The organism is Streptomyces sp. NPDC052773 (assembly GCF_044547145.1).
Classification (GTDB): Bacteria; Actinomycetota; Actinomycetes; order Streptomycetales; family Streptomycetaceae; genus Streptomyces.
Genome location: NZ_JBITZX010000023.1, coordinates 1 through 56172 on the forward strand (window position 1 = coordinate 1; position 56172 = coordinate 56172).

The 56172-nt window shown below is 72.4% G+C and carries 50 protein-coding genes and 7 tRNA genes (1 of these 57 only partly in view); 39 read left to right on the forward strand and 18 right to left on the reverse strand.

Going from position 1 to position 56172, the window contains the following annotated elements; all coding sequences use genetic code 11:
- Window positions 1-96: 96 nt before the first annotated feature.
- Both ACIG0D_RS33440 and ACIG0D_RS33445 read right to left on the reverse strand, forming a co-directional pair.
- Window positions 97-1704: a multicopper oxidase family protein gene (locus tag ACIG0D_RS33440; RefSeq protein WP_399808674.1), complete on the reverse strand. Its 1608-nt coding sequence runs from the start codon at window positions 1702-1704 to the stop codon at window positions 97-99.
- 108 nt (window positions 1705-1812) lie between these two features.
- The gene (locus ACIG0D_RS33445) at window positions 1813-2484 is read right to left on the reverse strand and encodes a 1-acyl-sn-glycerol-3-phosphate acyltransferase (RefSeq protein WP_166004693.1); all 672 of its coding nucleotides are present in this window, start codon (window positions 2482-2484) and stop codon (window positions 1813-1815) included.
- A gap of 419 nt (window positions 2485-2903) precedes the next feature.
- Between ACIG0D_RS33445 and ACIG0D_RS33450 the strand changes: the two genes are divergently transcribed.
- The 3 genes from ACIG0D_RS33450 (at window position 2904) to ACIG0D_RS33460 (ending at window position 5187) form a co-directional block, all read left to right on the forward strand.
- Window positions 2904-4067 (forward strand): glycerophosphodiester phosphodiesterase, encoded by a 1164-nt coding sequence (locus ACIG0D_RS33450; RefSeq protein WP_399808676.1) that lies wholly within the window; start codon window positions 2904-2906, stop codon window positions 4065-4067.
- A 74-nt stretch (window positions 4068-4141) separates the two neighbouring features.
- Window positions 4142-4645, forward strand: a complete 504-nt coding sequence (locus ACIG0D_RS33455; RefSeq protein WP_365764924.1) for a sigma-70 family RNA polymerase sigma factor — start codon at window positions 4142-4144, stop codon at window positions 4643-4645.
- Window positions 4646-4689: 44 nt separating this feature from the next.
- Window positions 4690-5187, forward strand: coding sequence for a GNAT family N-acetyltransferase (locus tag ACIG0D_RS33460; protein WP_399808679.1), 498 nt, complete (start codon window positions 4690-4692; stop codon window positions 5185-5187).
- Window positions 5188-5227: 40 nt separating this feature from the next.
- Here ACIG0D_RS33460 and ACIG0D_RS33465 read toward each other — a convergent pair whose 3' ends face one another.
- Complete coding sequence (locus tag ACIG0D_RS33465) at window positions 5228-5644, reverse strand: hypothetical protein (RefSeq protein ID WP_399808681.1); 417 nt, start codon at window positions 5642-5644, stop codon at window positions 5228-5230.
- Between the two features lies 1 nt (window position 5645).
- The gene (locus ACIG0D_RS33470) at window positions 5646-6005 is read right to left on the reverse strand and encodes a hypothetical protein (protein WP_365764918.1); all 360 of its coding nucleotides are present in this window, start codon (window positions 6003-6005) and stop codon (window positions 5646-5648) included.
- Between the two features lie 104 nt (window positions 6006-6109).
- On the opposite strand from ACIG0D_RS33470, the gene ACIG0D_RS33475 reads away from it, so the two are divergent.
- The 10 genes from ACIG0D_RS33475 (at window position 6110) to ACIG0D_RS33520 (ending at window position 19708) form a co-directional block, all read left to right on the forward strand.
- Window positions 6110-6760, forward strand: coding sequence for an HAD-IA family hydrolase (locus ACIG0D_RS33475; RefSeq protein WP_399808683.1), 651 nt, complete (start codon window positions 6110-6112; stop codon window positions 6758-6760).
- A 326-nt stretch (window positions 6761-7086) separates the two neighbouring features.
- The gene (locus tag ACIG0D_RS33480) at window positions 7087-8196 is read left to right on the forward strand and encodes a methionine ABC transporter ATP-binding protein (RefSeq protein WP_399808686.1); all 1110 of its coding nucleotides are present in this window, start codon (window positions 7087-7089) and stop codon (window positions 8194-8196) included.
- Complete coding sequence (locus ACIG0D_RS33485) at window positions 8193-8930, forward strand: methionine ABC transporter permease (protein WP_399808689.1); 738 nt, start codon at window positions 8193-8195, stop codon at window positions 8928-8930. Before ACIG0D_RS33480 ends, ACIG0D_RS33485 begins: the two co-directional genes overlap by 4 nt.
- 137 nt (window positions 8931-9067) lie before the next feature.
- Window positions 9068-9892 (forward strand): MetQ/NlpA family ABC transporter substrate-binding protein, encoded by an 825-nt coding sequence (locus tag ACIG0D_RS33490; protein WP_399808692.1) that lies wholly within the window; start codon window positions 9068-9070, stop codon window positions 9890-9892.
- Window positions 9893-9913: 21 nt separating this feature from the next.
- On the forward strand, window positions 9914-10741 hold the full coding sequence (locus tag ACIG0D_RS33495) for a MetQ/NlpA family ABC transporter substrate-binding protein (protein WP_399808695.1): 828 nt from the start codon (window positions 9914-9916) through the stop codon (window positions 10739-10741).
- Between the two features lie 129 nt (window positions 10742-10870).
- A complete protein-coding gene (locus ACIG0D_RS33500; protein WP_399808698.1) occupies window positions 10871-11509 on the forward strand; it encodes a GNAT family N-acetyltransferase in 639 nt (212 codons plus the stop codon).
- A 98-nt stretch (window positions 11510-11607) separates the two neighbouring features.
- Window positions 11608-12819 (forward strand): precorrin-6y C5,15-methyltransferase (decarboxylating) subunit CbiE, encoded by a 1212-nt coding sequence (gene cbiE / locus ACIG0D_RS33505; RefSeq protein WP_399808701.1) that lies wholly within the window; start codon window positions 11608-11610, stop codon window positions 12817-12819.
- A gap of 344 nt (window positions 12820-13163) precedes the next feature.
- Entirely contained in the window at window positions 13164-17441 is a 4278-nt protein-coding gene (gene cobT / locus ACIG0D_RS33510; RefSeq protein WP_399808704.1) for a nicotinate-nucleotide--dimethylbenzimidazole phosphoribosyltransferase, read from the forward strand.
- A gap of 140 nt (window positions 17442-17581) precedes the next feature.
- Window positions 17582-18814, forward strand: a complete 1233-nt coding sequence (cobA, locus tag ACIG0D_RS33515; protein ID WP_399808707.1) for a uroporphyrinogen-III C-methyltransferase — start codon at window positions 17582-17584, stop codon at window positions 18812-18814.
- A gap of 75 nt (window positions 18815-18889) precedes the next feature.
- Window positions 18890-19708, forward strand: a complete 819-nt coding sequence (locus ACIG0D_RS33520) for a TrmH family RNA methyltransferase (protein WP_399808710.1) — start codon at window positions 18890-18892, stop codon at window positions 19706-19708.
- Between the two features lie 109 nt (window positions 19709-19817).
- Here ACIG0D_RS33520 and ACIG0D_RS33525 read toward each other — a convergent pair whose 3' ends face one another.
- On the reverse strand, window positions 19818-21386 hold the full coding sequence (locus tag ACIG0D_RS33525) for a protein kinase (RefSeq protein WP_399808851.1): 1569 nt from the start codon (window positions 21384-21386) through the stop codon (window positions 19818-19820).
- Between the two features lie 645 nt (window positions 21387-22031).
- Between ACIG0D_RS33525 and ACIG0D_RS33530 the strand changes: the two genes are divergently transcribed.
- From ACIG0D_RS33530 to ACIG0D_RS33540, 3 genes are all read left to right on the forward strand, one after another.
- Window positions 22032-22241 carry a hypothetical protein gene (locus tag ACIG0D_RS33530; protein ID WP_365767293.1) on the forward strand — a complete coding sequence of 70 codons (210 nt, stop codon included), beginning with the start codon at window positions 22032-22034 and terminating at the stop codon, window positions 22239-22241.
- Window positions 22242-22647: 406 nt separating this feature from the next.
- Window positions 22648-23601, forward strand: coding sequence for an aminoglycoside phosphotransferase family protein (locus tag ACIG0D_RS33535; RefSeq protein ID WP_399808714.1), 954 nt, complete (start codon window positions 22648-22650; stop codon window positions 23599-23601).
- 80 nt (window positions 23602-23681) lie between these two features.
- Window positions 23682-23990, forward strand: a complete 309-nt coding sequence (locus ACIG0D_RS33540; protein ID WP_399808718.1) for a zf-TFIIB domain-containing protein — start codon at window positions 23682-23684, stop codon at window positions 23988-23990.
- 58 nt (window positions 23991-24048) lie between these two features.
- Here ACIG0D_RS33540 and ACIG0D_RS33545 read toward each other — a convergent pair.
- The 5 genes from ACIG0D_RS33545 to ACIG0D_RS33565 all read right to left on the reverse strand — a co-directional run bounded on the left by ACIG0D_RS33545 (window position 24049) and on the right by ACIG0D_RS33565 (window position 24544).
- Window positions 24049-24120, reverse strand: a tRNA-Val gene (locus ACIG0D_RS33545).
- 54 nt (window positions 24121-24174) lie between these two features.
- Window positions 24175-24246: transfer RNA gene (locus ACIG0D_RS33550), tRNA-Val, on the reverse strand.
- A gap of 40 nt (window positions 24247-24286) precedes the next feature.
- Window positions 24287-24358, reverse strand: a tRNA-Val gene (locus tag ACIG0D_RS33555).
- Window position 24359: 1 nt separating this feature from the next.
- Window positions 24360-24433: transfer RNA gene (locus tag ACIG0D_RS33560), tRNA-Cys, on the reverse strand.
- A gap of 38 nt (window positions 24434-24471) precedes the next feature.
- A tRNA-Gly gene (locus ACIG0D_RS33565) sits at window positions 24472-24544 on the reverse strand.
- Window positions 24545-24721: 177 nt separating this feature from the next.
- On the opposite strand from ACIG0D_RS33565, the gene ACIG0D_RS33570 reads away from it, so the two are divergent.
- The 3 genes from ACIG0D_RS33570 to ACIG0D_RS33580 all read left to right on the forward strand — a co-directional run bounded on the left by ACIG0D_RS33570 (window position 24722) and on the right by ACIG0D_RS33580 (window position 27513).
- Entirely contained in the window at window positions 24722-25774 is a 1053-nt protein-coding gene (locus ACIG0D_RS33570; protein WP_399808720.1) for a chorismate-binding protein, read from the forward strand.
- A complete protein-coding gene (locus ACIG0D_RS33575; RefSeq protein ID WP_365766627.1) occupies window positions 25771-26592 on the forward strand; it encodes an aminodeoxychorismate lyase in 822 nt (273 codons plus the stop codon). Before ACIG0D_RS33570 ends, ACIG0D_RS33575 begins: the two co-directional genes overlap by 4 nt.
- A 96-nt stretch (window positions 26593-26688) precedes the next feature.
- Entirely contained in the window at window positions 26689-27513 is an 825-nt protein-coding gene (locus ACIG0D_RS33580; protein ID WP_399808724.1) for a GNAT family N-acetyltransferase, read from the forward strand.
- Window positions 27514-27516: 3 nt separating this feature from the next.
- On the opposite strand, the gene ACIG0D_RS33585 is transcribed toward ACIG0D_RS33580, so the two are convergent.
- On the reverse strand, window positions 27517-28047 hold the full coding sequence (locus ACIG0D_RS33585) for a DsbA family protein (RefSeq protein ID WP_399808727.1): 531 nt from the start codon (window positions 28045-28047) through the stop codon (window positions 27517-27519).
- A gap of 491 nt (window positions 28048-28538) precedes the next feature.
- Between ACIG0D_RS33585 and ACIG0D_RS33590 the strand changes: the two genes are divergently transcribed.
- Window positions 28539-28961, forward strand: a complete 423-nt coding sequence (locus ACIG0D_RS33590) for a hypothetical protein (RefSeq protein WP_399808730.1) — start codon at window positions 28539-28541, stop codon at window positions 28959-28961.
- A gap of 167 nt (window positions 28962-29128) precedes the next feature.
- Window positions 29129-29281: a hypothetical protein gene (locus ACIG0D_RS33595; protein WP_164873000.1), complete on the forward strand. Its 153-nt coding sequence runs from the start codon at window positions 29129-29131 to the stop codon at window positions 29279-29281.
- A 64-nt stretch (window positions 29282-29345) separates the two neighbouring features.
- Here ACIG0D_RS33595 and ACIG0D_RS33600 read toward each other — a convergent pair whose 3' ends face one another.
- Together ACIG0D_RS33600 and ACIG0D_RS33605 are read right to left on the reverse strand one after the other, a co-directional pair.
- Entirely contained in the window at window positions 29346-29906 is a 561-nt protein-coding gene (locus ACIG0D_RS33600; protein ID WP_365766631.1) for a CGNR zinc finger domain-containing protein, read from the reverse strand.
- Between the two features lie 493 nt (window positions 29907-30399).
- Window positions 30400-30813 (reverse strand): SsgA family sporulation/cell division regulator, encoded by a 414-nt coding sequence (locus ACIG0D_RS33605; RefSeq protein WP_004002642.1) that lies wholly within the window; start codon window positions 30811-30813, stop codon window positions 30400-30402.
- Window positions 30814-31004: 191 nt separating this feature from the next.
- Between ACIG0D_RS33605 and ACIG0D_RS33610 the strand changes: the two genes are divergently transcribed.
- From ACIG0D_RS33610 to ACIG0D_RS33640, 7 genes are all read left to right on the forward strand, one after another.
- A complete protein-coding gene (locus tag ACIG0D_RS33610) occupies window positions 31005-31469 on the forward strand; it encodes a TIGR02611 family protein (RefSeq protein WP_399808733.1) in 465 nt (154 codons plus the stop codon).
- A gap of 78 nt (window positions 31470-31547) precedes the next feature.
- Window positions 31548-31619: transfer RNA gene (locus ACIG0D_RS33615), tRNA-Val, on the forward strand.
- Window positions 31620-31967: 348 nt separating this feature from the next.
- A complete protein-coding gene (locus ACIG0D_RS33620) occupies window positions 31968-33254 on the forward strand; it encodes an ABC transporter substrate-binding protein (RefSeq protein ID WP_399808736.1) in 1287 nt (428 codons plus the stop codon).
- 14 nt (window positions 33255-33268) lie between these two features.
- Window positions 33269-34225 carry a carbohydrate ABC transporter permease gene (locus ACIG0D_RS33625; protein WP_399808739.1) on the forward strand — a complete coding sequence of 319 codons (957 nt, stop codon included), beginning with the start codon at window positions 33269-33271 and terminating at the stop codon, window positions 34223-34225.
- A complete protein-coding gene (locus ACIG0D_RS33630; RefSeq protein WP_399808742.1) occupies window positions 34222-35097 on the forward strand; it encodes a carbohydrate ABC transporter permease in 876 nt (291 codons plus the stop codon). The genes ACIG0D_RS33625 and ACIG0D_RS33630 overlap by 4 nt, the downstream gene beginning before the upstream one ends.
- Window positions 35098-35107: 10 nt before the next feature.
- A complete protein-coding gene (locus ACIG0D_RS33635; RefSeq protein WP_399808744.1) occupies window positions 35108-35707 on the forward strand; it encodes a hypothetical protein in 600 nt (199 codons plus the stop codon).
- A gap of 95 nt (window positions 35708-35802) precedes the next feature.
- The gene (locus tag ACIG0D_RS33640) at window positions 35803-38541 is read left to right on the forward strand and encodes a Tat pathway signal sequence domain protein (RefSeq protein ID WP_399808747.1); all 2739 of its coding nucleotides are present in this window, start codon (window positions 35803-35805) and stop codon (window positions 38539-38541) included.
- 4 nt (window positions 38542-38545) lie between these two features.
- Here the strand turns inward: ACIG0D_RS33640 and ACIG0D_RS33645 are convergent, their stop codons facing one another.
- Entirely contained in the window at window positions 38546-40873 is a 2328-nt protein-coding gene (locus ACIG0D_RS33645; RefSeq protein ID WP_399808750.1) for an SCO7613 C-terminal domain-containing membrane protein, read from the reverse strand.
- A gap of 105 nt (window positions 40874-40978) precedes the next feature.
- On the opposite strand from ACIG0D_RS33645, the gene ACIG0D_RS33650 reads away from it, so the two are divergent.
- Window positions 40979-41425: an SRPBCC family protein gene (locus ACIG0D_RS33650; protein ID WP_399808753.1), complete on the forward strand. Its 447-nt coding sequence runs from the start codon at window positions 40979-40981 to the stop codon at window positions 41423-41425.
- Between the two features lie 39 nt (window positions 41426-41464).
- Window positions 41465-41536 (forward strand) — tRNA-Val (locus ACIG0D_RS33655).
- A gap of 46 nt (window positions 41537-41582) precedes the next feature.
- On the opposite strand, the gene ACIG0D_RS33660 is transcribed toward ACIG0D_RS33655, so the two are convergent.
- Window positions 41583-42311: a 3'-5' exonuclease gene (locus ACIG0D_RS33660; RefSeq protein WP_399808755.1), complete on the reverse strand. Its 729-nt coding sequence runs from the start codon at window positions 42309-42311 to the stop codon at window positions 41583-41585.
- Window positions 42312-42488: 177 nt separating this feature from the next.
- On the opposite strand from ACIG0D_RS33660, the gene ACIG0D_RS33665 reads away from it, so the two are divergent.
- From ACIG0D_RS33665 to thrS, 3 genes are all read left to right on the forward strand, one after another.
- Window positions 42489-43055, forward strand: a complete 567-nt coding sequence (locus ACIG0D_RS33665) for a DUF4365 domain-containing protein (RefSeq protein ID WP_399808758.1) — start codon at window positions 42489-42491, stop codon at window positions 43053-43055.
- A complete protein-coding gene (locus ACIG0D_RS33670; protein ID WP_399808761.1) occupies window positions 43052-44281 on the forward strand; it encodes a hypothetical protein in 1230 nt (409 codons plus the stop codon). The genes ACIG0D_RS33665 and ACIG0D_RS33670 overlap by 4 nt, the downstream gene beginning before the upstream one ends.
- A 130-nt stretch (window positions 44282-44411) precedes the next feature.
- Window positions 44412-46388 carry a threonine--tRNA ligase gene (gene thrS, locus ACIG0D_RS33675; protein WP_399808763.1) on the forward strand — a complete coding sequence of 659 codons (1977 nt, stop codon included), beginning with the start codon at window positions 44412-44414 and terminating at the stop codon, window positions 46386-46388.
- A 28-nt stretch (window positions 46389-46416) separates the two neighbouring features.
- On the opposite strand, the gene ACIG0D_RS33680 is transcribed toward thrS, so the two are convergent.
- Window positions 46417-47088, reverse strand: coding sequence for a potassium channel family protein (locus ACIG0D_RS33680; RefSeq protein ID WP_399808766.1), 672 nt, complete (start codon window positions 47086-47088; stop codon window positions 46417-46419).
- Between the two features lie 67 nt (window positions 47089-47155).
- On the opposite strand from ACIG0D_RS33680, the gene ACIG0D_RS33685 reads away from it, so the two are divergent.
- On the forward strand, window positions 47156-47713 hold the full coding sequence (locus ACIG0D_RS33685; RefSeq protein ID WP_365763732.1) for an HIT domain-containing protein: 558 nt from the start codon (window positions 47156-47158) through the stop codon (window positions 47711-47713).
- A gap of 38 nt (window positions 47714-47751) precedes the next feature.
- Here ACIG0D_RS33685 and ACIG0D_RS33690 read toward each other — a convergent pair whose 3' ends face one another.
- Together ACIG0D_RS33690 and ACIG0D_RS33695 are read right to left on the reverse strand one after the other, a co-directional pair.
- Complete coding sequence (locus ACIG0D_RS33690) at window positions 47752-49407, reverse strand: hypothetical protein (RefSeq protein ID WP_399808770.1); 1656 nt, start codon at window positions 49405-49407, stop codon at window positions 47752-47754.
- Window positions 49408-49590: 183 nt separating this feature from the next.
- Window positions 49591-51789: an elongation factor G-like protein EF-G2 gene (locus ACIG0D_RS33695; protein ID WP_399808773.1), complete on the reverse strand. Its 2199-nt coding sequence runs from the start codon at window positions 51787-51789 to the stop codon at window positions 49591-49593.
- Window positions 51790-52016: 227 nt separating this feature from the next.
- On the opposite strand from ACIG0D_RS33695, the gene pgsA reads away from it, so the two are divergent.
- The 5 genes from pgsA to pdxS form a co-directional block, all read left to right on the forward strand.
- Complete coding sequence (gene pgsA, locus ACIG0D_RS33700; protein ID WP_399808854.1) at window positions 52017-52763, forward strand: phosphatidylinositol phosphate synthase; 747 nt, start codon at window positions 52017-52019, stop codon at window positions 52761-52763.
- Window positions 52760-53668 (forward strand): phosphatidylinositol mannoside acyltransferase, encoded by a 909-nt coding sequence (locus ACIG0D_RS33705; protein WP_399808776.1) that lies wholly within the window; start codon window positions 52760-52762, stop codon window positions 53666-53668. The genes pgsA and ACIG0D_RS33705 overlap by 4 nt, the downstream gene beginning before the upstream one ends.
- Window positions 53665-54837, forward strand: a complete 1173-nt coding sequence (locus ACIG0D_RS33710; RefSeq protein WP_399808778.1) for a glycosyltransferase family 4 protein — start codon at window positions 53665-53667, stop codon at window positions 54835-54837. The genes ACIG0D_RS33705 and ACIG0D_RS33710 overlap by 4 nt, the downstream gene beginning before the upstream one ends.
- Before the next feature lie 251 nt (window positions 54838-55088).
- Entirely contained in the window at window positions 55089-55631 is a 543-nt protein-coding gene (locus tag ACIG0D_RS33715; protein WP_365763742.1) for a hypothetical protein, read from the forward strand.
- Window positions 55632-55806: 175 nt separating this feature from the next.
- Window positions 55807-56172 carry the beginning of a pyridoxal 5'-phosphate synthase lyase subunit PdxS gene (pdxS, locus tag ACIG0D_RS33720; protein WP_399808782.1) on the forward strand. 549 nt of this gene lie beyond the right edge of the window, so the window shows 366 of its 915 coding nt (coding positions 1-366); its start codon is at window positions 55807-55809; the stop codon falls past the right edge of the window.

Below are 56172 nucleotides of genomic sequence, written 5' to 3' on the forward strand. Positions count from 1 at the left end.
TGGTGCAGTCCTAGACAGCTCCACCACACCGGAGGTCTTCGCCATGATCAAGACCTGCGAGTGTCAACAACGCTCGTGATCAATACACCTAGGGCATCACCGCCGGTACCCGAGCACCGTCATCATCCCGCTCTCCGAGTGGTACTGGTTGTGGCAGTGCAGCATCCACAACCCCGGGTTGTCCGCATCGAAGTCGATCACCAGCTTCCGGTGCGGCAGCACCACGGCGGTGTCCTTGCGGGCGCCGGCCGAGTCGATCCCGGTCAGCGCGAAGGTGTGCCCGTGCAGGTGCAGCGGGTGCCACATGTCCGTGGCGTTGATGAGGGTGAGCCGCACCCGTTCACCGGCGCGGACCGGGTAACGCTGTTTCACGGAGTACGGCTGGTGGTCGAACCCCCAGTCGTACTTCTCCATGCCGCCGGTGAGCTTGATCCGCATCTCGCGGTCGGGTTCGCGGTCGTCGAGGGCCACGGAGTCGTCCGGCTGGAGGCGGCGCGCGGGGACCGTCTTCCCCTCGAGTTCGTCCGGGCGCGCCTCGGGCGAGGGCAGGTTCTTCCTCCCCTTGCCGGTGTGCAGGACGGCGAGGGCCACGCCCTTCTTGCCCTCGGGCAGGGCCACCAGGGGGAAGACGCCGTCCCGGGCGGTGACCAGCACGTCGTACCGCTCCGCCATGCCGACGAGGAGGGCATCGGTCTTCTGGTGCCGCACGGGGTAGCCGTCGGTGTGCGTGACGGTCATCTCGTGGTCGCCGAGCGCGACCCGGAAGGCGGTGTCGGAACCGGCGTTGATGATGCGCAGCCGGACCCGGTCGCCGGGGCGGCAGCGGAACACCGAAGGACTGCCGGGCAGGCGGCCGTTGACCAGGTAGTGGGGGTAGGCGACGTTGCCGCCCTCGCCGTGGAGGATGCGGCTGTAGGAATCGTGCAGCACCCGCGAGGGGCCGGTGGTGCCGGGCCCCGGCCCCATGCCCATGTGCCCGGGCGCCGCGACCCCGTCGGGCAGCAGCTGGGCGAGCACCGCCTCGGGGGTGGAGCCGTCCACGCCGTCCAGCCAGTCGTCCAGGACGACGAGCCACTCCTTGTCGTAGGACAGGGGCTCTCGGGGGTCGTCGACGATGAGCGGCGCGTACAGGGCGCGGTCGGGCTGCATGCCGACGTGGGAGTGGAGCAGATACGTGCCGGGGTGGGGTACGGCGAAGCGGTAGACGAAGTCCTCTCCCGAGGCGATGGCGTGCTGGGTCAGTCCCGGGACGCCGTCCATGTCGCAGCGCAGCCGGAGCCCGTGCGAGTGCAGCGTGGTCGGGGCGGGCAGCCGGTTGCCGAGGGCGATGTCGAGGATGTCGCCGGCGGTGGCGCGGACCAGCGGGCCGGGGAGCGCCTCGTCGTAGGCCCAGCTGCGGACGGTCCGCCCGCCCAGGTCCAGCGTGGCCGTGCCGGCCGTGATCCGGTAGGTGCGTAGGGGGCCGGAACCGCGCTTGCGCTCGGCGGCGAGGACCTCCGGGTCGGACGGATTGACGTACCCCCGGGGCCCGGCCGGCACGAACGTCGCCTGACCGCCGGTGCCCTGGCGGCCCGGGGCGGGCCGGGAACCGGGGCCCGGCCGGGAACCGGGGCCGGAGCAGGCGGTCAGCAGGCCCGCGCCGGCGGCGATCGAGGTGCGGAAGAGTGTGCGCCGAGAAGGTGTGAACATGTCTGAATCAGACATGTCGCATGATCATATGGTCGGGTGATTGGGGCGATTGCGCGATGTGTCGGTGTCAGATTCCACCGGCAGGCGGACGGGCGGACCAGTGGCGCCCGCCGCGCAGGGCTCCTAGGCGGCCTTGGCCTTGGTGGCGTACATGTCCACGTACTCCTGGCCCGACAGACGCATGACCTCGGCCATCACGGAGTCGGTCACGGCCCGCAGCACATAGCGGTCCCGGTCCATGCCCTCGTACCGGGAGAACTCCATCGCCTCGCCGAACCGCACGGTCACCCGGCACGGCCGCGGGATCCCCGCCCCGCCCGGCTGGATCCTGTCCGTCCCGATCATCGCGAACGGCACCACCGGCGCCCCGGTCATCAGCGTCAGCCGGGCGATCCCGGTACGGCCCCGGTACAGCCGCCCGTCGGGCGAGCGCGTGCCCTCGGGGTAGATCCCGAAGACCTTGCCCTCCTCGAGGATGCGCCGCCCGGTCATCAGCGCCGCGACCCCGCCCTTGCCGCCGTCCCGGTCGACCGGGATCATGCCGACGCCGGTGAAGAACCAGGCCATCAGCCGGCCCTTGAGGCCCTTGCCGGTGACGTACTCGTCCTTGCCGATGAAGAAGACCTGACGGTCGCAGACCAGCGGCAGGATCATCGAGTCGATGAACGTCAGGTGGTTGCCCGCCAGGATCACCGGCCCGTCGCCCGGGATGTGCTCCACGCCCTCCACCCGGGGGCGGAACATCAGGCGCATGATCGGACCGAGCACTGCCTTGATGAGCGCGAAGCGGGACAACGGGCCCTCCGGTGTCGAGAGATCCAACGTGCGAATCGTTATGAGTCTGTGCAGGTGAGGACGATACTCGCGGTCCCGGGGGTGGCGCACATCGGGTTCACCGAGGTCTTACGCACTGTTGACGCACGTTCACCTGCGCCACCATGCCGAGGACGGCGCGTCACACCCCGGCCACGATGTGACCCACATCGCGCCGAAGCCCGCGCGGGCCATGCGCCGGGGAGCCTGTCCTCTTCTCCCCGCCCGGCTGCCCCACTCGCGCTCCGCCAACCCGACGGGATGTCACTTTGCGGCAGCGGTACGCCATTCGTCGTCATCCATGTGTTCGACCCAAGGCCTCCCCCCGGTCATGTCGACCCCCCTACGATCGGCCCGCACCACGGTCGAACAGCGGCCGAGCCGATTGCCGGGAGGCGCCGATGGGAACCCAGGAGACGAACGAACACGCCCACACCCCGGGACGGCGGGCGCTGCTCGGCGCCGCCGTGCTCGGCGCGAGCGGGGCGGTCCTCGGGCTGGGCGGTACGGCGAGAGCCGACGCGAGCGGGGAGGGCCGCGGTGTGAAGAGCCTGCCCGTGCCGACGATCATCGGCCACCGCGGCGCCAGCGGCTACCGCCCCGAGCACACCCTCGCCGCCTACCAGCTCGCCCTCGACATGGGCGCCGACATCGTCGAGGCCGGCGACCTCGTCCCCACCAAGGACGGCCACCTCGTCTGCCGCCACGAGCCGGAGATCGGCGGCACCACGGACGTCGCCGACCACCCCGAGTTCGCCGACCGCAGGACCACCAAGACCCTCGACGGCGTGGCCACCACCGGCTGGTTCACCGAGGACTTCACGCTCGCCGAGCTGAAGACCCTGCGCGCCAAGGAGCGGATCCCCGCCAACCGCCCGCACAACACCCTCTACGACGACCGCTGGGAGATCCCCACCTTCGAGGAGGTGCTGCGCTGGCAGGACGAGCAGACCAAGCGGCGCGGCAAGCAGGTCTGGATCTACCCCGAGCTGAAGCACCCCACCTACTTCCGCAAGCTGGGCCTCGGCCTGGAGGAGCGGGTCGCCAAGGTGCTGCGCAAGCACGGCAGGCACAAGTGGCACTCCCCGGTCATCCTCCAGTCCTTCGAGCCGACCAGCATCCAGCGGCTGAACAAGCTCGTCGACAACCCGCTCGTGGTCCTGCTCTCCGGCGCGAACACCCGCCCCTGGGACTTCGTCGAGACCGGCGACCCCCGCACCGTCGCCGACCTGATCAAGCCCGCCGGCCTGCGCGAGATCGCCTCCTACGCCCAGGGCATCGGCCCCACCCTCGACCTGATCATCCCCAAGGACAAGGCCGGCAACCTCACCCAGCCGACCACCCTGGTCGCCGACGCCCACAAGGTCGGCCTGATCCTGCACCCCTACACCCTGCGCAACGAGAACCCGTTCCTCCCGGCGGACTTCCGCAAGGGCACGGACCCCGACGCCTACGGCGACGTCTTCGGCGCGTACCGGGCGTACTTCGCGACGGGCATCGACGGCGTCTTCACCGACCACCCGGACACCGGGCTGCTGGCCCGCGAGGACTTCGTCAACGGTTGAACCAACCGACCCCGTTCGGGCTGACTACCGGCCGCCCGGGCAACTTCCCGCCCGGGCGGCGCGTCGTGCCGCATATGACGCACGACCTGCTCACCACCCTCCGCCCGCTGCTCGCCGCCGAGGCCGTCGCCGAGGCGCACGCCGGCACCGAACCCGGCGACCTGGAACAGGCGGTCTGGCTCCGCCTCCTGGAACGCCTCGACAGCGACGGCCCGCCGCACGACCCCGAGCGCTGGCTGCGCCGCGCCGTCCGCGCGGAGGCCCGCCGCTGCCGTCGTACGACCCGGCGCGAACGGCCCTACGAAACGGAACCGGCCGACGACGGCGACCGCACCCCGGAACAGCTCGCCCTCGCCTCCGCCCACCGCCGCGCCCTGCGCGACGCGGTCCGCCGGCTGCCCGGCCGCTGCCCGTCCCTGCTGGAGGCCCTGCTGTCCCCGCAGGACCTGACATACCGGGAGATCGCGGGGGAGTTGGGTATCTCACAGGGCAGTCTCGGGCCGGAACGTTCCAGATGTCTGGGATGTCTGCGTCGAATGCTCACACCGGAGGTTGCGGCCCGGGGAGCACGGGGATAGGAGTGGGGGACGACAGGCGACAGGTGAGCGGGAGGCGTGCACACATGGGCATGAGCGTGATCATCTCCGAGGCGACCGAACGGGACGCCGAGCAGATCTTCAAGCTGCAGTACCTGTGCTTCCAGAGCGAGGCCGCGCTGTACGGCAACTACCGCATCGACCCGCTCGTCCAGTCCCTCGACTCGGTCCGCCGGGAGGTTGCCGACGACTGCGTCTTCGTCGCCCGGCTCGGCGACGAGGTGGTCGGCTCCGTGCACGGCACGGTCACCGAGGACGGCGCCGCCGCCATCGGCAAGCTCTGCGTCCACCCCCGACTCCAGGGCCACGGCATCGGCGCCCGCCTGCTGCGCGCGGCCGAGTCCGCCCTCGTCGAGCAGCGCGGCGCCAGGAAGTTCCGCCTCCACACCGGCCACCGCAGCGAGAGCAGCCTGCGCCTGTACCGCCGCGTCGGCTACGAGAAGGTCGGCACCGCCCAGGGCACGGACGGCATCCCCATGGTCGTCCTGGAGAAGCAGGCGGAGGCCTACGTCAAAACGGCCTGAGGGTCCCCGGGGTGCGAGGGGTCGGGTCGGTGACGCGCCCTCAACCGCGCGTCTCGGCCCGCGCCTTCCGCAGCCACACCAACGCGGACACCGGCAGGATCACCGGGATGAACAGATAGCCCATCCCGAAGTCCGACCACACGGTCGCGTCGGGAAACGCCGACGGCTCCACCAGCGTCCACAGGCCGACGGTCACCACACCCACCAGCTCGGCGGCGCAGCACACCAGCGCCGCCCTGCGGGCCCGTTCCCCGCCGCGCACCAGGGTGTAGGTGATGAAGCCGTACACCACGCCCGCCACCGCCGACAGCGAGTACGCGAGCGGAGCCCGGTCGAACTCGGTGGCGATCTGGTACGCGGAGCGCGACACCGCGCCGACGACCATCACGCCGTACAGCCAGACGAGCAGCGTCCCGGGCCCGCTCGCCAGCCGCCGCTTCTCCTCGACCGCGCTCACCTCAGCCTCCCCAGATGTCGTAGAGCCGCACCTCGAGCACGGCGAGCACGACGCCGCCGGCGGCCACGGTCACCGAGCCCCACTTGGTGCGCTCGGCCAGCGACATGAACCCGGCGGCCGGCACACACGCGAACGCGCCCAGCAGATACGCCACGAAGATGGTCGTCCCCTGGTCCGGCTTCTCGCCCCGCGCCAGCTGCACGACGCCGACGACGAGCTGGATGAGGGCCAGCGCCGTCACCACGGCCATCCCGGCGAAGTGCCAGTCCTTCGTCGGCTGATCACGGTACGCCGCCCAGCCGCACCACGCGGCGAGCAGCAGCGCGGCGACCCCGGTCACCAGCGTCAGGGCATCAAGCATGCAGCGACCTTATTACGACGCAACGGACACCCCGCCCCCGCCCCCGGCCCTCCGCGAGGGCACCCCGGAACGGCGCGTTCCGGCGGCCCCGTAGGGTCGGGGCCATGAAGATCCGCGCACAAGCCCTCCTGTTCGACAACGACGGCACGCTCGTCTCCTCCCTTCGGTCCGTGGAGCGCTGCTGGACCCGGTGGGCGGGTGAGTACGGGATCACGGCGGAGCGGTTCGCGGCCGTCGAGCTGCACGGGCGGCCGGCCGCCGAGATAGCCGCCGACCTGCTGCCCGCGGACGTCGTCCCCGAGGCCGTCGCGCGGATCGAGCACCTGGAGGTCGAGGACGTCGCCGACGACGGTGTCCGTCTGCTGCCCGGCACGAAGGAATTCCTCGCCGCGCTGCCCGCCGACCGCTGGGCCGTCGTCACCTCCGCCACCCGGCGCCTCGCCGAGGCCCGCCTGGACGCCGTCGGCATCCTGCCCAAGACCCTGGTCGCCGCCGACGACATCACCCGCGGCAAGCCCGACCCGGAGCCCTATCTGCTCGGCGCCCGCGCGCTGGGCGTCGACCCGTCCGCTTGCGTCGTCTTCGAGGACGCCCCCGCCGGGCTCGCCGCGGGCCGCGCCGCCGGAATGACGACCGTGGCCTTGGCCACAACCCACCCCGCCCACGAACTCGACGCGGATCTGGTCGTCCGGGACCTGTCGGCCCTGTCCGTCCTGGTCACCGGCGGGGGAGTCGAGATCGCCGTACGGGAGTGACGCACGTTCGGCGCCGTCTCACCGCTGTCCACTATGCGGACGGCGGTGACCGGTCAGCAGCGTGAGTCTGCTTTACTGATCGCATGACCACGACGAGCTGCCGCACCCTTGCGACCGAGGCGACCCTGACGCCCGGTGCTCGTTGTATGTGTCCGCGTCGAATGTGCGCCTTCTAGAGGGCCCCTGCACCATCCGCGCCTCGCGCCCCGAAGCGAGTGCCCGCTCGTGTCCGCCGTAGCCCCTGACCTACGGCACCGAGCCGCCCCGCGCACATGTTCTCCCCCGGTTCCAGCGCACCGCGAGAACCCTGCCGCGTTCCCGACCGCATGCACCCGTGCCCGGGCACACCCACGCCCGCGCACTCGACAGTGACGGAAACCCCAGTGATCACCACATCGGGCCTGACGAAGATTTACCGGGCCGACCGCTCACGCGGCCGCGAGGTCATCGCCCTCGACGGCGTCGACCTGCACGTCCGCGAAGGCGAGGTGTACGGCGTCATCGGCCAGTCCGGCGCCGGCAAGTCCTCGCTCATCCGCTGCGTCAACCTCCTGGAGCGCCCCACCTCCGGCACCGTGACCGTCGACGGCCAGGACCTCACCGCCCTCGCCGGCCGCGGCCCGCGCGCCGGAAAGGAGCTGCGGCAGGCGCGGAGCCGGATCGGCATGGTCTTCCAGCACTTCAACCTGCTGTCCACCCGGACCGTGCAGGACAACGTCGAACTGCCCCTGGAGATCCTCGGAAAGTCGGGGAAGGAACGTTCCCGCAAGGCGCTGGAACTCCTCGACCTCGTCGGTCTCGCCGACAAGGCCAAGGCTTACCCCGCCCAGCTCTCCGGCGGTCAGAAGCAGCGCGTCGGCATCGCCCGCGCCCTCGCCGGCGACCCCAAGGTCCTGCTCTCCGACGAGGCCACCAGCGCCCTCGACCCCGAGACCACCCGCTCGATCCTCACGCTGCTGCGCGACCTCAACCGGCAGCTCGGCCTCACCGTCCTGCTCATCACCCACGAGATGGACGTCGTGAAGTCGATCTGCGACTCTGCCGCGCTGATGGAGAAAGGGCGCGTCGTCGAGTCCGGCACGGTGAGCGAATTGCTCGCCACCCCCGGCTCCCAGCTCGCCTCCGCGCTCTTCCCCGTCGGCGGCGAGGCCTCCGCCGAGGACCGCACCGTCGTCGACGTCACCTTCCACGGCGAGGCCGCCACCCAGCCCGTCGTCTCCCAGCTGGCCCGCACCTACAACATCGACATCTCCATCCTCGGCGCCGCCATCGACACCGTCGGCGGCCTCCAGGTCGGCCGGATGCGCATCGAACTCCCCGGCCGCTACGAGGACAACGTCGTACCGATCGGCTTCCTGCGCGAACAGGGCCTGCAGATAGACGTCGTCGGCCCCACGGACAACGCGCCCGCGCTGGTGAAGGAAGGTGCCAAGTGACCTGGTCCGAGATGCAGCCCCTGCTCGAACAGGCCTGTACCGAGACGCTGATCATGGTCGGCTGGTCCACCCTGATCGCGGTCGTCCTCGGCCTGCCCCTCGGCGTCCTGCTGGTCCTCACCGACAAGGGCGGACTGCTCCAGAACACCGTGGTGAACAAGGTCATCGGGCAGATCGTCAACGTCGGCCGCTCGATGCCGTTCATCATCCTCATGGTCGCGCTGATGAACTTCACCCGCTGGGTCACCGGCACCACCATCGGCAGCGAGGCCGCGATCGTGCCGCTCGCCATCGGCGGTATCCCGTTCTTCGCCCGCCTCGTCGAGACCGCCGTCCGCGAGGTCGACCACGGGCTGGTCGAGGCCGTCCAGTCGATGGGCGGCAACACCTGGACCATCGTCCGCAAGGTCCTCGTCCCCGAGGCCCTGCCCTCCCTGATCGCCTCCACCACGACCACGGTCATCGCCCTCATCGGCTACTCCGCCATGGCCGGCACGGTCGGCGGCGGCGGCCTCGGCGACCTCGCCGTCCGCTACGGCTACCAGCGCTTCGAGACCGGACTGATGTGGATCACCGTGGCGATCCTCGCCGTGGTCATCTCCCTCATCCAGTTCGCCGGCGACTACGCGGCCCGCTCCCTGCACCGCCGCGGCGGGCGCTCCGGCCCCGCCCCCAAGCTCCGCCTGCTCAGGGCGAAGGAGCCGGCGGCGGCCGACGTCGGCAAGGTCGCGTAACCACGCCGGAGGCCGCGGGGCCGGACCCGCGAGACCGTCCGGCCGGACCGGCGAGACCGCGTGGCCGCGCAGGCACCCCACAGACTCCCCGTCCACCCACGACGGGGTCGCACCACCCATAAGGAAAGGCACTTTTCGTGCGTAACACCGCCAAGATCACCACCGCCGTCCTCGCCGCCGGAGCCCTCACCTTCGGGCTCACCGCCTGCGGCTCCTCCGACTCCGGCTCCGGCACCGACGGCCCCCTGACCGTCGCCGCCAGCCCCACCCCGCACGCCGAGATCCTGAACTACGTCCGGGACAACCTCGCCAAGGACGCGGGCCTGGACCTGGAGGTCCGGGAGTTCACCGACTACGTGACGCCGAACACGGCCACGGAGGACGGCTCCGTCGACGCCAACTACTTCCAGAACCAGCCGTACCTCGACGACTTCAACAAGAAGAAGGGCACCCACATCGTGCCCGTCGTCACGGTCCACCTGGAGCCGCTGGGCCTGTACTCCCACAAGGTCAAGAGCGCCGACGACCTCAAGAGCGGTGCCACCGTCGCCGTCCCCAACGACACCGTGAACGAGGCGCGCGCCCTGAAGCTGCTCGCCGACAACGGGCTGATCACCCTCAAGGACGGCGTGGGCAACGAGGCGACCCCCGCGGACATCACCAAGAACCCCAAGAACCTCAAGTTCAAGGAGCTGGAGGCGGCCCAGACCCCGCGCTCCCTGGACGACGTGGACGCCGCCGTCGTCAACGGCAACTACGCCATCGAGGCCGACCTCAAGCCCGCGAAGGACGCGCTCGTGCTGGAGTCCGCCGAGGACAACCCGTACGGCAATTTCCTCGCCGTGAAGGAGGGCAACGAGGACGACCCGCGCGTCAAGAAGCTCGCGAAGCTGCTGACCTCCCCCGAGGTCGAGAAGTTCATCCAGGACAAGTACGCCGGCTCGGTCATCGCCTCCTTCTGACCCGCCGAGAGGAGTCTCCCGATGCGCAAGACCCCTCTCGTCACGGTCGCGGCGGCGGCACTCGCCCTCGCCCTGACCGCCTGCGGATCCGGCTCCTCCGCTGACGGCGGCGGCACCGACGACACCCTGGTCGTCGGCGCCACCGCCGTCCCGGCCGGCGAAGTCCTCGCCTACATCAAGGACCACCTCGCCGAGGACGCCGGCCTGAAGCTGGAGATCCGGGAGTTCACGGACTACGTCCTGCCGAACACCGCCCTCCAGGAGGGCTCGCTGGACGCCAACCTGTACCAGAACAAGCCCTACCTGGACGACTTCAACGAGGCCAAGGGCACCGACCTGGTGCCGGTCGTGGACGCCTACCTCCCGCCCATGGGCGTCTACTCCAAGAAGACCGACGACGTCCGCGAACTCGCCGACGGAGCCACCGTCGCCGTGCCCAACGACACCACCAACGAGGGCCGTGCCCTGCGCCTGCTCGCCTCCGAGGGCGTCATCACGCTCACGAAGGACGCCGGCACGGACGCGTCCCCCGCGGACATCACCGCCAACCCGAAGAACCTCAGGTTCAAGGAGCTGGACCCCGCCCAGCTGCCCCGCTCGCTCGACGACGTGGCCGCCGCGGTCATCAACAACAACTACGCCCAGGACGCGGGCCTCAGCCCCACCGAGGACGCCATCCTCCTGGAGTCGGCGAAGGACAACCCCTACGCCAACCTCCTCGCCGTCAAACGCGGCAACGAGGACGACCCCCGGGTGAAGACCCTCGCCGACCTGCTCACCTCGCCCGAGGTGCGGCGGTTCATCGAGGACAAGTACCAGGGTTCCGTCCTGCCCGTCGGCACCCGCTGACCGGGCCCGGCGCACCACGGGGTCCCCTCCGGTGCGGAGGGGACCCCGTGGTGCGGTTCGGTGCTTTCATGCTGCATGCTGGGCAGTTCAGCAGGCCCTGACGGTTCAAAAGGTTACGGAGCGGCGCCCATGACGAGCACCTTCCCCAACATCTCCATCAGCACGGAGCGGTTGGTCCTGCGCCCCTTCGAAGAGCCGGACACCGAGGCCTTCGCCGAGATGATGAACGACGAACTCGTCGTCGCCTGGACCTCCGTACCCCACCCCTACACCCAGGCCGACGCCCGCGCCTGGATCACCGAACTCGCCCCCGCCGAACGCACCGAGGGCCGCGGCATCGTCTTCGCCGTCACCGAGTTCCTCACCCAGCGCCTCGTCGGCATCGTCCACCTGCGCAACACCGACTGGCGGGTCCGCTCCAGCGAGCTCTCCTACGTCATCGCCCCCTGGGCCCGCGGCGAGGGCTACGCCTCCGAAGCCGCCCTGGCCACCGCCCAGTGGCTCTTCAACGACCAGAAGTTCGAACGGCTGGAACTGCGCACGGCCGCCGACAACACCGCCTCCCAGCAGGTCGCCCAGAAGATCGGCTGCATCAGCGAGGGCGTGCTGCGCGGCGCCTGGATAGCGCGCGCCCGCACCGGGAGCGGGACGTGGACCGACGTCCGTACCGACGTCATCGTCTGGAGCCTGTTGCCGGAGGACCTGGCCGGCGACGCCGACGAGCTGGCCGACACCGGAGGTTTCACCTCCTACTCGGACTGGAACTGAACCCACCGGCGAGGCCACCCGCCGCGCCCCCGCTCCCACCAGGTACCCTCACGGAGCCTGCCCGACGACCTGCGCAAACCCACGGGAGACTGACGACGATGGCCGACCGGGTCACGGTGATCGGCTGGGACGGCTCTCCGCTGACCGCCGCGGCACGCGCCGCCCTCGGCGCCGCCACCCTGGTGGCCGGTGCCGCCCACCACCTCGCCCTGCCCGAGGTACCGCCCACCGCCGAGCGCGTCCGCCTCGGCAGCGTCGCCCTCGCCGCCCGCCGCATCGCCGCCCACCGCGGCACGGCCGTCGTGCTCGCCGACGGCGACCCCGGCTTCTTCGGCGTCGTCCGCACCCTGCGCGCCCCCGAGTTCGGCCTCGAGGTGGAAGTCGTCCCCGCGGTCTCCTCGGTCGCCACCGCCTTCGCCCGCGCCGGCATGCCCTGGGACGACGCCCATGTGGTCGTCGCCCACCCGCGCACCCTGCGCCGCGCGGTGAACGTATGCCGCGCCCATACCAAGGTGGCGGTCCTCACCGCCCCCGGCGCCGGCCCCGCCGAACTCGGCCTGCTGCTGGACGGCGTCCACCGCACCTTCGTCATCTGCGAGGAACTCGGCACCGAACGGGAACAGGTCACCGTCGTCACCTCCGACAAGGCCCCCGACCACACCTGGCGCGACCCCAACGTCGTCATCGTCATCGGTGGCCCCGTCGGCGCCGGCGAGAGCGGCGGCTGGATCGCCGGCCGCGACCCGGCGACCGGACCGCGCGGCTGGACCCTCCCCGCCGACGCCTACGACACCCCGCTCGGCGAAGGCGAGACCGAACCGCTGCGCGCCGCCCAACTCGCCCGCCTCGGCCCCCGCGTCGGCGACCTCGTGTGGGACATCGGCTCGGGCTCCGGCGCCTTCGCCGTCGAGGCCGCCCGGGCCGGCGCCGCCGTCATCGCCGTCGACCGGGACCCCGCCGCCTGCGCCCGCGCCGAGGCCGCCGCCCGCCGCTTCGGCGTCCAGCTCCAGGCCGTCCACGGCACCGCCCCGCACGTCCTCGAGAATTTGCCCGAACCGGACGTCGTCCGCGTCGGCGGCGGGGGAGCGGCCGTGGTCTCCGCGGTCGCCGACCGCCGCCCGCAGCGCATCGTCACCCACGCCGCCACCCGCGACGCGGCCGAACTCATCGGCCGCGATCTGACCGAGCACGGCTACCGCGTCCAGTGCGCCCTCCTGCAGTCCGTGGAACTCGACACACGGCACTGGTCGGAGACGGAGCGGAGCGTCGCGTTCCTGCTCAGCGGGGTACTCCCGGACCGCGCCCAGTGATCCTGTTGTCATACCGGCGCGGTAGGCTGGCCGATCGCTGCACCGCACTCGGACGTCCGGCGCCCCGTCGGTCAATGTCCGGTCATCACACCCGTTTTGGGGTGCGTGTGGTACGGCACAAACCGGAGGACGCGCAACGTGGCGCAGTCCACAGCGGGCCGTCGTGGATCGAGCTGTCCTGACGGCGGAACGACCGCGACAATGCCACTGAATGGCTTTGTCGCCTTTTCCGGGCGGTCGTTCGTGCCGCTGGGCACGCACGCTCGTTCTTCACTACGGGCGGTCGGTGCGCCGTTCCGGGTGAGCTGGTCGTAGAAGCATCAACCGATGGGCGAGGGGTACGCATGACCGACACCGGCCAGGTCCCGGGCGAGGGGCTGCCGGAGAACGCAGGCACGGTGGAGCAGCCGGGCGTTCCCGCACCCGGCGCGTACGCCTACCTCTCCGAGACACCCGCCGAGGACGAAGACCTGCTGCTGCCCGGCGCCCAGGGCGCCTGGGGCAACGAGGTGCCACCGCCCGCCCCGGAGCCGGTCGTCGAGGCGGTCCACGAGCCGGGCCCGCACGAGCTGGGCGGTCGCGACAGCGGCTCGGTCGACCTGACCGGCGTACGGCTGCCGAACCAGACCGTGCCGACGGCCCCGACGACGCCGATCCCGCCGATCACCCCGCGCCGTCCGCTGCACCTCGGCCCGCCGATTCCCGACACCTCCGCCAGCCCGGTCCGCTCCCTCGCCGACCGCGGCCCCGCCGGCGCGCCGGCCCGCCAGCCCGCCCCGCAGGCCGGCGCCCCCGAATACCTCGACGTCCCGCGCGAGACGGCCCCGCAGGCCGCCGCACCCTGGGGCGCGCAGGCCGCGGCTGCGGCGCAGGCTCCCGCCCCGGCGCCGGTCGCTACCGAGGCCACCCCTGCGGAAACGGTTGTCCCCGAGCCGGAGCCCACGGACGCGGCCCAGGCCGCGGTCGCCCGCCTGACGACCCAGGCGACGTCCTCCGTCGCGGTCGCGCAGGGCGAGCCCGAGCAGGTCGTGGGTGCGGCCGCGGAGGCGGTCGAGAGCGCTGAGGCGGCGGAGGCGGCTCAGGCCGCTGCCGCGCTGGTCGCCGAGGCCGGGCAGGCGCCCGGGGAGGCCGCCGAGGCTGAGCAGGTGCCGGTCGCTGCCGACGCCGGGCAGGCCGCTGCCGCGGTGCCGGTGGCGGGTGACAGCGGTGAGGTGCCCGCCGCGGCGCCGGTCGCCGAGGACGCGCCGGTGGTCGAGGAGGTTGCTCAGGCATCCGCCGCGGTGCCGGCCGACGCTCCGGTCGCGGAGCAGGGCGGACCGGTTGATGGCGTCGCTCAGCCGCAGCCCGTCGAGCCCGTCCCGGGCCCGGACGCCGTCCCGGTGCCGGGGCCCGAGGCCGCCGAGGCTCAGCCCGTCGCCCCGGAGGCGACTGCCGCGCCCGAGACGCGGCAGGCGCCGATGGCCGCCGAGCAGCAGGTCGCCGACGCGGTCGCCCCCGAGGCCCCGCAGGCACCGGAGCCGACGGCTCCCGTCGCCGACCAGGCGCCCGAGGCACCGCAGCCCACCGAGCCCGCCGCACCGGAGGCGCCCCAGGCCCCCGAGCCCGCCGCGGTCGAGGTGTCGCAGGCGCCCGAGGGGGTCGTGCCCGACGCTCCGCAGGCGCCCGAGGCGGTCGTGCCCGACGTCCCGCAGGCCCCCGAGTCCGTGGCGCCCGAGACGACCCAGGCCCCCGAACCCGTCCTGGCCGGAGCCGACGCACCGCAGACCCCCGAAGCCGCCGCAACCGCTGTACCCGAGGCACCGCAGGCTCCGGAAGCCGCCGTACCCGAGGCACCGCAGCCCGCAGAGGCCGGCGGGGCCGCCGTAACGCCGGAAGCCACCCAGATCCCCGAGTCCGTCGCGCCGGAGGCCGCCCAGACCCCGCAGCCCGTCGCACCGGAGGCCGGCCCGTCCCCCGAGCACGTCGCCGCGGAGGCACCTCAGGCCCCCGAGGCGATCGCTGCCGACGCGCCGCAGGTCCCCGAGCCCGCGGCTCCCGAGGCACCCCAGGCGCCCGAAGCCGTCGTCGCCGCCGCGCCCGTCACCCCGGACGTGGCCCCCGCGCCCGTCACCCCGGATGTGGCTCCCACGCCCGCCGCCCCGGACGCGGCCCCCGCGCCCGCCCCGGCGGCGGAGCCCACGGCGGACACCCCGCCCACCCCGGAGACCGCACAGCCGGCCGACGCAACCGCTCAGCCGCAGCCCCAGCCGCAGCCCGCGGACACCACCGCGCCGCAGCCGACGGCGGAGCACCCCGCCCCCGACCAGGTGACGGCCCAGGCCCCCGAGCCCACGCCGGACGCCCAGCCCGAGCCTCAGCCTCAGCCTCAGGCCGAGCCCGAACCGCAGCACGAGGCCGCCGCCACGGACGTACAGGACGTACAGAACGGGCCGGAGCCCACCGCGCCCCCGGTCCAGGACCCGGCGCAGGAGGTGCCCGTCCCCGCGGACGCCCCCGCCCCGGCGCCCGTGGCCGCCGAGCCCGCCCCCCAGCAGCCCGTCGGCCAGTTCGTGCCGGTGGACGGCTCGGTCCCGGCGGCCCCGCACCCGGCCCCGACGCCGCCGCACGCCGACCCCCCGGCCCAGGACGCCCCGCACCCGAACCCCGACCCGCAGCAGCCGGAAGCCGCCGTCTCGGTCCCCGCCCCGCGCGAGGCCGAGCCGGAGCCCACCCCGGCCGCCGAAGCGACCCCGAACGCGGACGCCGACGCGCGCGCCGAAGCCGAAGCCGAAGCCGACGCGGACGTCGCCCTCGTACAGCAGGCCGACGACCTCGACACCCGGGGCGCCGGCCAGGAAGACCAGGAAGAAGAAGGCACGGCCCCCGTGGCAGAAGCACGACAGTCCACCGGCCCGGCCGCGCCCGCCTACGACGACGCCGAGCGCGAGGCCGTCCTCAAGGTCATGCGCGAGCGCCGGGACATCCGCAACGGCTTCCGCAGCGACCCCATTCCGCACGAGGTGCTGCTGCGCGTCCTGGAAGCCGCCCACCACGCCCCGTCCGTCGGGCACTCCCAGCCCTGGGACTTCGTCGTCATCCGCTCGGCGGACACCCGCCGCGCGATGCACGAACTGGCGATGCGCCAGCGCGAGGCGTACGCGAAGTCGCTGCCCAAGGGCCGCGCCAAGCAGTTCAAGGAACTGAAGATCGAGGCCATCCTCGACACCCCGGTGAACATCGTCGTCACCGCCGACCCGACCCGCGGCGGCCGGCACACCCTCGGCCGCCACACCCAGCCGCAGATGGCGCCGTACTCCGCCGCCCTCGCGGTGGAGAACCTGTGGCTCGCCGCCCGCGCCGAAGGCCTCGGCGTCGGCTGGGTCAGCTTCTTCGACGAGCGGGAGATGGTCCGCGCCCTCGGCCTGCCCGAGCACCTGGAGGTCATCGCCTACCTGTGCGTCGGGTACGTCGACGAGTTCCCGGACGAGCCCGAGCTGATGCAGGCCGGCTGGTCCAAGCGCCGCCCGCTGTCCTGGGTGGTCCACGAGGAGACGTACGGCCGCCGCGCCCTGCCCGGCGAGGAGCCGCACGACCTGCTCGCCGAGACCGTCGCCCAGATCCGCCCGCTGGACGCCAAGGCGCTCGGCGAGGCCTGGGAGCGGCAGAAGCGGATGACCAAGCCGGCCGGCGCGCTCGGCATGCTGGAGATCATCTCCGCGCAGCTGTCCGGCCTGTCCCGGCAGTGCCCGCCGCCGATCCCGGAGCCCGCGGCCGTCGCGATCTTCGCGGGCGACCACGGCGTGCACGCCCAGGGCGTCACCCCCTGGCCGCAGGAGGTCACCGCGCAGATGGTGGCCAACTTCCTCGGCGGGGGAGCGGTCTGCAACGCGTTCGCCAACCAGGTCGGCGCCGAGGTCTGCGTCGTCGACGTCGGTGTCGCCGCCGACCTCCCGGCCACCCCGGGCCTGCTGCCGCGCAAGATCCGCCCGGGCACGGCCGACATGACCACGGGCCCGGCGGTGACCCGCGAGGAGGCCAAGCAGGCCATCGAGGTGGGCATCGAGACGGCCCGTGACCTGGTCGCGGCCGGCAACAAGGCGCTGCTGACCGGTGAGATGGGCATCGCCAACACCACCGCGTCCGCCGCCCTGATCTCCGTCTACACGGGCGCCGACCCGTCCGAGGTGACCGGCCGCGGAACCGGCATCAACGACGAGACGCTGGCCCGCAAGACCGAGGTCGTGCGCCGCGCCATCGAACTCCACCAGCCGGACCCGGCCGACCCGATCGGCGTCCTCGCCGCGATCGGCGGCCTGGAGCACGCCGCCATGGTCGGCCTGCTCCTCGGCGGCGCGTCCCTGCGTACGCCGGTGATCCTGGACGGCGTCAGCGCCGGCGCCGCCGCCCTGGTGGCCCGTGCCATCGCCCCCGAGGTCCTGGCCGCCTGCATCGCGGGCCACCGCAGCGCGGAGCCCGGCCACATGGCCGCCCTCAACAAGCTGGGCCTGCGCCCCCTGGTCGACCTCGACCTCCGCCTCGGCGAGGGCACCGGCGCGCTGCTGGCCCTCCCGATGGTCCAGAGCACGGCCCGGGCGATGCACGAGGTGGCGACGTTCGACTCGGCGGGCGTGACGGAGAAGTAGCGGACGCGCGGGGGCGTACGCGCCCCCGCGCACCCGTATCCGGCAACGGTGCCCAGCCATCGGACACCTGAGCCGCCCGCACCCCCCACCGCATAAAATCCGCACGTCAGCGCCACCGCCGCAAGAGGAGCCGTCCCCTCATGGCCGAACACCCCGCCTACCCCGTAGGCCTCCGCCTCACCGGCCGCCGGGTCGTCGTCCTCGGCGGCGGCCAGGTGGCCCAGCGCCGCCTCCCCGCCCTCATCGCGGCGGGCGCCGACATCCACCTGATCTCCCCGGAGGCCACCCCCTCCGTGGAGGCGATGGCGGACGCGGGCGAGATCACCTGGACCAGGCGCCCGTACGCCGAGGGCGACCTCGCCGACGCCTGGTACGCCCTGATCGCCACCAGCGACACCGAGGCGAACCGCGCCGCCTCCGCCGAAGCGGAGCGTCACCGCGTCTGGTGCGTCCGCTCCGACGACGCCGACGCGGCCACCGCCTGGACCCCGGCGACGGGCCACAGCGAGGGCGTCACGGTCGCGGTCCTCACCACCGACACCAAGTCCCGCGACCCCCGCCACACCGCCGCCATCCGCGACGCGGTCGTCGAGGGCCTGCGCGACGGCACCCTGGTCGCCCCCCACCACCGCACCCGCACCCCGGGCGTCGCCCTGGTCGGCGGCGGCCCCGGCGACCCGGACCTGATCACGGTCCGCGGGCGCCGTCTCCTCGCCGAGGCCGACGTCGTCATCGCCGACCGCCTCGGTCCGCGCGACCTGCTCGCGGAGCTGCCGCCGCACGTCGAGGTGATCGACGCGGCCAAGATCCCGTACGGCCGTTTCATGGCGCAGGAGGCCATCAACAACGCCCTGATCGAGCACGCGAAGCAGGGCAAGTCGGTCGTACGGCTGAAGGGCGGCGACCCTTACGTCTTCGGCCGCGGCATGGAGGAGCTGCAAGCCCTCGCCGAGGCCGGCATCCCCTGCACCGTGGTGCCCGGCATCTCCAGCTCGATCTCGGTCCCGGGCGCGGCCGGTATCCCGGTCACCCACCGGGGCGTCGCCCACGAGTTCACCGTGGTCAGCGGCCATGTGGCGCCGGACGACGAGCGCTCGCTGGTCGACTGGCCGTCGCTCGCCAGGCTCACCGGCACGCTGGTGATCCTCATGGGCGTCGACAAGATCGGCAAGATCGCCGAGACCCTGGTCGCGCACGGCAAGTCCCCGGACACCCCGGTCGCCCTCGTCCAGGAGGGCACGACGGCCGCCCAGCGCCGCGTCGACGCCACCCTCGCCACGGTCGCCGAGACGGTCCGGACCCAGGAGGTCAAGCCTCCGGCGGTCATCGTCATCGGCGAGGTCGTCAACGTCGGCCCCCGGACGTCGTCCTAGCCGTACGCATCCGCGGGTGACCGCACCCGCTCCGAGCCGTTTGGCACCGTACCCAGAGCAAGGCAGTATCCCCCTGTGGCCGATCTCATCACCGTCGAGGACCCCGACGACCCGCGCCTGCACGACTACACCGGCCTGACCGACGTCGAGCTGCGCCGCAGGCGCGAACCCGCCGAGGGCCTGTTCATCGCCGAGGGCGAGAAGGTCATCCGGCGGGCCAAGGACGCCGGGTACGAGATGCGGTCGATGCTGCTGTCCGCCAAGTGGGTCGACGTCATGCGGGACGTCATCGACGAGCTCCCGGCGCCCGTCTACGTCGTCACCCCGGACCTCGCCGAACGCGTCACCGGCTACCACGTGCACCGCGGCGCGCTCGCCTCCATGCAGCGCAAGCCGCTGCCGGCCGCGACCGACCTCCTCCGGACCGCCCGCCGCGTGGTGGTCATGGAAGGGGTCAACGACCACACCAACATCGGCGCGATCTTCCGCTCGGCGGCGGCCCTCGGCATGGACGCGGTGCTCCTCTCCCCGGACTGCGCCGACCCCCTCTACCGCCGCAGCGTGAAGGTCTCCATGGGCGCGGTCTTCTCCGTGCCGTACGCCCGCCTCGACGCCTGGCCCAAGAGCCTGGAGTCGGTCCGCGAGGCCGGCTTCACCCTGCTCGCCCTCACCCCCGACGAGAAGGCCAGGCCCCTCGACGAGGCCGCCCCGCACCGCATGGACCGGGTCGCCCTGATGCTCGGCGCCGAGGGCGACGGCCTGACCACCCGGGCCCTGGTCGCCGCCGACGAATGGGTCCGCATCCCCATGTCCCACGGCGTGGACTCGCTCAACGTGGGCGCCGCGGCGGCGGTCGCGTTCTACGCGGTGACGACGGGCCGCCCGCAGTCGTGACACCGGCCGGGGCGCCGCCGTACGCCCCACTCGGACACCTGACGTCCGGCTCCCGACCGCACGACCACCGTCCGCACGGCCCTGGCCGGATGGCTCGGGCGGCGGTCCGCTACTCCGACAGCTCGATCGTGGACTCGTACCGCTCGGACATCAACGAGCCCTCGTCCAGCGGACGGTAGCCGCTCTCGACCCGCTCCCGCCGCACGTCGCCCGTACCGCTCCCGCCGCCCGGCTCACCGCCGAGCCCGCGCGCCGGACCCTGGCAGCCCTGCACCAGCGCGATGCCCAGCGCCACGAGCAGGGTGACGACGACGAACACGAACAGCCGCTGCCGCAGCAGCTGCGGATTGGCCGGCCGCAGCCCGGACCCGGTCCTCGGCGCCGGCCGCCCCGGGCCACCGCGCCGGGCCGGACCGCTCTGGCCACCGGACCGGGTGTTGCCACGCGGAACGGGAGTGTTGCGCGGCACCGGCGTGTTCCGCGGTGACGAGGCGTTCCTCGACGGGGTGTCCCTGGGCACCGGAGTGTTCCGCGGCACGGGGGTGTTCCGCGCGACGGGCGTGGGCCGCGCCCCCGACCGCGACGAGGGGCCCGTACCCCGTGGCGCACCGCCGCCCCGCGACGGTACCGAGCCCCGAGAGGGGCCCCCGCCCCGCACCGGCGCCGGACCGCGTGCCGCGCCCGCACCCCGGGGCACGGGCGTGCCCGGCGTACTCGGCGTACTCGACGGACCCTGCGAGCGCCGGGCGGACTGGCCGCGCTGCTGGTCGGGGTAGGTGTCCGAGAGCCGCCCGGTGGGCCGGTCCGCCTCCCCGGCGCGCGGCGCGGGCGGCCGCCCGTCGAGCAGGCCCTGCGCCTCGCGGGCGGCGATCTCCTTCAGCCGCAGCGACAGGTCCAGGGTGCTGGGCCGCTCCTCCGGGTCCTTCGCCAGACAGGCCCGCACCAGCGGGGCCAGCGCGTCCGGGACGCCGTGCAGCTGCGGCTCCTCGTGCACCACGCGGTACAGCATCACCTCGGAACTGCCGTGCCCGAAGGGCGAGTCACCGGTGGACGCGTACGCGAGCGTGGCACCCAGCGAGAACACGTCCGTGGCCGGGGTGACGGCGGCGCCGCGCACCTGCTCGGGCGCGAGGAAGCCGGGGGAGCCGACCGCCGTGCCGACATGCGTCAGCGTGGACGCCCCGGTCGCCCAGGCGATGCCGAAGTCGATGATCCGCGGTCCCTTCGGGGACAGCAGGATGTTGGACGGCTTGAGATCCCGGTGCACGACGCCGGCCTCGTGTACGGCGACCAGCCCCTCCGACAGGGCGGCCCCGATGGCGGCGACCTCGGCGGCACCGAGCGGTCCCTCGTCGGCGACCTTGTCGTGCAGGGACGGGCCGGGCACGTACTGGGTGGCGAACCAGGGCCGCTCCGCCTCCAGGTCCGCGGCGACGAGCCGGGCCGTGCATCCGCCGCGGATCCGGCGGGCGGCCGAGACCTCGCGGGCGAACCGCGACCGGAACTCCTGATCCTCCGCCAGATCGGGCCGGATCACCTTGAGGGCGACCCGCTGGCCCTTCTTGTCGGAGCCCAGGTAGACAACACCCATCCCGCCCGCGCCGAGCCGTCGGTGAAGCTTGAACGAGCCGACGACGCGCGGGTCCTCGCGCCTCAGGCGCATCATCGCCATGTTCATCCCCGCTGCCCGGTCCGTGTGACGTGCCACAGCTTACGTTTCCCCGGCCGCCTGCGCGCAGAGGCCGCGCCCTCTCGTACCGATCGATTGTCAGTGCGCGGCGCGAGACTTGAAAGGTGGTCAGGGAGGGCGCAAAGGGGACGAGTTGCCAACGCCCGCGCTCCCAACCGCCCGTCACGGAAGGGGGATTGGCGCCGCGAAGGGTGACCGCGCGAAGACGGTCACGGACGCCGGCGACCCGACGCGTGCGTACGGCGCGGCGGCGAGCGGTGCGGACCGCCGACCGGAGACGACGGCCCGGCGAAGCTCGGCCGAAGTGAGCGAAGTCACCCACACCGGCGCCCCCACGGCCTCGACATGATCCGAACGACCGCCCCTTCCCCCGGAGGGCAACCCAGAAAATCCGGGACACACCGGACGCCCCCTCCGGGAAGACCCCGAGACGCGGGCCACCGTCTCCACCCAGGGGAGTACACCGCAGGTGACGGCTCATCCTCCGGGAGGCCCGCCAAGCGGTACGAGGGCATGACGCCCGCCCCGGCCCCCGCGCCTAGATTTGAGGTCAAGCGGCGGGTGCAGTACTCGTCCCCCGAGGTCGGACACCCGCCGCTGCCACGACAACCGAGCACGGTCAGGAGAAGGACCATGGCCCACACGGCACCGCGGACACTGGTCCGCGAGGAGGGACGCAAGGCGCTCGCCGCCGCGCTCCGTCCACGCCGCCCGGGCCGCCGCCACCCCCTGGTGGCTACGCTGATGGCCCTTCCCCTGGCGGTCCTGCTCCTCCTCGTCTTCGACGGGTGGGAGACAGTGGCCACACAGGCGTCGTCCGTGGGCGAGATGCTGGGGCGCTGAGCGGCGACCCCAGGCCCGGAAGAGCGGTCCGGGCGGGGACATCCCACCCATAACCCCGTGGGGACGGGGGTGCGGCGGACGGCACAGATGCCGGCGCAGCTGGGGAGCTGCGCCGGCATTGCTTTTCCCCCAAAACACCGAGCCGTGTGCGGCCGCTGCCTGCGCCGGGAGCCCGGCATGATCGGCGATACACCCCCTAGGGGTACCCTCCTGCTCGAAGAGCTTGGAGGCGCCCCGTCGCGCCGGGCTGCGCCTCCCACGCCCGAGCGGTCACTCGGATCCCAGGCACCCCGGCTCAGCGGTAACGCCGTACCGCCCCACCGGCACCGCAGCCCCACCCACCCCCAGCCCCCGCCGCGCCCGGACGTACCCTCACCGAACCACCGCGGCGAACCCAGGGACCCCCATGACCACACCCCCACTCCTCACCGCCCTCACCGCCAAAGCCCGAACCACCACCCACCCCCACCACACCCCCTGCGCCTGCGGCACCGCCACCATCACCACCCTCGCCGACCGCCCGGACGCCACCGTCGTCCGCCACGCGGACACCGTCGCCAAGGCCCACGCCCCGGGCACGGACCGGGCCCACCTCACCGCCCGCCTGACCACGGCCTCCCACCTCCCCGGCATCCTCCTCCCGCCGCTCACCGAGATCCCCCTCACCCTCCACGGCCGCCTGGTCACCCTCTGGCCCTACGGCACCCCCGTGGACCCGGACGACCCGGACGCCGCCCCCTGGGAGGCCGCGGCCACCCTCCTCGCCCACCTCCACCGTGCCCCCGCCCCCACCATCCCCCTCCCCCCGATGCGCGGCCCGGAGAAGGCCGCCCGCGCCCTCGCCCGCCTGACGGCGGCAGCCGCCCCGCACCCGGCCACGCCCACGATCCTGCGCGCCTGGTCCGACCTCCCCGCGTGGGCCCGCGCCGAGGCCCCCATGCCGGACACGGCCACCCTCTGCCACGGCGACCTCCACCTCGGCCAGCTCGTCCGCGCGGACGGCACCCCGCAGTCCCCCTGGCGCCTCATCGACGTGGACGACCTCGGCGTGGGCGTCCCCGCCTGGGACCTCGCCCGCCCCGCCGCCTGGTACGCCTGCGGCCTGCTCCCGCCCGACGAGTGGACCCGCTTCCTGGAGGCCTACCGCGCCGCCGGCGGCCCCGCCGTCCCGGCCGACGGCGACCCGTGGCCCGCCCTCGACGTCCCGGCCCGCGCCCTCACCGTCCAGTCCGCCGCCCAGGCCGTCACCAAGGCCCTGTCCGCCGCCCGCCCTCTGGACGAGGTGGAGCAGTCCCTCGTCGACGCCTGCGCGCGGATGGCCGCCACACCCCCGGAGTTGGCGCGAAACTTCGCGAAGTAGGGTGCAACCGACCGCAGCCGGACAGAGTCTGTGCTGGAGATACGTGAAGCAGGATCGACCGGCGAGGAGTTGAGCCGACCTTGCAGTGCCCGAAGTGCCGTGCCGCGATGCACACCTACAACCGCAACGGAGTCCAGATTGAGCAGTGCAGCAACTGCCGAGGGATCTTCCTGGACTACGGCGAGCTGGAGGCCCTGACCCGCCTCGAGGCCCAGTGGACCCAGCCCGCCCCGCCGCCGGCCGCCCCTCCGGCCCCGCCCGCCCCCGCTCCCGCCCCGCAGGCCTACCCCGCGCCGCCCGCCCCCGCCTGGGGCGCCCCGCACCCCGGCCACGGCCAGTACGGCCACCGGCGCCACAAGAGCTTCGGCCACATGCTCTTCTCCAGCTGAGCCCCCGAGCACGACGAAGCCCCCGGCCGTTCGAGACGGCCGGGGGCTCCGGACTGTGTGGACGATACTGGGATTGAACCAGTGACCTCTTCCGTGTCAGGGAAGCGCTCTCCCGCTGAGCTAATCGTCCTCGGGACCACGGTCATCTCACTGTCACCCGATGAAGCCGACCATGGGCACTGCGTGCGCGATACTGGGATTGAACCAGTGACCTCTTCCGTGTCAGGGAAGCGCTCTCCCGCTGAGCTAATCGCGCGAGTGGGATCTTCGAGAAGATCCAGGATCCGAAGATCCAGTGGACGATACTGGGATTGAACCAGTGACCTCTTCCGTGTCAGGGAAGCGCTCTCCCGCTGAGCTAATCGTCCTTGGAGGTGGAGACGGGATTTGAACCCGTGTAGACGGCTTTGCAGGCCGTTGCCTCGCCTCTCGGCCACTCCACCAGGAGTGTAGAGGATCGGGAAGATCCCCTTTTCCTTCGAGCGGACGACGAGGCTCGAACTCGCGACCTCAACCTTGGCAAGGTTGCGCTCTACCAACTGAGCTACGTCCGCTTGTCGTTTCGGTCCGCTCCCGCGTCCCGGCGACGTGTTGAACTCTAGCGGATTCCCGGGCCAGTACAAAAACGCGTTTGTGCAGCGTGCTGCGGTGCGCCCACCGGACGACCCGCCCCGGCCGCCCGGAGGCCACGCCGGAGCCACCCGGCGGACACCCGCCCTAGACTCGACAACGTGCTCGACCTCCCCCCTCTCGCCCGCTTCGGCGACCGCGTCGCCACCGGCCTCGCCGACGTCACCAGTGACCCGGCAGCCCTGGACTCCACCGGATTCTGGGCCGTCGCCGCCGATTTCGAGGGCCGTCTGACCTGCGCCCGCTTCACGGACGTACGCGAGGAGCCGGTGCCCGCCCCCGTGCCGGGTGCCTGGCGGGGCCCCTCGGCCGGTGACTGGACGTCATCCCTCGACCGCGCCGCGTACACGGCGGGCGTACGGCGCGTCCGCGAGCACATCGCGGCGGGCGAGGTGTACCAGGCGAACCTCTGCCGGGTGCTCTCCGCGCCGGTCGCCCCCGGCGCCGACGTGGACGCGCTCACCGCACTGCTCGCCCGGGGCAACCCGGCGCCGTACGCCGGAACGATCCGCCTGCCGGAGCACGGCGTGGAGATAGCCACCGCCTCCCCGGAGCTGTTCCTGCGCCGGGAGGGGCGGATCGTCGAGTCCGGGCCGATCAAGGGCACCGGCCGCACCGAGGCGGACCTCCTGGAGAAGGACTACGCCGAGAACGTGATGATCGTGGACCTGGTCCGCAACGACATCGGGCGGGTCTGCGCCACGGGCAGCGTCACCGTGCCGGAGCTGTGCGTCGTGGAGAAGCACCCCGGCCTGGTCCACCTCGTCTCCACCGTGCGCGGCGAGCTGCGCCCCGAGGCCGGCTGGCCGGAGCTGCTGGCCGCCGCCTTCCCGCCCGGCTCGGTCACCGGCGCCCCGAAGTCCAGCGCCCTGCGGATCATCGACGCCCTGGAAACGGCCCCGCGCGGCCCCTACTGCGGCGGGATCGGCTGGGTCGACGCCGACCGGGGCACGGGCGAGCTGGCCGTCGGCATCCGCACCTTCTGGATCGACCGGGCCGACCCGGGTACGCCCCTGCTGCGGTTCGGCACCGGCGCCGGGATCACCTGGGGGTCCGACCCCGAGGGGGAGTGGCGGGAGACCGAGCTGAAGGCGTCCCGGCTGCTCGCGGTAGCGTCGGGCGCGTACGAGGCGAGTGGAGAGGTACTGACGTGAAGATCTGGCTCGACGGCGGACTGCAGGACATCGAGTCCGCCCGTGTCTCCGTCTTCGACCACGGGCTGACCGTGGGCGACGGCATCTTCGAGACCGTGAAGGCGGTGGACGGCCGGCCCTTCGCGCTCACCCGCCACCTCGACCGGCTCACGCGCTCGGCCCGCGGCCTCGGCCTGCCCGACCCCGACCACGACGAGATCCGCCGCGCCTGCGCCGCCGTCCTCGAGGCCAACCCGATGCCGCTCGGCCGGCTGCGCATCACCTACACCGGCGGCCACGGCCCGCTCGGCTCCGACCGCGGTGACCACGGCCCGACCCTGGTCGTCGCCCTCGGCGAGACCACCCGCCGGCCCGACACCACGGCCGTCGTCACCGTGCCGTGGACCCGCAACGAGCGCGGCGCGCTCACCGGCCTGAAGACGACCTCGTACGCCGAGAACGTCGTCGCCCTCGCCCGCGCCCGCGAACAGGGCGCCTCCGAGGCGCTGTTCGGCAACACCGTCGGACAGCTCTGCGAGGGCACCGGCTCCAACGTCTTCGTCGTCCTCGACGGCGAGATCCACACCCCGCCGCTCGCCTCCGGCTGCCTCGCGGGCATCACCCGCGAGCTGACGATCGAATGGACCGGCGCCAAGGAGACCGACCTGCCGCTGGACGTCCTCGAGCGCGCCGACGAGGTCTTCCTCACCTCGACCCTGCGGGACGTGCAGGCCGTGCACCGCGTCGACGGCCGGGAACTGCCCGGCGCGCCGGGCCCGGTGACCGCCAAAGCCATGCGGATCTTCGACGAGCGCTCCGGCGACGACCTCGACCCGTGACGAGCGCTCCGGGGACGACCTCGACCGTGACGGCCGCTTCTCGGCCGTGGGGATATTCGGCTGAAACGCGGGGCGTGCGCGGGTAGAACACCCGTGATGACCACGACCCTACGGCCGTCCGGGCCGCTCCGGCAGAACGCCGACGGGACGCGCTCACGCCACTACCAGGTGTGCGTGAACAGCCGTCCCGTCGGCGCCATACACCTCGGCACCTCCGCCGCCTTCGGCGACGCGGTGGCCCGCGTGCACCATCTGCGCATCGAGGAACCCGACCGCAGACGCGGTCGCGGCACGTTCGCCCTGCTCGCCGCGGAGGAGGTGGCCCGCGGCTGGGGCTGCGCCCTGATCGAGACGACCGTCCCCGCCGACGCCGAGCCGGCCCTGCGGCTCGTCCGGGCGCTCGGCTACGCCGTCCGCAACCGGGGCATGGAGAAACGGCTGGGCGCCGTCCCGCCCGCCCTGCCCGCCGGCAGCCGGGCCCGCCCCATGACCGAGGCCGAGTTCGGGCCCTGGCACGCGGACGAATGGGAGGGGTACGCGCGCACCTGGATCGAGCGCGGGGTGCCCGAGAAGGCGGCGTACGCCAAGGCGCGGCGCGACCAGGAGCAGTTGCTGCCGCAGGGCATGGCCACCGAGACCATGCTGTTCAGCGTCCTGGAACATGAGGGGACGCGGGTGGGCGTCCTCTGGCTGGCGCTGCGTGAGGACAAGGCGTTCGTGTTCAAGGTGGAGGCCGACGCGGCCCACCGCGGGCGGGGGCACGGGCGTGCGCTGATGCTCCTGGCGGAGATCCAGGCGATCTCCGCCGGGCGGCGCGTGCTCGGGCTGAACGTCTTCGCCGGGAACACCCCGGCCGAGCGGCTCTACGCGTCGCTGGGTTACGAGACGACGCAGTACGCCCTGCAGAAGCCGCTGCTGTGACCGTCAGGCCGGCTGCTCGGCGAGCAGCCGGTCCGCGATCTCCTCGATGCGCTCGCGCAGGCCCTCCTGGCTCTTGCCGCCGTCGAGGCGTTCGCCGCCGATGACGTACGTCGGGGTGCCGGTCACGCCGATCGCCTTGCCCTCGGCCTGGTCGGCGTCCACGATCAGGATGTGCCGGCCGTCGATCAGCGCGGTGTCGAACTCCTCCGCGTCCAGGCCGAGTTCCCGGGCCACCTCCACCAGGAAGGGTTCGCCCTTGCGGTCCAGCTCCTCGACCCGGCTCAGCACCGCCTCGACGTACGGCCAGCCCTTGCCCTGCTCCAGCGCCTCCTCGGCGGCCTGTGCGGCGGCGAAGGAGTGCTTGTGCTTCTCCAGCGGGAAGTGCCGCAGGCGCAGCTCCAGTCGGTCGCCGTAGCGCTCGCGCAGGGCGCGCAGGTCGTCCAGGGCGGTGCGGCAGTCGGGGCACTGCAGTTCGCACCAGACGTCGAGGACGGGGGGTGCGGGGTGCGCGGGGGCGGGGGAGGTGTCGCTCATGTGCCACAGTCTTCCAGTACGGCTGGTCGCGTCCCAATCCGGCGGGGTGCCTGCGGCGGCCTGTGCGGGTGCGTGGGGCTGTGCCTGTGCCTGCGGCGGCCTGTGCGGCCGTGTGGGGGTTGCTGTAGCGCCTGCGGTGCGTTTCGGGGTCGGGGCCGTGCCGGGGGGTGTCCGTCCTCGGTCCGGCGGGGCCGTTGCTCGCAGGGTGACCGGTGCTGGACGCCGGACGCTGCGGGCGGACACCCCCCCGGCACGTCCCCTTCCCGCCGTCGGCGGCTGTCCCGGCGCCCACCGTCGTCGGTGCCTTCCCGCCGTGGGCGGCTGCGTGACGGTCAGGGGTGCGGGGGCGGGAGTACGGCGAGTGGCGGTCCCGCAGGGGCGACCCGGAGATGTCCCTGATGTCCGGGCGGGGGCATGGCCGGGTGGGGTGCGGCAGGTGCACGATGGAGGGGACGAACCGGGTGCCGGATCAAGCATGCATGGAGGACGGGATGATCGCCGAGACCGTGTGTTCCGCCGTCGCCGCGGCCGGCCTCGGCATCGCCGCGGTCACCGCGTACCGCAAACGCTTCCTGACGGCCGCCCGTATCGCGGCCTACGCCCTCGTGCCGCTCGGGCTGGTGATGACGGGTGTGATCGACTGGCTCGCCGACACCGCCTTCAGTCCGACGGCGTGGGCCGGATTCGGGGTGCTCGGCGGTGCGTGGCTGCTGTTCGCCGGAACGCGGGCCGTGGAGCGCAGGCGCGCCGGGCGGCGGGAGCGCGAGGCCGCCGCCGTGGCTCCGCAGGCGTCGGCGCCCTCCCTGGGGCAGGCCTCGCGGCCGACCGCCCGGCCCAGCGCCGGCCCGGCCTCGCGGACGGACGCGGACGACTTCAGCGACATCGAGGCCATCCTGAAGAAGCACGGCATATGAGGCCCGCCGAGGCGGGCTGAAACGTGCCGGACGGGCCCCTCGGGCGCGGTGCGCGCGAAGCTTAGTGAACCGCGGGCCGGAAGGGGGCCCATGATCGGTCCGAGTCCCCCGTTTGGCGGGCCTGTCGGGCGTGTCAAGGTGCCGATTGCGCCATCATCGCCGACGAGATGCTGGACACGACACAGAGCGATGCCGCGCCGCCGCAGGACGAGCCGCGCGGATGTCTCTTCGCCCTTTCCCAGCCACCGCTGATGATCTTCCTTGCGGTGATCGGGTGTCTGCTGCTCACGGCTGCGCTGCACGATCTGCTGTTGCTGTGAGCCGTACCCGTGGTCCCCGGCGCCACCCGCCGGGGCCCGCGACGGCACTTCCGTGCGCCGGGCGTCAGCCCGCCGCTTCCTTGCGCCGGGCGCGATAGGCGGCCACGTGCAGGCGGTTGCCGCAGGTGCGGCTGTCGCAGTAGCGCCGGGACCGGTTCCGGGAGAGGTCGACGAAGGCGCGCCGGCAGTCGGGGGCCTCGCACCGCCGCAGCCGCTCCTGCTCGCCGGCCACCACGAAGAACGCCAGCGCCATTCCGCAGTCGGCCGCCAGGTGGTCGGCCACGGAGGCACCGGGAGCGAAGTAGTGCACATGCCAGTCGTAGCCGTCGTGGTCCGTGAGGCGGGGGGTGGTGCCCGCCGCGGCGACCAGCTCGTTGATCATTCCGGCGGCGGCCCGGGCGTCGGGGGCCGCGAAGATCCCGGCGAACCGGCCGCGGACCTTGCGTACCGCGGAGAGGTCGAACTCCGAGAGCACCCCGACATCACTGATCTTGTGCTCGCGTACGAACGTGTCGAGGGCCGCGACGTCCGGCAGTCCGTCCGGGGACGTGTCGTCCTCCGGCGCGGTGTTCACCAGATCCACCACAGTGTCGAGCGCGCACCGGGTGTCGTGGGTGATCAGCACGTTTCGCTCCCTGGCCTGGGGGTCGGGCGGACGCCCGCCGATGCTGGCCGATGGTAACGGCTCACCGACGGCCACCGGCCCGCCGCTGCCCGCGGTTGCCCGTACAACGGGGCTCCGGCCTGCGGGGTTCCCGGGCCGGGCGGGATTTTCACGGCCTCAGGGCTGGGTCCCAGGTCGGCTCCCGGGCCGGATGCCTGATCCCGAGCGAACCGGTCCTCGCTCACCCGGCGTGACCGTGCCCGAGGGTCGAGATGATCAGCTTTCCGCTTCTCTCGTCACGGAGCGTCACGGTCGGATCGAGCCAGGTCGGCCTCCGTGCTCCCCGTCGTGCCCTCCAAGCGACGCATCCCCTCTCGGCCACCTGACGTACACGCGCATCGGCGCCGCCCCGCAGGGTGCGTGCGGGGTGGCGCCGTGGTGTGCCGTATGCGGTTGTCCTGGCCCGAGCCGTCTCCCCGAGTGGACGGCGCCGGGCGGCTCTGTGGGGTCTGGCCTAGCTCTCCGCCAGGATGTGCGAGAGCTCCTGATCCAGGTCGAAGTGGCGGTGCTCCGTGCCCGGGGGCACGGCGGCGTCCGTTCGCTTCAGGAACGATTCCAGGGCCCGCGCCGGGGCCTCGAGCAGTGCCTCTCCCTCCGGGGAGCTCAGGGCGATGCACACCACGCCCTGACCATGGCTGCGCGACGGCCAGACACGGACGTCGCCGGTACCCGTGGGCCGGTGAAGGCCCTCGGCGAGGAGGTCGCGGGCGAACACCCACTCGACGGTCTCCTCGGCTCCGGTGTGGAAGGTGGCGTGCACGGCGTAGGGATCGGCCGTGTCGTACCGCAGGCCTGCCGGAACAGGCAGGGAGGACTCGCTCGACACAACGAGGCGCAGGTGCAGCTCGCAGCTGACCGTGGTGTTCATAAGCGCCAGGGCCTTTCGCTCAGTGTGCGCTCGGGGATTCGCACGTCGGCGAAATCGACATGCCACCTACGGTGCCGTTGTAAACCCCTCTGAGGGTTTTGCATGGCTTTACGTAACTCTTCCGGCCGAGAAGCGGTTCGCCCGGAGCGTCCATTTCGGTGACCGGTTTCGGTCCGGTAGGGTTTGGCCGTATGAATACGGGGAGTAACGAGCTTGGCGAGGTCGCCATGGCTGTCGACGAGACGGGGACGAACGGGGTGCGGAGCGAGCGGGGGAGCGAGGAAGGGCTCGGGTCCCGGGCGCCCGAGTTCATCAAGGCGCGCAGGGTGCTCCACCTGAGCTGGCAGGTCGGGGTGTTCGTCGTAGGGCTGGCGGTCGTCGTCACCGGCGTGATCATGCTGCCCCTGCCCGGACCGGGCTGGGTCGTGATCTTCGGTGGCATGGCGATCTGGGCGACCGAGTTCGTCTGGGCCCAGCTCGTCCTGCGCTGGACCAAGCGCAAGGTCACCGAGGCGGCCCAGCGTGCCCTGGATCCCAAGGTGCGGCGGCGCAACATCATCCTGACCGTCACCGGTCTGGTGATCGTGGGCGTGCTGGCCGGGATCTACCTCTGGAAGTTCGGTCTCGTCATGCCGTGGAAGATCAAGGACCAGTGATCCGCGGCCGGGGCGCGGGGGCCGGCTTGGGGTGGTCACAGGCACCCCCTGACATGGGGTAATGTTCTTCCTGCGCCCGGGCGATTAGCTCAGTGGGAGAGCGCTTCGTTCACACCGAAGAGGTCACTGGTTCGAACCCAGTATCGCCCACCCGGAACGGCGGCCCGTCTGCGAGAACGCAGGCGGGCCGCCGTCGTGTGTGCGGGGTGCGGGGGTGCGGGCGTCCTCGTCGGCGGTCGACAGGTTTCGGCCGGGGCCGGTCGTCGTGCGGCATGGTGCGGTTTGTTCGGTATCTCGACCGTGTCGCTCTCACCTGCGGTGTCGCCCGGGAAGCGGGGTCGTGCGTCCCGCGTCCGCCGTCCTTCGGCGCATCCCGCTCGGAAGAAATTCCTGTCCGAATCATTGACGCACCCGTAGTGCCTCCGTAACTTGTGCCAGCAAGCGCTTACTTGAAACGATTCATGCAGGCGGCAACGACGCTGCGGGGAGGCTTCGACGGTGGGTATCAGCAGGAATGTCGAGAGGCGTACGGTCCTGAAGGCGGTGGGCGCCTCGGCGGCCACGCTCGGGCTCGGGGCGACGGCCGCGTGCGGCGGAGGTGCCGGTTCCGGCGACGGAACGGTGACGCTTCGTTACGCATGGTGGGGTGGCGAGCCGCGCACGATCGCCATCAAGAAGACGATCGCGCTCTTCGAGAAGAAGTACCCGAAGATCAAGATCAAGCCTGAATTCACCGACTACGCCGCGTTCTGGGAGAAGTTCCAGACGCAGGCCTCCGGTGGAAATCCGCCGGACGTTTTCCAGAATGCGGTCGGCTTCCTGCGCAAGTACGACAAGCGCGGTGTTCTCATGGACCTCAAGACGCAGGCGGACGCGGGAAATCTGAGCCTGGAGAACTTCCGCAACGGTGTTCTGGCGAACGGTCAGGTCGACGGCAAGCAGATCGGCATTCCCGTCGGCGCCAACACCATGGCCCTCGTCATCGACCGCAAGGCCTTCGAGAAGGCGGGCGTGGAGGTGAAGTTCGGCTGGACCTGGGACGAGTACTTCGACGCGCTCCAGACCATCCAGGACAAGCTGAAGATCGCCGGTGACACCGGCTACTTCGGCATCATGTACCTCTACGACCTGTATCTGCGTCAGAACGGCAAGGCCTTCTTCACCGAGTCCGATCTCGGCTTCACCCAGGACGATCTGACGCAGTGGTGGGAGGATGGCTACAAGCGCGTGCGCTCCGGGCTCGTCGCCGACCCGAAGAAGATCGAGCAGGTCGCCCCCAAGTCCGGTCTGTCGGCGGGGCTCGCCGCGTCCGAGTTCACCTGGGACAACTTCTCCATCCGCTACGAGGGAGAGGGCGAGTCGGACTACGGGCTCGCGCCGATCCCGACCACCAACGGCAAGGACACCGGCCAGTACCTCGGCTCGCTGATGCTCAGCGCCTTCTCCGGGACCAAGCACCCCAAGGAGGTCGCCCAGTTCATCGACTTCATGGTCCATGACCCCGAGGTCGGCAGGATCATGGGCTACGACCGCGGCATCCTCGCCACGACCGAGCAGTACGAGGCGTTCACGCCCACCGACGAGACCAACAAGGGCGTCAAGGCCTACGAGGAGGAGGTCGCCGCGGCCGGCGTGCTCGGGAAGATCACCCCGCACCCGTCCGGCGCCGATGTCATCGAGGCGGCGTTCCTGCGGCTCGGCGGTGAGGTCGCCCAGGGCAAGACCAAGCCGGCCGACGCCGCGAAGGCGCTGTTCAGCGAGGCCAAGGCCGCGTTCGCGGGCTGAGGGGACGTACCACCATGACGCTCGTCAAGGAAGCGCCCGCGCGCCCGGCCGGGAAGCGGTCCGCCCCTCCCGCCGCCGGGCGGCGCGGGCGGCGCCGCGAGAACCTCGCCGGCTATCTCTTCATGTCGCCGTGGATCGCGGGATTCCTGCTGCTCACGGCGGGGCCGATGATCGCGTCGCTGTACTACGCGTTCACCAGCTACAACCTGTTCACGCCCCCGCAGTGGGTGGGGCTGGACAACTTCACGACGATGTTCCAGGACCCGCGCTGGCAGAAGTCGGTCGAGGTCACGCTGAAGTACGTCGTCGTGGCCACGCCGCTGAAGCTGCTGCTCGCGCTCGGCGTCGCGCTGCTGCTCGCGCAGAAGCGGCGCGGACAGGGGCTGTACCGGGCCGCGTTCTACATGCCGTCGCTGATCGGCGCCAGCGTCTCCGTGGGCTTCGTGTGGCGGGCGCTGTTCTCGGACGACGCGATCGTGGACCGTACGCAGAAGGTCTTCGGGCTCGACGTCGGGGGCTGGATCGGCAACCCGGACTACGTCATCTACGCCCTGGTGGCGCTGAGCATCTGGCAGTTCGGCGCGCCGATGGTCATCTTCCTGGCCGGTCTCAAGCAGGTCCCGCAGGAGCTGTACGAGGCGGCCGAGGTGGACGGGGCCGGTCCCTTCAGGCGGTTCTGGAACATCACGCTGCCGATGATCTCGCCGGTGCTGTTCTTCAACGTGCTGCTGGAGTCCATCCACGCGTTCCAGGTGTTCGGCTCCGCGTACGTCGTCTCCGACACCCGGTGCGGGCCGGCCGACGCGACGCTCGTCTACACCTGTTACCTCTACCAGAAGGGGTTCAAGGAGGCCCAGATGGGCTTCGCCTCCGCGATGGCCTGGACTCTGGTGGTCGCGGTGGCGCTCGTCACGGCGGTCCTGTTCTGGTCGCAGAAGAAGTGGGTGCACTACGAGGAGGCCGCCAAGTGACCACTGCCACCACCCCTGTCGTGCGCGCCGAGGGCGAGCGGCGGCGCGTCGGTTCGATCGTCTGGCACGCGGGCGCGCTCCTCGTCCTCGCGGTCGTCCTCTACCCCGTGGTCTGGGTGGTCGGTGCCTCGTTCAAGCCGAGCAAGGACATCATCGCCAGCCTCGACCTGCTGCCCACCAAGCCGGTCTGGGCGAACTTCTCGGGGCTCGCCGACGGCATCTCCGGCATCTCCATCAGCAGCTTCTTCTGGAACTCGCTGGTGTACGCGGTCCTGGCCGTGGTCGGTGTCGTGCTGTCCAGCTCGCTGACCGCGTACGCCTTCGCCAAGATCCGGTTCGCCGGGCGGAACCTGCTCTTCACGCTGATGATCGGCACGCTGCTGCTGCCGTATCACGTGCTGCTCATCCCGCAGTACGTGCTCTTCCGGAACCTGGAGCTCACCGACACCCTGGTGCCGCTCGTCGCGGGCAAGTTCCTGGCCACGGAAGCCTTCTTCGTCTTCCTGATGGTGCAGTTCATGCGCGGGCTGCCGCGGGAGCTGGACGAGGCCGCCAAGCTCGACGGCTGCGGGCACTTCAGGACCTACTGGGCCATCGTGCTGCCGCTGAGCCGCCCGGCCATCATCACCAGCGCCATCTTCACCTTCATCAACGCCTGGAACGACTTCATGGGGCCGTTGATCTACCTCAACACCCCCGAGAAGTACACCGTCTCGCTCGGACTGATGATGTTCCGCGACCAGGAGGGCATCTCCAACTACGGCAGCATGATCGCGATGTCGCTGGTCGCGCTCGTGCCGGTCATCGCCTTCTTCATGGCCTTCCAGCGCTACCTCATCGACGGCATGGCGACGTCCGGACTGAAGGGCTGAGGCGGTGACCATGGCGCAAGCACGTGTGAAAGCCCGCTCCTCGCGCAAAGAGCCGGTCTTCGGTGAGCGGTTCAGTGTGTTCGCCGAGTGTCTGCTCACCGGCGTGTGGATCGCCGTGGCCTGTCTCGGACTCGTCACCTACCCCGCCGCCTTCGCTGCCGGCGCGCGTCATCTGCGGCGCCGTACGGCCCATGTGGCCGGTGGCTGGCGGGAGTTCGCGGCGGACTTCCGGGCGGCCGTGCGCGGCGGGTGGGCCGTCGGGCTCGCCGGGTGGGCGGTGGCCGTGGCGGTCTGGGTGGACGTCGAGGCCGCCCGGGCCGGTCTGCCCGGCGGGCCGCTCGTCGGGGCCGTCGGCCTCTTCGCGCTGATCGGATGCGCCGTGGCGCTGCTGCGGGCGGCGGCCGTCTGGGAGCCGGGCGCGTCCTGGCGGGCGCTGCTCGCGGGTGCCGGGCGCCGGACCGTGCTCGACCCCGCCGGGTCCTTCCTGATCGTGGGCGGGCTGGCCGTCGTGGCGCTGTCCGCCCTGTTCGCCGCGCCGCTGGCGGTTCCCGTCTTCGGGGCCGTCGCGGCGGCGGCCGTCGCCGTGGAGGAGCGGTACCGGCGCCGCTGACCCGCGGTGCCTCTCAGCAAGGGCGGCGCGCCCTGAGCGCCGTACCTCTCTCTGTCATGCCCTTGGCAACCCGTCCCGTACGGAAAGGAAAGGCCATGTCCCCGATCCCCCGCAGGTCCCTCCTCAAGGCGGCCGCCGTCGCCGGCGCCGCCGCCCAGTTCAGCTGGGCGCTGGGGGCGCAGGACGCCGCGGCCGCGCCCGGAGCCGAGACCGCCGACGCGGAACCGGTCGTCCTGGACTGGCTGGAGGACGGCGGCCTCGGCGCCGCGCCCGGCTCCACCCTCGGCGTGCCCTGGCCCAAGGGCGCCTGCCAGGAGGACCAGACCTTCGCCCTCACCGACGAGAACGGCACCGCCGTCCCCGTCCAGTCCTGGCCGATCGCCTACTGGCCCGACGGCTCCCTGAAGTGGACCGCGCACGCCGTCAGCTCCGGTACCGGCAAGCTCACCCTGACCGCGGGCGAGCCCGCCGCCCCCGCGAAGAAAGTCACGGTCGACAGCGGCGGCGGCACCATCGACATCTCGACCGGTGTCATCACCGCCAGGATCGGCAAGTCCGGCTCCACCCTGGTCAAGTCCGTCACCCGCGGCTCCACGGAGATCGCCAGGAACGGCCGGCTCGTGGTGCTGCGCCAGCCGGAGATCGAGGACGGCGACCAGGGCACGGTCAAGTACGAGCGCTTCGACAGCGCCATCTCCGAGGTGAAGGTCGAACAGGACGGCCCGGTCCGCGCCGTCGTCCGCATCGACGGCAAGCACCGCAAGGGTGACCGGAGCTGGCTGCCGTTCTCCATCCGCCTGTACTTCTACGCGGGCGCCGACTCCTTCCGCATGGTGCACACCATCACTTACGACGGCACCCAGGAGCCCGGCAAGGCGAGCGGCGACTTCATCCGCGGCATCGGCGTCCGCTTCACCGTGCCGATGCGCGACCAGTCCTACGACCGCCACATCCGCCTCGGCGGCGAGGGCACCGGCATGCTCCGCGAGGCCGTCAAGGGCATCACCGGACTGCGCCGCGACCCCGGCCAGGCGGTGCAGGTGGCGCAGTACGAGGGTCGGAAGCTGCCCGACCCGTCGACGTGGGACCAGCGGGTCACCACCCGACTCCAGTACATCCCCGAGTGGGGCGACTACGCCCTCTCCCAGCTCTCCGCCGACGGCTTCACCGTCCGCAAGCGCACCAAGAAGGGCCACGGCTGGATCGCCGCGGGCGGCGGGCGCCGCGCCTCCGGCTTCGGCTACGTCGGCGGCGTGAGCGGCGGACTCTCCTTCGGCCTGCGCGACTTCTGGGAGAAGTTCCCCGCCCAGCTCGACATCCGCGACGCCCACACCGACGAGGCCCAGGTCACCCTCTGGCTCTGGTCGCCCGAGGCACAGCCCATGGACCTGCGCTTCTACCACGACGGCCTCGGCCAGGACACCTTCCCCGAGCAGCTCGAAGGCCTCAACATCACCTACGAGGACTACGAGCCCGGCTTCGGCACCCCCTACGGCATCGCCCGCACCTCCGAACTCCTCTTCTGGGCCAACGAGTCCACCCCGAGCGCCGACAAGCTCGCCGAGCAGGTAGAGGCCGTCCGCGTCCTGCCCCAGCTCGCCGCCCCGCCGGGGCAGCTCATCAAGGCGGGTGTGTTCGGCAAGGGCCTGTACGCCGAACCCGACCGCTCCACCCCCGCCAAGGCGAAGATCGAGGACCACCTCGACTTCCTCTTCACCTACTACAAGGACCAGGTGGAGATGCGCCGGTGGTACGGCTTCTGGGACTACGGCGACATCATGCACACCTACGACACGGTGCGGCACCAGTGGCGCTACGACGTCGGCGGCTACGCCTGGGACAACTCCGAGCTGTCGCCCGACCTGTGGCTCTGGTACGCGTACCTGCGCTCCGGTCGCGCCGACATCTTCCGCTTCGCCGAGGCCATGACCCGGCACACCGGCGAGGTCGACGTCTACCACCTCGGCAAGTGGGCCGGCCTCGGCACCCGGCACGGCGTCCAGCACTACGCCGACAGCGCCAAGCAGCAGCGCATCGCCAACACCACTTACCGCCGCTACTACTACTTCCTCACCGCCGACGAACGCGTCGGCGACCTCATGCACGCCAACGTCGACTCCGACGAGACCTTCCTCGTCCTCGACCCCATCCGCAAGATCCGCACCGAGCCGTACACGCCCGACCGGCACGCCCTGTCGATCGGCTTCGGCACCGACTGGAGCGGCCTGGTCTCGGCGTGGCTCACCGAGTGGGAGCGCAAGGGCCCCAAGTGGGAGAAGGCCAAGGCGCGCGTGCTGTCCACCATGGAGACCATCGCCGCTCAGCCCAACGGCTTCGTCCAGGGCACCGGCCTGTACGACCTGGACACCGGCCGGTTCGCCATCGCCGAGAAGCCGGTCGTCGGGGTCTCGCACCTGTCGGCCGTCTTCGGTCTCAACGAGCTGTGCGCGGAACTCATCGACCTCGTCGACATGCCGAAGTTCAACGAGGCCTACTTCGACTACTGCCGCTACTTCAACGCCACCAAGGCCGAACAGGCCGCCCGTTACGGCTCCCACTTCGGCAGCCTGATCCTGTTCCAGGGCCACTCCCGCCTCGACGCCTACGCGGCCGTGAAGACGGGCGACGAGAAGCTCGCCAAGCGGGCCTGGGAGAAGTTCTACAACTCCGACGGCTACAAGGAGTCCGCGCCCTGGAAGACCGAGAAGGTCAGCGGGCCCAAGGCCCTCGTCGAGGGCAGCGAGGCCACCTGGGTGTCCACCAACGACACCGCGCTGTACGGCCTCGCCGCCATCGAGAACCTGGCCCTCCTCGGCGACAGGATGCCGGCGTGACCAACTAGTTCATCCTGCCCAGCGTCTCCCACACCCGCCGCACGTCCCGCAGCCGCTGCTCGTACGTCGCCCCCAGCGCGAGCAGCAGCAGGCCGGCGAGCGCGGGAGGCGCCCAGCGGGGGAGGGCCCCCGCCACCTGCACCAGATACGGGGCCAGCTCGTGCAGGGTCGCCAGGGCGAGCACCGAGCCGCCCAGCACCAGCGGCGCCTGGAGGTGGTGGCGGGCACCGGCCAGCGTCACCAGCAGCGCCCCCGCGCCCAGCAGCAGGGGGCGCAGCCAGTGCGCGTCACCCCAGGCCGCCACCAGGCTCGGCAACAGCGCGGCGGCGAGACCGGGGCCGTACGCCGTCCAGGACGACGCCTGCGGATCGCGGCGCCGGCGCAGCGCGCCCACGAACAGCGCGGGGACGGCCACCGGCAGCGCGTACGCCTCCGGGACGGTCACCTCCCAGGCGGCCAGCCGGACCCAGCCGGCCGCCACGAACAGCGCGGTGGCCGCGTATCCGACCGGGCGGCGGTCCGGCCGTACGGCCACACCCGCGGCGATCACCGCCACCAGGGCCAGCACCAGCGCCAGCATCGGCGCGTCCGGGACCGCCAGACCGATCGCGACCAGGGCCGCGACCGCCCCCGAGATCTCGGTGGTCAGCCGCGTCACGCCCTCGGTGCGCGGCGCCCACAGCGCCGCCGCCACCGGCACCAGCAGCACCGGCAGCGCGGTGTGCGACGGCTGCCAGTCCAGCGCGGCGCCCGTCGCGACGGCGAGGGCGGTGGCGTGTCCGACTGCCGCGGCGGCGACCGGTGGCCGGCGGGCGGCGAGCGCGCATCCGGCGGTGAGCAGGGCGAACACCGTCAGGGTGGCCGGTTCGGTGGCCAGGGCGAGCAGGGCGAGGACCAGCGAGGTGATCAGCGCCAGCACGGTCGGCACGAGCCGCCTCAGGGCCAGCAGCCCGGCCGTCGTCAGACCCAGGAGCGCCAGCGTGACGACGTAGGGCAGCCGCAGCACCGGAGGGAGGGTCAGCGCAGCCGCCCACCCCAGCACCCACGCCGCGTCGACGGCGCGCGGCCGCCAGGCGGCGGCCCGCACCGCCCCGGCCAGGACCGCGGCGACCACGACCAGCAGCAGGGGCGCGGTCGCGCTGCCCGGCGGCCACGGCAGATCGGCCGTCACCGCCGCCCGCGCGTCGGCGGGTGGCCCGGACCACACACGCGGCAGCCGGCCCAGCGGACCCAGCAGGGCCACGGCGACCACCGGAAGTGCCGCAGACACGGCCAGCGCCTGCACCGCACCGGACGCCCGGCCCAGACCGCGGCGCACCACCTCCGGGACACGGTCCACCCGCACCACGGCCAGCAGGGCCACACCGAGCAGCAGGTGCACCGGAACGGTCCACTCGCCGGGCAGCAGGGTCCGCGGTACCGCGCCGAGCGCGGCCACCGCCAGCAGACCCGCAGCGACCGCGTTGCCCAGCGCGACCTCGGCGCGCGGCGCCCGAGCCCCGGCCAGCGCGACGGCCGCGGCCAGCAGCAGGAGGCCCGCCGCACGCGCGGCGGCACCCGGACCGGAGGCCGTCCACGCCGGCCAGAGCGCCGCCGTCGCACCCCAGCCACCCAGGCCGTACGCCCCGCCGACGGCGACGATCCGCACCGGCCCGCCGGTCACCCGCAGCGCCGGCGCCGCGTCGGCCGCCGCCGTCACCAGCAGGGCCGCCACGATCCCGAATGTGTCGGCCCCGGCCGCCACCGCCGCCAGCGGCAGCGGGAGTTGGGCCGCGCACACGGCGGCCGGCAGCGGGAGGACGAGCGGCCGACCGGTCACCCGGGGGAGCAGCAGGCCGTACGCCGCCCAGAGCGCCGCCAGCGTCGCCAGGGCGCCCGCCGCGTAGCCCGCCGGGTCCGCCGCGGGGAGCGCGGCGGCGTGCAGCGCGTACGCGTCCAGCACCGTCAGCGCCAGGCCCAGGCCCGCCACCGACTCGGCCGTCGAGCGCAGCCCCCGCTTCAGCAGCGGTACGGGGGCCGCGAGCGCCGCCGCGGTGACCGCGCCGAGCACGACGGCCCGCCCGGCGATCCCCAGGTGACCCCAGCTGACCAGCGTGAACGCCGCCGCAGCGAGGGTGAGCAGCACCCCGCCCAGCAGGAGCAGCACGTTCTGGACACCGGGGGCGGAGGCCTCCGGGCGCGGCGGGGCGGCGGACGGCGCCGGGCGCACCGGCTGGAGCTGCGACAGCAGCCGGCCGCGACGCGCCAGCAACTGAGCGCGCCGGGCGTCCAGTCGGTACAGCTCGGCGTCGACGAGCCGCAACTCCTCGGCGGGGGACGGAATGTGCGTCATGGTTCCGGAGTGTGGCGCCCGTCACGCCGATCGCACATGAGTGCGCGTACTCACCGGGTACTCAGAAACCCGGACTCCCCACGCCGAGCAGGACGGACTCCGCCCATGGACTGGACCCACCACCGCTTCCGCAGCCTGTGGCGGCTGCCCGCCCCGCCCGCCGTCGTCTACGCCGCCCTGGAGCGGGTCGAGGACTATCCCCGCTGGTGGCCGCAGGTGCGCGAGGTGACCCGCCTCGACGAGCACACCGGGATCATCCGGGTCCGCTCCCTCCTGCCGTACGACCTGACCTTCACCAGCCGCGAGGTGCGCCGCGACCCCGTGGCCGGAGTGCTCGAGGCGGCCCTGACCGGGGACGTCGACGGCTGGTCGAGATGGACGGTCACCCCGCACGGCACCGGCAGCCTCGCCCGCTACGACCAGGAGGTCCGGGTGCGCAAGCCGCTGCTGCGCCGGCTCGCGGTCCCCGGACGGCCGTTCTTCCGCGCCAACCACCGGCTGATGATGCGCGCCGGGCGGCGCGGGCTCGCCGCCCACCTGGAAGCGGTTTGAACCCAAGCCGCCGGGACCTGTATTGTTCAGTGCGTTCCCGGGCGATTAGCTCAGTGGGAGAGCGCTTCGTTCACACCGAAGAGGTCACTGGTTCGAACCCAGTATCGCCCACCGGGAGAGGCCGGTCCGCAGCAGCGGACCGGCTTTTTTCACGGCCTCACGCGGCAGCCGCCGGCAGGTCCGGGCGCAGCGGCCACGCCGGGTCCACCGGCTCCTCGGTGCCGTTGCGCGCGAACCAGGTCTGGAGCCCGCGCGCCTGCGCCGCGTGCCACACCGCCTGCAGCGTGTGCAGCTCGGCGGGGGAGAGACGTTCCAGCCGCGACGCGAAACGCCGCCCGATCGCCCGGACCACCTCCAGCGACGCCAGCGCGTCCGCCGCCGCGTCATGGGCGCCGTCCAGCACCACGCCGTACTGCGCGCACAGATCGGTCAGCGTGCGACGGCCCTTGCGGTAGCGGTCCAGATGCTTGTCGAGCACCCGCGGGTCGAGGACCAGCAGCGGCGCCGACTCGAACCAGCGGGCCAGCGACGAGGCCCGGTGCCGGCGCAGCTCCCGGTCGAGGAGCGTCAGATCGAACGGCGCGTTCATCACCACCAGCGGACGGCCCCGCGCCGCCTGTTCGTGCAGCCCCATGGCTATCTCCTGCATCACCGGCGCCGGCCAGCGACCGTTGCGCGCCAGGTGATCCTCCGTCAGTCCGTGCACCGCCGTCGCCTCGGCGGGCACCGGCACCCCCGGGTTCACCAGCCAGCGGCTCACCCTGGGCCGGGTGCCCGGGGCGTCCTGGACGACGAGGGCGGCCGACACGATCCGGTCGGTCTCCACGTCCACGCCCGTCGTCTCCGTGTCGAATGCCGCCAGGGGGCCCTCGTACCAGCACGTCATCCCAATCCAACTCCTCGCTCACCCATGGCAGCTGACGTCCCGTCTCCTGCCGGTTTGGTGATACCCGGGCCGTTTGCGCCGTACGCCGGGAGGAGACAACACGGATACGAGTCCGTGCGGTTCGGCGGTCCGAGGCCCGCGCACGGGCAAAACACGTTGCTTGGAAGGCTGTTGGCCATGGCCATAGCGCAGCCCGAGCGGGGCGGGCTGCTGCCCGAACGCGCGGGCCCCCTCCGCGGTTCCCTCGCCACCACCGCCTGCATGGAGACCCTGCAAGTGGGTTATCTGCACGCGGTCGCCGCGGCTGCGGGCTGCTCGCTCTCCCAGCCCTTCCCCGACAACGGCATCGACTGGCACGTCAGCCACAGCGCGCCCGGACACACCGTCGACGACGAGGTCACCATCAAGGTGCAGCTCAAGGCGACCTACCAGGTCGCGCCCAACCCGCCCGGCCGCTCCTTCTCCTTCACCCTCGACAACGCCCACCTGGCGAAGCTCGCCCGCACGCCCGTCTCGGTGCACAAGATCCTCGTGGTGATGCTCGTGCCCCGGTCCCAGGACGACTGGCTGCGCGCCGGCCACGACCGCCTCGACCTGAGGCACTGCTGCTACTGGATCAACCTCGCCGGACACCCCGTCACGGGCCGGCACCGCACCACCGTGCGCATCCCCACCGCACGCATCTTCGACGACCGGGCGCTGTGCGAGATCATGACGCGGGTCGGGACCGGAGGCAGACCATGACCCACCGCCCGCTCGGCGAGCCCCTGCGGCCGGTCCGGCCGCACCCCGAGGCCCGCTGGGACCAGCCACCCGAGCCCGCCCGGGTCGACCCCGCCGTGCTCGCCGCCCTGCTGCACCGGCACGGCTGGCAGCGCCGCGGCGGCGCCCCCGGACGCTACGGCCGCTGGACCCCGCCCGGCCCCGGCGCCGCGGGCACCAGCCTGCTCGTCCCCGAGAGCCGCGCCTTCCCGGACAGCGAGGACCTGCTCGGCGAGGCCCTCACCGCCCTCGCCCGCCTCGCCACCCCCGCCGCGCGCGAGGTACTGGTCGGCCTCACCGTGCCCAGTGACGAGATCCGCTGGTGGCGCGACGTCCCCGGCGGACCCGCCGGCGCCGACCCCTGGACCGCCGAGGAACAGCTGCGCGGCGCCGCCCGCCGGACGCTGCTCGCCGCGGCGCTCGCCACCCGCGCCCGGGCCGGCTACCACGGCGCGCGGCACCGCCGCGCCGCGACCGCCCTCCTGGAGCACGTCCTGGTCGGCCCCTCGGCCGGCGGGCGCCGGCTGACCGCCTTCGTCCCCGTCACCCCCGGGCGCCCGCTCGTCGTCCGCCTCCACCAGGCGCTCTACGCCGCCCGCGAGGCCATCGACTACCGGCGGGCCACCGGCGCCATGGACGCCTTCGACGGCGCCGTGGAGGCGGGCGTCAGCCGCGAACTGACCGAGGCGCTGATCGCCCTCGTCCAGGGCACCGAGGGCGCCCGGGTCGCCGTCGCGTGGGCGCCCGCCGCCGGGGCCCCCGTGGGCGCGGTCGCCTCCGCCGAGGCCGTCGAGTTCTCCCCGGGCGACCTCCCCGTGCTGCGCGAGGCCGGGGCCCGCTACCGCGGCGCCGAACCCTCCGTGCCGGTGCGGATCACCGGCGCGGTCCTCCGTATGCGCCGCTCAGGGCCGCGCGGCGCGGGCACCGTACGGCTGCGGGTGCTCGCCGGGGCCGACGTGCCGCACGTCCGGCTCACCCTCGACGAGGAGGACTACCGCATCGCCGGGCACGCCCACCTGGTCGGCCTGCCGGTGCGGGTGCACGGGCGGCTGGAGAGCCGCGGCGGCTTCCGGCGGCTGACCGGCGCGTCCGGCGTCGTACCGGCGCGGGTGGACGAGGCGGAGCGGGACCGGCTGATGAAGTCGCTCCAGGAGAACCTGGACTTCTTCGGGGAGGCGTGCGGCGGGGAGGAGTGCGCGGGGGACTGAGGAGACCCGCGCGGTGACTGCGGAGGCCCGCGGGGACTGATTTCGCCTGCGAGGTCGAAGGCTCGGTACGATCCTGTACTGCGCGCGCTCCCGGTATGGCGCCGCATCCACCTTCAGTCAGGAGAGACCGGTGTCAGACGTCCGTGTGATCATCCAACGCGATTCCGAGCGGGAAGAGCGCGTGGTGACGACGGGCACTACGGCCGCCGACCTCTTCGCCGGCGAGCGCTCGATCATCGCCGCGCGCGTGGGCGGCGAGCTCAAGGACCTCTCGTACGTGCTCTCCGACGGCGACGAGGTCGAGGGCGTCGAGATCTCCTCCGAGGACGGCCTGAACATCCTGCGCCACTCCACCGCGCACGTGCTGGCGCAGGCCGTGCAGGAGCTCTTCCCCGAGGCGAAGCTGGGCATCGGCCCGCCCGTCAAGGACGGCTTCTACTACGACTTCGACGTCGAGAAGCCGTTCACGCCCGAGGATCTCAAGGCCATCGAGAAGAAGATGCAGGAGATCCAGAAGCGCGGGCAGAAGTTCGCCCGTCGCGTCGTCACCGACGAGGCCGCCCGCGAAGAGCTGGCGAACGAGCCGTACAAGCTGGAGCTGATCGGCCTCAAGGGCTCCGCCTCCAGCGACGACGGCGCGGACGTCGAGGTCGGCGCCGGCGAGCTGACGATCTACGACAACCTGGACGCCAAGACCGGCGAGCTGTGCTGGAAGGACCTCTGCCGCGGTCCCCACCTGCCCTCCACCCGGCTCATCCCGGCGTTCAAGCTGATGCGCAACGCCGCCGCCTACTGGCGCGGCAGCGAGAAGAACCCGATGCTCCAGCGCATCTACGGCACCGCCTGGCCGTCCAAGGACGAGCTGAAGCAGTACCTGGACTTCCTCGCCGAGGCCGAGAAGCGCGACCACCGCAAGCTGGGCAGCGAGCTGGACCTGTTCTCCATCCCGGAGCAGATCGGCTCCGGCCTCGCCGTCTTCCACCCCAAGGGCGGCATCATCCGCCGGGTCATGGAGGACTACTCGCGCAAGCGGCACGAGGAGGCGGGCTACGAGTTCGTCTACACCCCGCACGCGACCAAGGGGAAGCTCTTCGAGACGTCCGGCCACCTCGACTGGTACGCCGAGGGCATGTACCCGCCCATGCAGCTCGACGAGGGCGTGGACTACTACCTCAAGCCCATGAACTGCCCGATGCACAACCTGATCTTCGACGCGCGCGGCCGGTCGTACCGTGAACTGCCGCTGCGCCTGTTCGAGTTCGGGACCGTGTACCGGTACGAGAAGTCGGGCGTCGTGCACGGTCTGACCCGCGCCCGGGGCTTCACCCAGGACGACGCGCACATCTACTGCACGCGCGAGCAGATGTCCGACGAGCTCGACAAGCTGCTCACCTTCGTCCTCGACCTGCTGCGCGACTACGGCCTGACCGACTTCTACCTGGAGCTGTCCACCAAGGACCCGGAGAAGTTCGTCGGCTCCGACGAGGTCTGGGAGGAGGCGACCGAGACGCTGCGCCAGGTCGCCGAGAAGCAGGGCCTGCCGCTGGTCCCGGACCCGGGCGGCGCCGCCTTCTACGGCCCGAAGATCTCCGTCCAGGCCAAGGACGCCATCGGCCGGACCTGGCAGATGTCGACGATCCAGCTCGACTTCAACCTGCCGGAGCGGTTCGACCTGGAGTACACCGCCGCGGACGGTTCCAAGCAGCGGCCGGTCATGATCCACCGGGCCCTGTTCGGCTCCATCGAGCGCTTCTTCGCCGTGCTGCTGGAGCACTACGCGGGCGCCTTCCCGGCGTGGCTGGCGCCGGTGCAGGCGATCGGCATCCCGATCGGCGACGCCCACGTCGAGTACCTGGAGAAGTTCGCCGCCGCCGCGAAGAAGAAGGGCCTGCGCGTCGAGGTCGACTCCTCGTCCGACCGGATGCAGAAGAAGATCCGCAACGCCCAGAAGCAGAAGGTGCCCTTCATGGTCATCGCGGGCGACGAGGACATGTCGAACGGCTCGGTGTCCTTCCGCTACCGCGACGGCTCCCAGGAGAACGGCATCCCGTTCGACGAGGCCATCGCGAAGATCGTGAAGGTCGTGGAGGAGCGGACGCAGGTCTGATCCGGCGTCCGGGCTCCGTCCGGCGTTCTCACGAGGCCCCCGGGGTGCGCCCCGGGGGCCTTTCGTCGTCCTCGCGGGAGAACACCTGGATCAGCCACGACGAGAACGAGCCCGTCACCGCGCCCAGCAGCGCCAGGCCGCAGGCCATCATCCCGACCGCGATGACCCGTCCCAGCGGCGTCACGGGGGCGGCGTCGCCGTAGCCCACGGTCGCCAGCGTGGCGCAGGTCCACCACACCGCGTCACCGAAGGTCCTGATCGTGGCGTGCGGCGCGGCGTGCTCGTGGTGGTACACCGCCAGCGCGCCGGTGATGCCGAGCAGGCTCACCGACAGACCGGCGTACACGATCACCCGCAGGTGCAGCGCCAGCCGCGGACGCCCCCGGCGGCGCTGCACGGCCTCGTACGTCTTGACCACGCGGACCGGCCGCAGCAGGGGCAGGACCACGACCACGGTGTCCAGCCAGTGACTGCGCACGAACGCGATGCCCTGCCCGCTGAGCCGCCACCGCACCACGTAGTCGACGACGAACAGCGCCCAGACCGCGCCGGTCACCGCCAGGCACAGGTCGCGCCAGGGCCCGGACAGACCGTCCCCGAGGATCCGGGCGGCATACGAGCCGAGGAAGAGCAGCGATCCCACCGCGAGCGGGATCGCGGCGCGCCGTTCCCACTCCGTCAGCCTGCTGTCGTCGTGCACCGGCCCAGCTTCGCCCGGGGCGTCTCCGGCGCAGCCCCGGCGACACGCCGCGAACGGGCGAAGCCATATGCTGCACTGCATGACGAGTGAGCCGGAGCAGCAGATCGGAGTGGGGACGCAGGACGCGTTCCAGCGCCTGTGGACGCCCCACCGGATGGCCTACATCCAGGGCGAGAACAAGCCGACCGGTCCGGGAGCCGGTGACGGCTGCCCCTTCTGCTCCATCCCGGCCAAGTCCGACGAGGACGGGCTGATCGTCCGCCGTGGCGAGCAGGTGTACGCGGTGCTGAACCTTTACCCGTACAACGGCGGTCATCTGATGACCGTGCCGTACCGCCATGTCGCCGACTACACGGATCTGACGGACGCCGAGACGGCGGAGCTGGCGGAGCTGACCAAGCAGGCGATGACGGCGCTGCGCACCGCGTCCGGGGCGCACGGCTTCAACATCGGCATGAACCAGGGCTCGGTGGCCGGCGCGGGCATCGCCGCGCATCTGCACCAGCACATCGTGCCCCGCTGGGGCGGCGACACGAACTTCATGCCGGTCGTCGGTCACACCAAGGTGCTGCCGCAGCTGCTGGCGGACACCCGGAAGATGCTGGCGGAGGCCTGGCCTTCCTGAGCCGTGCGCGGCGGTGCCCCCGGGAGCGGGGGCACCGGTCAGGCGTCGTAGACGTCCGCCTTGCGCGGTGACGGGTCCTGCACCGCCGTGCTGAGGAAGGCGGAGCGGGAGCCGAACTTCTCCGTGTCGACGCCGTTCTCCTCCAGCACCTTGATCGCGGCGGCGTGCACCACGCGGAGGACGGGTGTCGCGGCGCGCAGGGCGTCGTCGGCCATGAAGCGGTGGCGCCAGGGCTGGTCGGCCCAGGCGTGCCGCAGGCCGAACGGCTCGGGCAGGGCTATGGAGCCGCCGAGCCAGTTCAGCAGCGGGGGATACCAGGTGATCGGCGCGCGGACGGCGAGCCGGACCACCTCGTCGCTGCCGACCAGCGGCAGCTTCACCGTGCGCGACTCCCACGGCTTGAGCGACTTGGTGACCGACTTGGTCGGCGCCTCGGACTTGGTGGTGAACAGGCCGTTCACCGGGCCCAGGGCGTGGCCGGTGACCTCGATGCGCAGGGTGGCGTGCAGCACGGTGACGGTGATCAGCATGGTGAGCACGAGCTGGCCGTCCCACAGCGTCCACTGCACACCGAGGTAGTGCCGGTCGCCGGCGCCGAACTGCTGCTTGTTGCAGATCTCCTGTATGGCGTGCGGCTTGACCTGGTAGGCCTCGACGTCGGTGCCCTCGGGCCGGGCGACCGCCTTGGCGTTCTCGCCGACAGGGGTGACGATCCAGTGCCGTATCGACGGGGCCGGGAAGCCGCCGGTGTTCAGCGGGCCGCGCTCCAGCATGCGCAGCTGGTCGTGGATCGACCGTATGACGTCCCAGCTGCGGAACGGGTGGATCTCGCGGTCGGGGTGGGCCGGGACCAGCTCCTCGGCGAGCTGCCAGGAGCCCCAGCGGGTGCCCATGCCGAGGATGCCCTTGGGGCCGGCGTAGAACACCGAGTTCGACTGCTGTTCCGCGCTGAGCTTCGCCAGGGACTGGCGCAGCTGCTCGGCGGCGGTCTCGCCGGGGCTGCTGGGCACCGCCTCGGGCACCTTGGCGCCGACGCTGCTGCCCGACAGCAGGCCGTCCCAGCGCTCCCTGAGGTCCTTCGCGGTGCGCTCGCAGACCTGCTTGGCCCAGAACCAACCGACGACGGGGGCGACGACCGCCGCGCGGGCGTACCAGCCCCAGAAGCCGCCGAACGGCAGCCGGATCAGGAAGATCACGGCGAGCGCGCCGACGGCGACGAGCAGGGCGGTGGCCGCGGCGGAGACGCGCTTGTTGTCTCCCTTGGCCATGGTGGAGCGGAGCTGGAAGACCAGCAGCCACACCAGGAGGCCGGGCAGGAAGACCAGGCCGCACAGCGCCGTGATCGCGGTGAGTTTGTTGTCGCGTTCGCGGCGGATGCGGTTGGCGGCCAGGCAGTGCTCGACGACCACCTGGGGCTGGGTGCCGAAGGACTGGATGAGCGGCTTGCGGCCGCTGCCCAGCATGCGGTCGACCACCGCGCGGGAGAACGCCTCGCCGAGGTTCGGCTTGAACAGGGCGAGCTTGCCCGGGTTGACGGTCGACTGGTGCCACTCGTTGTCGGCCTTCTTGATGTCCTCCACGGGGTTGTCCCGATAGGCCGCCGAGGCCAGCGCGAACGTCGCCGTCTGGCCCTCGTCGCCCGTGCGCGGCACCTGCGGCCCGAAGGTGTCCGCGTAACCGCTCTCAACGGTCATTCCCGCCCCCACTCGCCGCCGACTGTCGTCCTGCGGCCTTCCCGACTTCCCTGCTTCGCACACCTGTTGATCAGGTCATCAGCGTATCCGCAGCCACCGACATTCGTCGGCGGACGGCCGAAGCCGCCCGCCGATCGGGCAGGGGAGCGTCCCCACAAGCCACTTGGGCCCCCACCGCCCCAACTAGGAGGCGGCCCGCTCCTGTTCGCGGACGCGTTCGGCGACCTGCTGGGGCATCGGCTCGTGCCGGGCGTACCGGCGGTCGAACCGTGCCGTGCCGTGCGACAGGGAGCGCAGATCGACGGCGTACCGCCCGATCTCGATCTCCGGGACCTCGGCGCGCACCAGCGTGCGGCCCCCGGCCGTCTGCTCGGTGCCGAGCAGCCGGCCGCGCCGCCCGGACAGGTCGCTCATCACGGCGCCCACGTACTCGTCGCCGACGAGGACGCTGACCTCGGCCACCGGCTCCAGCAGATGGATCTTGGCGTCGGCGGCGGCCTCCCGCAGCGCGAGCGCGCCGGCCGTCTGGAAGGCGGCGTCGGAGGAGTCCACGGAGTGCGCCTTGCCGTCGAGCAGGGTGACCCGGACGTCGATGAGCGGATAGCCGGCGGCGACGCCCTTGGCGGCCTGCGCCCGCACGCCCTTCTCCACGGACGGGATGAACTGGCGCGGCACGGCGCCGCCGACGACCTTGTCGACGAACTCGATGCCGGAGCCGCCCGGCAGCGGCTCGACCTCGATCTCGCAGATCGCGTACTGCCCGTGCCCGCCGGACTGTTTCACGTGCCGTCCGCGCCCGGCCGACTTCGTCGCGAACGTCTCGCGCAGGGAGACCCGGTGGGGTACGACGTCGACCTGGACGCCGTAGCGGCTGCGCAGCCGCTCCAGGGCGACGTCCGCGTGGGCCTCGCCCAGGCACCACAGCACCACCTGGTGGGTGTCCTGGTTCTGCTCCAGCCGCATGGTGGGGTCCTCGGCGACCAGCCGGGCCAGGCCCTGGGAGAGCTTGTCCTCGTCGGCCTTGCTGTGCGCCCGGATGGCGAGCGGCAGCAGCGGGTCGGGCATCTGCCAGGGCTCCATCAGGAGCGGGTCGTCCTTGGCGGACAGGGTGTCGCCGGTCTCCGCGCGGCCGAGTTTCGCCACGCACACCAGGTCGCCCGCGACGGCGTGCGTGACCGGCCGCTGCTGTTTGCCGAACGGCACGGACAGCGCGCCGACGCGCTCGTCGACGTCGTGGTCCTCGTGGCCGCGGTCGGCGAGGCCGTGCCCGGAGACGTGGACGGTCTGGTCGGGGCGCAGGGTGCCGGAGAAGATCCGCACCAGGGAGATCCGGCCGACGTAGGGGTCGGAGGAGGTCTTGACGACCTCGGCGACCAGCGGGCCGTCGACGTCGCAGGGTTTCAGCTCGCGGGGCTTGCCGTCGATCGTCGTGACCGCGGGGGTGGGGTGCTCGAACGGGGTCGGGAACCCGCGGGTGATCAGTTCCAGCAGCTCGACCGTGCCGATGCCCTGGCGGGCGCCCTCGGCGGCCGGTGCCGCGGCCAACACGGGGAAGAAGGTGCCCCGGGCCACGGCCCGCTCCAGATCCTCGATCAGCGTCTTGAGGTCGATCTCCTCGCCGCCGAGGTAGCGGTCCATGAGGGTCTCGTCCTCGCTCTCGGCGATGATCCCCTCGATGAGCCGGTTGCGGGCCTCCTCGATCAGCGGCAGCTGGTCCTCGCCCGGCTCGGACTCCTTGCGCTCACCGCTCGCGTAGTCGAACAGCTTCTGTGTCAGCAGCCCGGTCAGTCCGGTCACGGGCCGGTGCCCGTCGGGTGCCTCGGGGCCGTGCAGCGGCAGGTACAGCGGCAGCACGGCGTCGGGGTCGTCGCCGCCGAAGGCCTCGGCGCAGATCCGCGTCATCTCCTCGAAGTCCGCGCGGGCGGCCTCCAGGTGCGTGACGACGATCGCGCGGGGCATGCCGACGGCCGCGCACTCCTCCCACACCATGCGGGTCGAGCCGTCCACGCCGTCGGAGGCGGAGACGACGAAGAGGGCCGCGTCCGCCGCACGCAGACCGGCCCGCAGCTCCCCGACGAAGTCGGCGTATCCCGGGGTGTCGAGGAGATTGATCTTGATGCCGTCCCATTCGACGGGCACCAGCGAGAGCTGCACCGAGCGCTGCTGGCGGTGCTCGATCTCGTCGTAGTCGGAGACGGTGCCGCCGTCCTCCACGCGGCCCGCCCGGTTCACCGCCCCCGCGGTCAGCGCGAGAGCCTCCACCAGAGTCGTCTTGCCCGATCCGGAGTGGCCGACCAGCACCACATTCCGTACGGACGCGGGGTGGTCGGCCGCCGTAGCCCTGCCGGCGGCTCCGGAGTGTACGTTCGCCTTGTCGCCCATGATCCTGCCTCCCGTGCACGGTGAGGTCACTGTGGGCGCGGACACGCGGAGGCCGCGTGCGGGGCGGCTCCGGCGACGCCCGCGATTCTTCGAGCTTTCCACTCCCGTCACGGTGCGTCCATACGAACGACCGCAACCCGTCGCCCACCGCGGGTCGCGCGCCGTTCGCCGGATCCCGCCGACCGGTGCGGGTGCCCGCCCGTCGCCCGCACGCGCGCGTGGCTACGATGGGCCAGCCGGTGGTCAGCAGGGGCCGCACGGCGACACCGACCCTCGGGAAGGCCATGCTGAACAAGTACGCGCGTGCATTCTTCACGCGTGTTCTCACACCGTTCGCCGCGTTTCTCATCCGCCGGGGCGTGAGCCCGGACACGGTCACGCTGATCGGCACCGCCGGTGTGATCGCGGGTGCGCTGGTCTTCTACCCCCGGGGTGAGTTCTTCTGGGGCACGGTCGTGATCACGCTGTTCGTCTTCTCCGACCTCGTCGACGGCAACATGGCCCGCCAGCTGGGCCGCTCCAGCCGCTGGGGCGCCTTCCTGGACTCCACCCTGGACCGGGTCGCCGACGGCGCGATCTTCGGCGGCTTCGCCCTGTGGTACGCGGGCGGCGGGAACGACAACGTCCTGTGCGCGGTGTCGATCTTCTGCCTGGCCAGCGGCCAGGTGGTGTCGTACACCAAGGCGCGCGGCGAGTCGATCGGCCTGCCGGTCGCCGTCAACGGGCTCGTCGAGCGCGCCGAGCGGCTGGTGATCTCCCTGGTCGCGGCCGGTCTGGCCGGCCTGCACGCGTTCGGTGTGCCGGGCATCGACGTCCTGCTGCCGGTCGCGCTGTGGCTGGTCGCGGTGGGCAGCCTCGTCACGCTGGTGCAGCGGGTCGTCACGGTCCGCAGGGAGTCCGCCGAGGCGGAGGCGGCCGACAGGGCCGCCCAGGGCCCGGAGAACGCCTCCCACGGCAGCGAGGCGGCGACGTGAGCGCTCAGGACCGTCTGGCGGACGCGCTGTACGGGCTCGGCTGGAGCACCGTGAAGAAGCTCCCCGAGCCGGTCGCGGTGCGGCTCGGCCGTACCATCGCCGACGTCGCCTGGAAGCAGCGCGGCAAGGGCGTGCTGCGGCTGGAGAGCAACTACGCGCGCGTGGTGCCCGACGCGAGCCCCGAGCGGCTGGCGGAGCTGTCCCGCGCGGGCATGCGCTCGTACCTGCGCTACTGGATGGAGTCGTTCCGGCTCCCCGCGTGGAGCCCCGAGCGGATCGCGGCCGGCTTCGACCCCAAGGACCTGCACCACCTCACCGACGCCATCGCCACCGGCAAGGGCGTCATCGCCGCCCTGCCGCACCTGGCCAACTGGGACCTGGCGGGCGCCTGGGTCACCACCAAGCTGAACATCCCGTTCACGACCGTCGCCGAGCGGCTGAAGCCGGAGACGCTCTACGACCGTTTCGTCGCCTACCGCGAGGGCCTCGGCATGGAGGTGCTGCCGCACAACGGCGGTTCCGCCTTCGGCACGCTCGCCCGGCGGCTGCGCGACGGCGGGCTGGTCTGCCTGGTCGCCGACCGCGACCTGTCCGCGTCCGGGGTCGAGGTGACCTTCTTCGGCGACAGCGCGCGGATGCCCGCCGGGCCCGCGCTGCTGGCCCAGCAGACCGGCGCGCTGCTGCTCCCGGTGACGCTCTGGTACGACGACTCGCCCGTCATGCGGGGACGGCTGCACCCCCCGATCGAGGTACCGCAGTCAGGTACCCGGGCCGAGAAGACGTCTGTGATGACACAGGCGCTGGCAGACGTCTTCGCCCAGGGAATCGCCGACCACCCGGAGGACTGGCACATGCTCCAGCGCTTGTGGCTCTCGGACCTCGACCCCGCGAAGAGGCCGTCGTGAGAATCGGCATCGTCTGCCCCTACTCGTGGGACGTGCCCGGCGGCGTCCAGTTCCACATCCGCGACCTCGCCGAGTACTTCATCCGCCTCGGCCACGAGGTGTCCGTCCTCGCCCCCGCCGACGACGACACCCCGCTGCCGCCGTACGTCGTCTCGGCCGGCCGCGCGGTGCCCGTGCCGTACAACGGCTCGGTGGCCCGGCTGAACTTCGGCTTCCTGTCGGCGGCGCGGGTGCGGCGGTGGCTGCACGACGGCGCGTTCGACGTGATCCACATCCACGAGCCGACCTCCCCCTCGCTGGGCCTGCTGACCTGCTGGGCCGCGCAGGGACCGATCGTGGCCACCTTTCACACCTCCAACCCGCGCTCCCGCGCGATGATCGCCGCCTACTCGATCCTCCAGGCGGCGCTGGAGAAGATCAGCGCGCGCATCGCGGTCAGCGAGTACGCCCGCCGGACCCTGGTGGAACACCTCGGCGGCGACGCGGTGGTCATCCCCAACGGCGTCGACGTCGACTTCTTCGCCAAGGCCGAGCCGAACCCGGACTGGCAGGGCGGCACGATCGGCTTCATAGGCCGCATCGACGAGCCCCGCAAGGGCCTGCCGGTGCTGATGCGGGCGCTGCCCCGGATCCTCGCCGAGCGTCCGCAGACCCGGCTGCTGGTCGCGGGCCGCGGCGACGAGGAGGAGGCGGTCGCGTCCCTGCCGGCCGAGCTGCGTTCCCGCGTGGAGTTCCTCGGCATGGTCAGCGACGCGGACAAGGCGCGCCTGCTGCGCAGCGTCGACCTGTACGTCGCGCCCAACACCGGCGGCGAGAGCTTCGGCATCATCCTCGTCGAGGCGATGTCCGCCGGCGCGCCCGTGCTGGCCTCCGACCTCGACGCCTTCGCCCAGGTCCTGGACCAGGGCGCGGCGGGCGAACTGTTCGCCAACGAGGACGCGGACGCCCTCGCGGAGGCGGCCCTGCGGCTGCTGGGCGACCCGGTCCGCCGCGCCGAGCTGAGCGCCCGCGGCAGCGCCCACGTCCGCCGCTTCGACTGGTCGACCGTCGGCGCGGACATCCTGTCGGTGTACGAGACGGTGACGGCCGGCGCGGCGGCGGTCGCCGCGGACGAGGGCCCCGGCGGAGCCGGCGGCCTGCGGGCACGGCTGCGGCTGGCGCGGGACTGAGGCGGGGATCGCGGGGAGCGGGGGTACGGACGGGGGCGCACGGGAAAGGCGGGGAGCGCGGGGCTACGGGCGGGGGCACCGGGAAACGCGGAGGAGCGCGGGGGCTGCAGGCGGGGGCACCGGGAAACGCGGAGGAGCGCGGGGGCTGCAGGCGGGGGCACCGGGAAACGCGGAGGAGCGCGGGGCCTTGACAGCCACCACCCCAGGTGACCCGGTGGAGCCGCCGCCGCGCCCCGGTAGCCTTGCCGCCCGTGATCGAAACCCTCATCTGGATCCTCGTCGGCCTCATCGCGATCGGCCTCTATCTCAGCTGGACGGCCGGCCGGCTGGACCGGCTGCACGCCCGGATCGACGCCGCCCGCGCCGCGCTCGACGCGCAGCTGCTGCGCAGGGCTTCGGTGGCGCAGGAGCTGGCGACGTCGGGGGTGCTCGACCCTGCCGCCTCCATCGTGCTGTACGAGGCCGCGCACGCCGCGCGGCAGGCCGAGGAGGAGCACCGGGAGGTCGCCGAGAGCGAACTCAGCCAGGCGCTGCGGGCCGTCTTCGAGTACCCCCAGCAGGTCGAGGTGGTCCGGGAGGCCCCCGGGGGCGAGGAGGCCGCCCGGGAGCTCGCGGAGGCCGTGCGCCGCGTGCCGATGGCCCGGCGCTTCCACAACGACGCGGTCGGCGCCGCCCGCAGGCTCCGCGAGCACCGCAAGGTCCGCTGGTTCCGGCTGGCCGGCCACGCCCCGTTCCCGCTGGCCTTCGAGATGGACGACGAGCCCCCGGCGGCCCTGCTGGACCGGTCCGCCTGACCGGGGTGCGGCACCGCCTGCCGGGGGTGAACCGGACATAGACGACGTCGACCGACAGCCCCGCGGAAGGAAAACGAGCCACCGCCTTCCCATTGGCCCTTGCTGTGGCCTGGGCCTCTCGCGTTTCCTCGGGGAGGCAGTAACCCCTCTTTCTTTCCCCGAGTGAGGTCAACCCGTGTCCACCACGCTCCCCAACTCCGCCCAGACCCCCGAGACCGGCACCGCGCGCGTGAAGCGCGGCATGGCCGAGCAGCTCAAGGGCGGCGTGATCATGGACGTCGTCACGCCGGAGCAGGCGAAGATCGCCGAGGACGCGGGCGCCGTCGCCGTCATGGCCCTGGAGCGCGTCCCGGCCGACATCCGCAAGGACGGCGGTGTGGCCCGCATGTCCGACCCGGACATGATCGAGGGCATCATCAACGCCGTCTCGATCCCGGTCATGGCCAAGTCGCGTATCGGCCACTTCGTCGAGGCGCAGGTCCTGCAGTCCCTCGGCGTGGACTACATCGACGAGTCCGAGGTCCTCACCCCGGCCGACGAG

What these genes read in the sequence shown, in the direction of transcription:
- ACIG0D_RS33440 (WP_399808674.1), bottom strand. Translation starts at nt 1,704, where the DNA reads ATGTCTGATTCAGACATGTTCACACCTTCTCGGCGCACACTCTTCCGC.
- ACIG0D_RS33450 (WP_399808676.1), top strand. Translation starts at nt 2,904, where the DNA reads ATGGGAACCCAGGAGACGAACGAACACGCCCACACCCCGGGACGGCGG.
- ACIG0D_RS33455 (WP_365764924.1), top strand. Translation starts at nt 4,142, where the DNA reads ATGACGCACGACCTGCTCACCACCCTCCGCCCGCTGCTCGCCGCCGAG.
- ACIG0D_RS33460 (WP_399808679.1), top strand. Translation starts at nt 4,690, where the DNA reads ATGGGCATGAGCGTGATCATCTCCGAGGCGACCGAACGGGACGCCGAG.
- ACIG0D_RS33470 (WP_365764918.1), bottom strand. Translation starts at nt 6,005, where the DNA reads ATGCTTGATGCCCTGACGCTGGTGACCGGGGTCGCCGCGCTGCTGCTC.
- ACIG0D_RS33475 (WP_399808683.1), top strand. Translation starts at nt 6,110, where the DNA reads ATGAAGATCCGCGCACAAGCCCTCCTGTTCGACAACGACGGCACGCTC.
- ACIG0D_RS33480 (WP_399808686.1), top strand. Translation starts at nt 7,087, where the DNA reads ATGCACCCGTGCCCGGGCACACCCACGCCCGCGCACTCGACAGTGACG.
- ACIG0D_RS33495 (WP_399808695.1), top strand. Translation starts at nt 9,914, where the DNA reads ATGCGCAAGACCCCTCTCGTCACGGTCGCGGCGGCGGCACTCGCCCTC.
- ACIG0D_RS33500 (WP_399808698.1), top strand. Translation starts at nt 10,871, where the DNA reads ATGACGAGCACCTTCCCCAACATCTCCATCAGCACGGAGCGGTTGGTC.
- cbiE (WP_399808701.1), top strand. Translation starts at nt 11,608, where the DNA reads ATGGCCGACCGGGTCACGGTGATCGGCTGGGACGGCTCTCCGCTGACC.
- cobT (WP_399808704.1), top strand. Translation starts at nt 13,164, where the DNA reads ATGACCGACACCGGCCAGGTCCCGGGCGAGGGGCTGCCGGAGAACGCA.
- cobA (WP_399808707.1), top strand. Translation starts at nt 17,582, where the DNA reads ATGGCCGAACACCCCGCCTACCCCGTAGGCCTCCGCCTCACCGGCCGC.
- ACIG0D_RS33525 (WP_399808851.1), bottom strand. Translation starts at nt 21,386, where the DNA reads ATGAACATGGCGATGATGCGCCTGAGGCGCGAGGACCCGCGCGTCGTC.
- ACIG0D_RS33530 (WP_365767293.1), top strand. Translation starts at nt 22,032, where the DNA reads ATGGCCCACACGGCACCGCGGACACTGGTCCGCGAGGAGGGACGCAAG.
- ACIG0D_RS33535 (WP_399808714.1), top strand. Translation starts at nt 22,648, where the DNA reads ATGACCACACCCCCACTCCTCACCGCCCTCACCGCCAAAGCCCGAACC.
- ACIG0D_RS33580 (WP_399808724.1), top strand. Translation starts at nt 26,689, where the DNA reads ATGACCACGACCCTACGGCCGTCCGGGCCGCTCCGGCAGAACGCCGAC.
- ACIG0D_RS33585 (WP_399808727.1), bottom strand. Translation starts at nt 28,047, where the DNA reads ATGAGCGACACCTCCCCCGCCCCCGCGCACCCCGCACCCCCCGTCCTC.
- ACIG0D_RS33590 (WP_399808730.1), top strand. Translation starts at nt 28,539, where the DNA reads ATGATCGCCGAGACCGTGTGTTCCGCCGTCGCCGCGGCCGGCCTCGGC.
- ACIG0D_RS33595 (WP_164873000.1), top strand. Translation starts at nt 29,129, where the DNA reads ATGCTGGACACGACACAGAGCGATGCCGCGCCGCCGCAGGACGAGCCG.
- ACIG0D_RS33605 (WP_004002642.1), bottom strand. Translation starts at nt 30,813, where the DNA reads ATGAACACCACGGTCAGCTGCGAGCTGCACCTGCGCCTCGTTGTGTCG.
- ACIG0D_RS33610 (WP_399808733.1), top strand. Translation starts at nt 31,005, where the DNA reads ATGAATACGGGGAGTAACGAGCTTGGCGAGGTCGCCATGGCTGTCGAC.
- ACIG0D_RS33625 (WP_399808739.1), top strand. Translation starts at nt 33,269, where the DNA reads ATGACGCTCGTCAAGGAAGCGCCCGCGCGCCCGGCCGGGAAGCGGTCC.
- ACIG0D_RS33635 (WP_399808744.1), top strand. Translation starts at nt 35,108, where the DNA reads ATGGCGCAAGCACGTGTGAAAGCCCGCTCCTCGCGCAAAGAGCCGGTC.
- ACIG0D_RS33640 (WP_399808747.1), top strand. Translation starts at nt 35,803, where the DNA reads ATGTCCCCGATCCCCCGCAGGTCCCTCCTCAAGGCGGCCGCCGTCGCC.
- ACIG0D_RS33645 (WP_399808750.1), bottom strand. Translation starts at nt 40,873, where the DNA reads ATGACGCACATTCCGTCCCCCGCCGAGGAGTTGCGGCTCGTCGACGCC.
- ACIG0D_RS33650 (WP_399808753.1), top strand. Translation starts at nt 40,979, where the DNA reads ATGGACTGGACCCACCACCGCTTCCGCAGCCTGTGGCGGCTGCCCGCC.
- ACIG0D_RS33660 (WP_399808755.1), bottom strand. Translation starts at nt 42,311, where the DNA reads ATGACGTGCTGGTACGAGGGCCCCCTGGCGGCATTCGACACGGAGACG.
- ACIG0D_RS33665 (WP_399808758.1), top strand. Translation starts at nt 42,489, where the DNA reads ATGGCCATAGCGCAGCCCGAGCGGGGCGGGCTGCTGCCCGAACGCGCG.
- ACIG0D_RS33670 (WP_399808761.1), top strand. Translation starts at nt 43,052, where the DNA reads ATGACCCACCGCCCGCTCGGCGAGCCCCTGCGGCCGGTCCGGCCGCAC.
- ACIG0D_RS33685 (WP_365763732.1), top strand. Translation starts at nt 47,156, where the DNA reads ATGCTGCACTGCATGACGAGTGAGCCGGAGCAGCAGATCGGAGTGGGG.
- ACIG0D_RS33690 (WP_399808770.1), bottom strand. Translation starts at nt 49,407, where the DNA reads ATGACCGTTGAGAGCGGTTACGCGGACACCTTCGGGCCGCAGGTGCCG.
- ACIG0D_RS33695 (WP_399808773.1), bottom strand. Translation starts at nt 51,789, where the DNA reads ATGGGCGACAAGGCGAACGTACACTCCGGAGCCGCCGGCAGGGCTACG.
- pgsA (WP_399808854.1), top strand. Translation starts at nt 52,017, where the DNA reads ATGGGCCAGCCGGTGGTCAGCAGGGGCCGCACGGCGACACCGACCCTC.